The organism is Haloarcula sp. H-hyl6, assembly GCF_056934455.1.
In genome coordinates, this window is sequence record NZ_JBRIIK010000001.1 from 1,976,729 (window position 1) to 2,034,239 (window position 57,511).

49 protein-coding genes and 1 pseudogene (2 of these 50 cut by a window edge) are annotated in these 57,511 nt (G+C 63.0%); 31 read left to right on the forward strand and 19 right to left on the reverse strand.

The features are described from left to right. Both Hhyl6_RS10310 and Hhyl6_RS10315 read left to right on the forward strand, forming a co-directional pair. Positions 1–464 carry the final stretch of a DUF58 domain-containing protein gene (locus Hhyl6_RS10310; RefSeq protein ID WP_483739105.1) on the forward strand. The gene continues 808 nt to the left of window position 1, outside the view, so 464 of the gene's 1,272 nt are visible here — the last part of the coding sequence; its start codon lies beyond the left edge, outside the window; its stop codon occupies positions 462–464. Then, entirely contained in the window at positions 461–1,162 is a 702-nt protein-coding gene (locus Hhyl6_RS10315) for a DUF7519 family protein (RefSeq protein ID WP_483739106.1), read from the forward strand. Before Hhyl6_RS10310 ends, Hhyl6_RS10315 begins: the two co-directional genes overlap by 4 nt. Here the strand turns inward: Hhyl6_RS10315 and Hhyl6_RS10320 are convergent. Beyond that, the gene (locus Hhyl6_RS10320; protein WP_483739107.1) at positions 1,134–2,114 is read right to left on the reverse strand and encodes an AAA family ATPase; all 981 of its coding nucleotides are present in this window, start codon (positions 2,112–2,114) and stop codon (positions 1,134–1,136) included. The genes Hhyl6_RS10315 and Hhyl6_RS10320 overlap by 29 nt on opposite strands. Positions 2,115–2,352: 238 nt before the next feature. Between Hhyl6_RS10320 and Hhyl6_RS10325 the strand changes: the two genes are divergently transcribed. The 3 genes from Hhyl6_RS10325 (at position 2,353) to Hhyl6_RS10335 (ending at position 4,765) form a co-directional block, all read left to right on the forward strand. Next, positions 2,353–3,204: an RNA ligase family protein gene (locus Hhyl6_RS10325; RefSeq protein WP_483739108.1), complete on the forward strand. Its 852-nt coding sequence runs from the start codon at positions 2,353–2,355 to the stop codon at positions 3,202–3,204. A gap of 111 nt (positions 3,205–3,315) precedes the next feature. Continuing rightward, on the forward strand, positions 3,316–3,966 hold the full coding sequence (locus Hhyl6_RS10330) for a metal-dependent hydrolase (protein ID WP_483739109.1): 651 nt from the start codon (positions 3,316–3,318) through the stop codon (positions 3,964–3,966). Between the two features lie 106 nt (positions 3,967–4,072). Continuing rightward, positions 4,073–4,765 carry a DUF2238 domain-containing protein gene (locus Hhyl6_RS10335; RefSeq protein WP_483739110.1) on the forward strand — a complete coding sequence of 231 codons (693 nt, stop codon included), beginning with the start codon at positions 4,073–4,075 and terminating at the stop codon, positions 4,763–4,765. A 210-nt stretch (positions 4,766–4,975) separates the two neighbouring features. Here the strand turns inward: Hhyl6_RS10335 and Hhyl6_RS10340 are convergent, their stop codons facing one another. From Hhyl6_RS10340 to Hhyl6_RS10355, 4 genes are all read right to left on the reverse strand, one after another. Then, complete coding sequence (locus Hhyl6_RS10340; RefSeq protein ID WP_483739111.1) at positions 4,976–5,854, reverse strand: universal stress protein; 879 nt, start codon at positions 5,852–5,854, stop codon at positions 4,976–4,978. 74 nt (positions 5,855–5,928) lie between these two features. Further along, complete coding sequence (locus tag Hhyl6_RS10345; RefSeq protein WP_483739112.1) at positions 5,929–6,357, reverse strand: cupredoxin domain-containing protein; 429 nt, start codon at positions 6,355–6,357, stop codon at positions 5,929–5,931. 363 nt (positions 6,358–6,720) lie between these two features. After that, positions 6,721–7,386, reverse strand: coding sequence for an HAD family hydrolase (locus Hhyl6_RS10350; protein WP_483739113.1), 666 nt, complete (start codon positions 7,384–7,386; stop codon positions 6,721–6,723). A 107-nt stretch (positions 7,387–7,493) separates the two neighbouring features. Continuing rightward, positions 7,494–8,180, reverse strand: a complete 687-nt coding sequence (locus Hhyl6_RS10355) for a lipoate--protein ligase family protein (protein ID WP_483739114.1) — start codon at positions 8,178–8,180, stop codon at positions 7,494–7,496. 213 nt (positions 8,181–8,393) lie between these two features. On the opposite strand from Hhyl6_RS10355, the gene ribB reads away from it, so the two are divergent. The 5 genes from ribB to Hhyl6_RS10380 all read left to right on the forward strand — a co-directional run bounded on the left by ribB (position 8,394) and on the right by Hhyl6_RS10380 (position 13,899). Beyond that, complete coding sequence (ribB, locus tag Hhyl6_RS10360; protein WP_483739115.1) at positions 8,394–9,062, forward strand: 3,4-dihydroxy-2-butanone-4-phosphate synthase; 669 nt, start codon at positions 8,394–8,396, stop codon at positions 9,060–9,062. A gap of 255 nt (positions 9,063–9,317) precedes the next feature. Beyond that, a complete protein-coding gene (locus Hhyl6_RS10365; RefSeq protein ID WP_483739116.1) occupies positions 9,318–10,082 on the forward strand; it encodes an IclR family transcriptional regulator in 765 nt (254 codons plus the stop codon). Positions 10,083–10,275: 193 nt separating this feature from the next. Continuing rightward, positions 10,276–11,835, forward strand: a complete 1,560-nt coding sequence (locus Hhyl6_RS10370) for a 2-oxo acid dehydrogenase subunit E2 (RefSeq protein ID WP_483739117.1) — start codon at positions 10,276–10,278, stop codon at positions 11,833–11,835. After that, entirely contained in the window at positions 11,832–12,764 is a 933-nt protein-coding gene (gene lipA / locus Hhyl6_RS10375; protein WP_483739118.1) for a lipoyl synthase, read from the forward strand. Before Hhyl6_RS10370 ends, lipA begins: the two co-directional genes overlap by 4 nt. 64 nt (positions 12,765–12,828) lie before the next feature. Further along, positions 12,829–13,899, forward strand: a complete 1,071-nt coding sequence (locus tag Hhyl6_RS10380) for a 2,3-butanediol dehydrogenase (RefSeq protein ID WP_483739119.1) — start codon at positions 12,829–12,831, stop codon at positions 13,897–13,899. Positions 13,900–13,927: 28 nt separating this feature from the next. Here the strand turns inward: Hhyl6_RS10380 and Hhyl6_RS10385 are convergent, their stop codons facing one another. Further along, positions 13,928–15,214 carry an NAD(P)H-dependent oxidoreductase gene (locus Hhyl6_RS10385; protein WP_483739120.1) on the reverse strand — a complete coding sequence of 429 codons (1,287 nt, stop codon included), beginning with the start codon at positions 15,212–15,214 and terminating at the stop codon, positions 13,928–13,930. A gap of 48 nt (positions 15,215–15,262) precedes the next feature. Next, the gene (locus Hhyl6_RS10390; protein WP_483739121.1) at positions 15,263–16,804 is read right to left on the reverse strand and encodes an FGGY-family carbohydrate kinase; all 1,542 of its coding nucleotides are present in this window, start codon (positions 16,802–16,804) and stop codon (positions 15,263–15,265) included. A 415-nt stretch (positions 16,805–17,219) separates the two neighbouring features. Between Hhyl6_RS10390 and Hhyl6_RS10395 the strand changes: the two genes are divergently transcribed. After that, a complete protein-coding gene (locus Hhyl6_RS10395) occupies positions 17,220–17,918 on the forward strand; it encodes an SDR family NAD(P)-dependent oxidoreductase (RefSeq protein WP_483739122.1) in 699 nt (232 codons plus the stop codon). A 52-nt stretch (positions 17,919–17,970) separates the two neighbouring features. Here Hhyl6_RS10395 and Hhyl6_RS10400 read toward each other — a convergent pair whose 3' ends face one another. Further along, the gene (locus Hhyl6_RS10400; RefSeq protein WP_483739123.1) at positions 17,971–18,873 is read right to left on the reverse strand and encodes an alpha/beta fold hydrolase; all 903 of its coding nucleotides are present in this window, start codon (positions 18,871–18,873) and stop codon (positions 17,971–17,973) included. Positions 18,874–19,235: 362 nt separating this feature from the next. On the opposite strand from Hhyl6_RS10400, the gene Hhyl6_RS10405 reads away from it, so the two are divergent. From Hhyl6_RS10405 to Hhyl6_RS10435, 7 genes are all read left to right on the forward strand, one after another. Beyond that, on the forward strand, positions 19,236–20,246 hold the full coding sequence (locus Hhyl6_RS10405) for a thiamine pyrophosphate-dependent dehydrogenase E1 component subunit alpha (RefSeq protein WP_483739124.1): 1,011 nt from the start codon (positions 19,236–19,238) through the stop codon (positions 20,244–20,246). After that, on the forward strand, positions 20,243–21,235 hold the full coding sequence (locus Hhyl6_RS10410) for an alpha-ketoacid dehydrogenase subunit beta (RefSeq protein WP_483739125.1): 993 nt from the start codon (positions 20,243–20,245) through the stop codon (positions 21,233–21,235). The genes Hhyl6_RS10405 and Hhyl6_RS10410 overlap by 4 nt, the downstream gene beginning before the upstream one ends. A gap of 185 nt (positions 21,236–21,420) precedes the next feature. Further along, positions 21,421–22,824 carry an extracellular solute-binding protein gene (locus tag Hhyl6_RS10415; RefSeq protein WP_483739126.1) on the forward strand — a complete coding sequence of 468 codons (1,404 nt, stop codon included), beginning with the start codon at positions 21,421–21,423 and terminating at the stop codon, positions 22,822–22,824. 17 nt (positions 22,825–22,841) lie between these two features. Beyond that, complete coding sequence (locus Hhyl6_RS10420; RefSeq protein ID WP_483739127.1) at positions 22,842–23,759, forward strand: carbohydrate ABC transporter permease; 918 nt, start codon at positions 22,842–22,844, stop codon at positions 23,757–23,759. Next, the gene (locus Hhyl6_RS10425) at positions 23,749–24,588 is read left to right on the forward strand and encodes a carbohydrate ABC transporter permease (protein ID WP_483739128.1); all 840 of its coding nucleotides are present in this window, start codon (positions 23,749–23,751) and stop codon (positions 24,586–24,588) included. The genes Hhyl6_RS10420 and Hhyl6_RS10425 overlap by 11 nt, the downstream gene beginning before the upstream one ends. A gap of 192 nt (positions 24,589–24,780) precedes the next feature. Continuing rightward, positions 24,781–25,896, forward strand: a complete 1,116-nt coding sequence (locus tag Hhyl6_RS10430; RefSeq protein WP_483739129.1) for an ABC transporter ATP-binding protein — start codon at positions 24,781–24,783, stop codon at positions 25,894–25,896. A 160-nt stretch (positions 25,897–26,056) separates the two neighbouring features. Next, on the forward strand, positions 26,057–27,127 hold the full coding sequence (locus tag Hhyl6_RS10435; protein WP_483739130.1) for a 2,3-butanediol dehydrogenase: 1,071 nt from the start codon (positions 26,057–26,059) through the stop codon (positions 27,125–27,127). 27 nt (positions 27,128–27,154) lie between these two features. Here Hhyl6_RS10435 and lpdA read toward each other — a convergent pair whose 3' ends face one another. Further along, positions 27,155–28,564 carry a dihydrolipoyl dehydrogenase gene (lpdA, locus tag Hhyl6_RS10440; protein WP_483739131.1) on the reverse strand — a complete coding sequence of 470 codons (1,410 nt, stop codon included), beginning with the start codon at positions 28,562–28,564 and terminating at the stop codon, positions 27,155–27,157. A gap of 581 nt (positions 28,565–29,145) precedes the next feature. Between lpdA and Hhyl6_RS10445 the strand changes: the two genes are divergently transcribed. After that, positions 29,146–30,606 carry an FGGY family carbohydrate kinase gene (locus Hhyl6_RS10445; RefSeq protein WP_483739132.1) on the forward strand — a complete coding sequence of 487 codons (1,461 nt, stop codon included), beginning with the start codon at positions 29,146–29,148 and terminating at the stop codon, positions 30,604–30,606. Between the two features lie 934 nt (positions 30,607–31,540). Continuing rightward, complete coding sequence (locus Hhyl6_RS10450; protein ID WP_483739133.1) at positions 31,541–31,741, forward strand: hypothetical protein; 201 nt, start codon at positions 31,541–31,543, stop codon at positions 31,739–31,741. An 868-nt stretch (positions 31,742–32,609) separates the two neighbouring features. Here the strand turns inward: Hhyl6_RS10450 and Hhyl6_RS10455 are convergent. The 6 genes and pseudogenes from Hhyl6_RS10455 to Hhyl6_RS10480 all read right to left on the reverse strand — a co-directional run bounded on the left by Hhyl6_RS10455 (position 32,610) and on the right by Hhyl6_RS10480 (position 38,952). Next, complete coding sequence (locus Hhyl6_RS10455) at positions 32,610–32,957, reverse strand: hypothetical protein (RefSeq protein WP_483739134.1); 348 nt, start codon at positions 32,955–32,957, stop codon at positions 32,610–32,612. Then, positions 32,947–34,113, reverse strand: coding sequence for a signal peptidase I (locus Hhyl6_RS10460; RefSeq protein WP_483739135.1), 1,167 nt, complete (start codon positions 34,111–34,113; stop codon positions 32,947–32,949). Before Hhyl6_RS10460 ends, Hhyl6_RS10455 begins: the two co-directional genes overlap by 11 nt. 84 nt (positions 34,114–34,197) lie before the next feature. Continuing rightward, positions 34,198–34,860, reverse strand: a complete 663-nt coding sequence (locus tag Hhyl6_RS10465) for a hypothetical protein (RefSeq protein WP_483739136.1) — start codon at positions 34,858–34,860, stop codon at positions 34,198–34,200. 48 nt (positions 34,861–34,908) lie between these two features. Continuing rightward, positions 34,909–35,622 carry a hypothetical protein gene (locus Hhyl6_RS10470; RefSeq protein WP_483739137.1) on the reverse strand — a complete coding sequence of 238 codons (714 nt, stop codon included), beginning with the start codon at positions 35,620–35,622 and terminating at the stop codon, positions 34,909–34,911. A 1,500-nt stretch (positions 35,623–37,122) separates the two neighbouring features. Continuing rightward, a pseudogene (locus Hhyl6_RS10475) lies at positions 37,123–37,305 on the reverse strand (SipW-dependent-type signal peptide-containing protein); the annotation flags it as partial. Between the two features lie 105 nt (positions 37,306–37,410). Beyond that, positions 37,411–38,952: a SipW-dependent-type signal peptide-containing protein gene (locus tag Hhyl6_RS10480; RefSeq protein ID WP_483739138.1), complete on the reverse strand. Its 1,542-nt coding sequence runs from the start codon at positions 38,950–38,952 to the stop codon at positions 37,411–37,413. Between the two features lie 559 nt (positions 38,953–39,511). Here Hhyl6_RS10480 and Hhyl6_RS10485 point away from each other — a divergent pair. After that, the gene (locus Hhyl6_RS10485; RefSeq protein ID WP_483739139.1) at positions 39,512–40,069 is read left to right on the forward strand and encodes a DUF7344 domain-containing protein; all 558 of its coding nucleotides are present in this window, start codon (positions 39,512–39,514) and stop codon (positions 40,067–40,069) included. Between the two features lie 2 nt (positions 40,070–40,071). Further along, entirely contained in the window at positions 40,072–40,902 is an 831-nt protein-coding gene (locus tag Hhyl6_RS10490) for a DUF8054 domain-containing protein (RefSeq protein WP_483739140.1), read from the forward strand. 276 nt (positions 40,903–41,178) lie between these two features. Here Hhyl6_RS10490 and Hhyl6_RS10495 read toward each other — a convergent pair whose 3' ends face one another. The 3 genes from Hhyl6_RS10495 to Hhyl6_RS10505 all read right to left on the reverse strand — a co-directional run bounded on the left by Hhyl6_RS10495 (position 41,179) and on the right by Hhyl6_RS10505 (position 43,499). After that, positions 41,179–41,430, reverse strand: coding sequence for a DUF7123 family protein (locus tag Hhyl6_RS10495; RefSeq protein WP_483739141.1), 252 nt, complete (start codon positions 41,428–41,430; stop codon positions 41,179–41,181). A 70-nt stretch (positions 41,431–41,500) separates the two neighbouring features. Further along, entirely contained in the window at positions 41,501–41,908 is a 408-nt protein-coding gene (locus tag Hhyl6_RS10500; RefSeq protein ID WP_483739142.1) for a DUF8028 family protein, read from the reverse strand. Positions 41,909–42,101: 193 nt separating this feature from the next. Continuing rightward, positions 42,102–43,499 carry a DUF7405 family protein gene (locus Hhyl6_RS10505; protein WP_483739143.1) on the reverse strand — a complete coding sequence of 466 codons (1,398 nt, stop codon included), beginning with the start codon at positions 43,497–43,499 and terminating at the stop codon, positions 42,102–42,104. A 591-nt stretch (positions 43,500–44,090) separates the two neighbouring features. Here Hhyl6_RS10505 and Hhyl6_RS10510 point away from each other — a divergent pair. From Hhyl6_RS10510 to Hhyl6_RS10550, 9 genes are all read left to right on the forward strand, one after another. Continuing rightward, positions 44,091–46,079: an ABC transporter permease gene (locus Hhyl6_RS10510; RefSeq protein ID WP_483739144.1), complete on the forward strand. Its 1,989-nt coding sequence runs from the start codon at positions 44,091–44,093 to the stop codon at positions 46,077–46,079. Further along, the gene (locus tag Hhyl6_RS10515) at positions 46,072–46,860 is read left to right on the forward strand and encodes an ABC transporter ATP-binding protein (RefSeq protein WP_483739145.1); all 789 of its coding nucleotides are present in this window, start codon (positions 46,072–46,074) and stop codon (positions 46,858–46,860) included. Before Hhyl6_RS10510 ends, Hhyl6_RS10515 begins: the two co-directional genes overlap by 8 nt. Beyond that, positions 46,857–47,606: an ABC transporter ATP-binding protein gene (locus Hhyl6_RS10520; protein WP_483739146.1), complete on the forward strand. Its 750-nt coding sequence runs from the start codon at positions 46,857–46,859 to the stop codon at positions 47,604–47,606. Before Hhyl6_RS10515 ends, Hhyl6_RS10520 begins: the two co-directional genes overlap by 4 nt. An 82-nt stretch (positions 47,607–47,688) precedes the next feature. Then, positions 47,689–47,925: a hypothetical protein gene (locus Hhyl6_RS10525; RefSeq protein WP_483739147.1), complete on the forward strand. Its 237-nt coding sequence runs from the start codon at positions 47,689–47,691 to the stop codon at positions 47,923–47,925. Continuing rightward, positions 47,922–48,275 (forward strand): type II toxin-antitoxin system PemK/MazF family toxin, encoded by a 354-nt coding sequence (locus Hhyl6_RS10530; protein WP_483739148.1) that lies wholly within the window; start codon positions 47,922–47,924, stop codon positions 48,273–48,275. Before Hhyl6_RS10525 ends, Hhyl6_RS10530 begins: the two co-directional genes overlap by 4 nt. A 116-nt stretch (positions 48,276–48,391) precedes the next feature. Beyond that, positions 48,392–49,720 (forward strand): ABC transporter substrate-binding protein, encoded by a 1,329-nt coding sequence (locus Hhyl6_RS10535; RefSeq protein ID WP_483739149.1) that lies wholly within the window; start codon positions 48,392–48,394, stop codon positions 49,718–49,720. A 39-nt stretch (positions 49,721–49,759) separates the two neighbouring features. Continuing rightward, positions 49,760–51,280, forward strand: a complete 1,521-nt coding sequence (locus Hhyl6_RS10540) for an FGGY family carbohydrate kinase (RefSeq protein WP_483739150.1) — start codon at positions 49,760–49,762, stop codon at positions 51,278–51,280. Between the two features lie 843 nt (positions 51,281–52,123). Next, the gene (locus Hhyl6_RS10545; protein ID WP_483739090.1) at positions 52,124–53,398 is read left to right on the forward strand and encodes an IS4 family transposase; all 1,275 of its coding nucleotides are present in this window, start codon (positions 52,124–52,126) and stop codon (positions 53,396–53,398) included. 581 nt (positions 53,399–53,979) lie between these two features. Further along, on the forward strand, positions 53,980–54,423 hold the full coding sequence (locus Hhyl6_RS10550; protein WP_483739151.1) for an ester cyclase: 444 nt from the start codon (positions 53,980–53,982) through the stop codon (positions 54,421–54,423). Between the two features lie 64 nt (positions 54,424–54,487). Here the strand turns inward: Hhyl6_RS10550 and Hhyl6_RS10555 are convergent, their stop codons facing one another. After that, on the reverse strand, positions 54,488–57,511 hold the 3' portion of the coding sequence (locus tag Hhyl6_RS10555; RefSeq protein ID WP_483739152.1) for a type IV secretory system conjugative DNA transfer family protein. It continues 666 nt past the right edge of the window; 3,024 of the gene's 3,690 nt are visible here — the last part of the coding sequence; its start codon lies beyond the right edge, outside the window; its stop codon occupies positions 54,488–54,490.

The following is a 57,511-nucleotide window of genomic DNA, read 5'->3' on the forward strand; positions in this document are numbered from 1 at the left end:
ACAGTCACGACTTCGTCGGGATGGCCGCGCTGGGACGGGAGTTCTGCTGGCAGTCTCCCGGCGTCGGCCCCGAGCACCACACGCGCCTCCGGCGACTCGTCGGGACCCATCCGGCGCTGTCGGCGACGCCGCCCGCCCCGGACGAGGACGGCGACGTGACCCGGCAGACGGAGATGCTCCGGAAGCGCCTCGATGCGGACACACAGGTACTGGTCTGCTCGCCGCTGACCGACGACGCCATCGTGCGGACGGTCCGGACCCTCGAAGCCGCCGCACACCCCACGACGGTCCTCAGCCCGGACGTCACCGGCGACGGCAGCCTCGGGGCGCGACTGGCCCGGGTCGAGCGCGAGAACCGCATCCACGCCCTCCGCGAGACGGGCGTCCCAGTCGTCGACTGGACGCCGACGGAACCGCTCGGGAGGGTCCTTATAGGCGAGCAGCGACGGCGGTGGTCCGCGTGAGCGACGTCGTAGACCACCGTCCGACGCCGGTCGGGAGCGCGTTGGCTATCCTCGGCGCCGGCCTCTCGACGGCGCTCCTCGCCACCGGCCCGGAGCAGCGACTCGCCGTCTTCGGGACGGTCGCGGGCGTCGCGCTCCTCGTCTTCGGCGACCGGGACACGCTCTTCGACGAGATAGCCTACCCCCCGCTCCTCGGCCGCGTCGTCGTCGTCGCCGGCGCCGTGGTCGTCCTCGCGTCGCTCGGACACGCCCTCAGCGCGGTCAGCGCGTTCGGCGCGCAGGCGGAACTCGTCCCGGGACTCGTGGGCGTCGTCTTTCTGGGCCTCGGCGTCCGACCGGTCCGCCCGCGACTCGCGCGGCGGTTCGTCTCTGCGGGACTGGCCGCCCTCGTCGTCGGCGTCGTCCTCACCGGCATCTTCGAGCGGGCGGAACCCGCCGCGTTGCTCGCGGCGACGGCCGCCGCTATCGTCGCGTGGGACCTCGGCGAACACGCCGTCAGCCTCGGCGAGCAGTTGCGGGCCGACGCCCGCTCGTGGCCCGTCGAACTCGTCCACGCCGGCGCGAGCGGGGGATACGGGGCCGTCCTCGTCGGCGCGGCGGTGGTCCTCTACGGCACCGGCACCAGCGGGATTCCGCTGGGCGCGCTGGCGCTCTTACTGGCCGCCGCCGTCACTCTGATGGCTCTGCTGTATAGGTGACCGTCGGTACCTCGACGTCGTCCAGCAACTCTTCGACGACCGCTCGCTTCTGCACGTCGTCGACTCTGGCGTCGGGCGTCAGGACGAGTCGGTGTGAGAGCACCGCGGGCGCGATGCGGGCCACGTGGTCGGGCGTGACGTAGTCTCGGCCGCGGACCACCGCGAGGGCTCTGGCCGACTCGAACAGTCGCTGGGTCGCTCGCGGCGAGACGCCCGTCTCGACCCGGCTGTCCTCGCGCGTCGCTCGCGCCAGCCGAACCACGTACCGTCGGACTTCCCGCTCGACGTGGACGGACTCGGGGGCCTGTCGGAGTTCCGCGGGCGCCATCGAGACGGCCTCGCTCACCGTCGGCGTCCGGTCCGTGCGGGCCGCCCGCCGGTCGATAATCTCCAGTTCACCCTCCTCGTCGGGGTAGCCCAGACTCGTCTTCACGACGAAGCGGTCGACCTGTGCCTCCGGCAAGGGGAAGGTGCCGTCCTGCTCGATGGGGTTCTGCGTGGCGATGACGAAGAACGGCTCCGGCAGCGCGTGGGTCTCACCGTCGATGGTGACCTGCCCCTCCGCCATCGCCTCCAGTAGGGCGGCTTGTGTCTTCGGCGAGGCCCGGTTTATCTCGTCGGCGAGGACGACGTTGCCGAAGATGGGGCCGCCGCGGAACTCGAACTCCTGTGACTTCTCGTTGAAGACGTACGTGCCCGTGACGTCCGCCGGCAGGAGGTCAGGCGTGAACTGGATGCGCGAGAACTGGAGTCCCAGCGCGTCCGCGAGCGACCGCGCGGTGAGTGTCTTGCCGGTCCCCGGCACGTCTTCGAGCAGGACGTGCCCGCGAGCGAGAAAGCCCGAGAGGACGGTTTCGAGCGTCTCTCGCTCGGCGATGACCGCCCCCGAGACGGCGTCCAGAACGGTCCCGCAGTGGTCCGCGACGGCCTCGACGTCTGTGTCCGTACTCATCGGACGGTCACAGAGTGATGGCGGGCTTAGTTATCACCGGCCTACTTCTCTCAGTCACCGCTTCGGCGTCGCCGCCCGAGCGCCACGGTATGGACAATACCGCATTAAGCGGGCGAAAAGCGAAGTTCTGTTCTGAGTGGCGATAGCAGGCCCACAGGACGGTTACCGCTCTTATAACGAAGCGCTTCGTAGGGGCCACACGAACTGTGCAGGCCGTCTCGCGTGATACCCACCATCCATGAAACAGTACCCGCAGATACCCCGTGTCGAGAACGCGCCCGACGGACTGTTCGACAGCGGCCACCTGTGGCTCCTCGAGAAGGTCGACGGAGCCCTCCTGCGGTTCCAGTTGCAGGAGTCGGGACTCCTTCGCTTCGGCGACCGTGACCGGGTGTACGACGACCCCGAGGACGTCCCGGCCCCGTACCAGCACGCCGTTCGCCACGTCCGAGAGACCCTCGACCGTGAGGCGCTTCGGAGCGCCGTCGGCGACGTCGAGAGCGTCGTCTTCTTCGGCGAGGCGATGCACCGGCACACACTCCCCTACGACTGGGACCGGACGCCCTCGTTTCTCGGCTTCGACGTCTGGTCGGCCAGTCGCGAGACGTTCCGGCCGCCCGACGCCGCCGAACAGATATTCGACCGCCTCGGCCTCCACCCGGTGAACGCCTTCGAGCGGGAAGTGCAGGCGAAGTACTTCGACCCCGAATCCTACGCCGTCCCCGAGTCGGCGTGGTACGACGGCCCCGCCGAGGGCCTCGTCGTTCGCAACAAGCGCGGCCAGCGAGCGACGATACTCCACCCGGACGTTCGAACGCGCGACGAGGTTGCTCCGGTGGACGCGTCGGCCGCGGAACTGGCGGACCGATACGCGACCCGTAACCGGTTCGAGACGGTCGCGGCGACACTCGAAGAACGGGGCCGGCCGGTGACCTTCGAGGCGCTCTACGACCGGGTCTTGGAGGCCATCCTCCGCGAGGCACACCCGCGCCTCACCCACGGGCAGAGCGACGTCGACGTGGGCGAATTTCGGTCCGAAGTCGCCGGGTCGACGCGGGCGTTTCTCGACGACAGAGAGACAGAGCGGTAGCAGTCCAGTCGACTCTCTGCCGGCCGCTGCTTCGACGGAAACACCGGTCTGAGCAGTGTTACCGAGACTACCGACAGGTTCAAACGATTCTGTCGTGTATGGAACAACCCGATGATGCTGCCGACCCACGCGCTGGCCGGGATGCTTCTGGGCCTCGCAGTGGGATATACAGTCCCGGAGTTCGCCGGCGTGGCCCTCGTCGCGGGTTTGCTCGGCGGCGTCCTCCCCGACCTCGACCTGTACGCCGGCCACCGGCGCACCCTCCACTATCCGGTGTACTACGCCGGCCTCGCCTCGGGGACGCTCGTCCTCGCAGCGCTGCTCCCGTCGGCCGCGACCGTCGGGGCCGCCGTCTTCCTCCTCGGCGCGGCCGCCCACAGCGTCGCCGACGTATTCGGTGGCGGCCTCGAACTGCGGCCGTGGGAGGCGACGTCCGACCGCGCGGTGTACGACCACTACAACGGCCGGTGGCTCGCACCCCGTCGCTGGGTCCGCTACGACGGGTCGCCGGGCGACCTCCTGCTCTCGACGGCGCTCGCGGTCCCGCTCTTGCTGAGCGTGGAGGGCCTGCTGGAGGGCCTCGTCGCCGCCAGCCTCGGCGTGGCAGTCGTCTACGCCACCTTCCGACGCGTCTTCCCGACGCTCGTCGAGGTACTGGTCGGCGCCCTCCTTCCAGTGCTTCCGCAGCGCCTGCTCACGCGAGTCCCCGAGCGGTACTTGCAGTCCCACTCCGACGCCGTCGAACAGACGCCCTCGGGGTGAGGACAGCCGTGCCCCCGACCACTCTCTGACCGCGGGTGTCGCCGCTCGTCGGGCCAAAGAGTCATGCCGGCCCGGCGTCGAACTCCCGTAAGGGGATTTTGGACCGATGGCAGGGCTATCGAACGGCGTGCTGGCCGTCCTCTTGACGGCGCTGGCGCTCACGCTGGTCGTCGCCGCGCACCAGCGCAACGGCGCCGCGATAGTGAACGCGCTGGTGTCGCTGGCCGTCGCCCTGCTCTCCGTCGTCCTCACCGGCGGTTTCCAGTCACCGTGGCTGGTCGTCCACACGCCGGCGCTCCCCCTGTGGGTCACCGTCGCCGGCCTCCTGCACTCGATAGGGATGCTGGGGCCCTACGAGTCCGTCTGGTGGTGGGACCATCTCACGCACACCGTCTCCGCCGCGCTGGTCACCGCACTGCTGTACGCCGGCCTCCTCGTGGCCGTCGCCGCGGACGCGACGCTGACGCTCTCGCCGGCCGCCGTCGCGGTCGTGGCGGTCCTCTACACGTTCGTCCTCGGTGTCTTCTGGGAACTGGTCGAACTGGTCGCGCGGGCCGTCGGCGAACGCTACGGTATCGAACCCGTGTTGGTCCACTACGGCTGGCGTGACACGGCCTTCGACCTCGCCTTCGACCTCGTGGGCGCTATCGCCGTGGTGGCCCTCGACGTCCGCGTCTTCGTCGTCTTCGCCGAACGCTTCCCCGAGGTGACACAGACGTCGCTCGCGCTGACCGGCGGCGTCGCCACCGTCGGGTCGCTGGTGATGGCACTGGGCCTCTACGTCGAGACGGACGGATGAAGGTCGATAGTGCGCGTGTATCCGACACTCGCCGATACCGGCGTGGGTGTTCCCGAGGATAGGACGGACGTCGGTGCTGGTCAGTCGAAGACCCGCGTGAATCTGGCCTCGACGACGATACCGTGGTCGCGACGAAAGCTATCGGGTTCGACACTGCCGAGATGCCGACGCTGTACGCCCACTTAGACAGGGTCCCGAACCCACTCGAAATCACGGAAGCCGGCGAGCGAGCCACGACCGCGTCTCCTGTGGGCGCGTGGCGACGATGACCGTCGTCTCGGCGCGCTGACCGACTGCACGAGCGGTCGACCCGACGACGACCCGGCGAAACCGACCGCCGCCTCCGCCGCCGATGACGGTCACGTCTCGCTCCTCGGCGGCCGCGACCAGCGTCTCGACGACGTCGTCGCCCTCTATGACGCTCGTCGTCGTCGGAACGTTTCCGACCCCCTCGGCGGCGTCGCTGGTGAGTTTCTCGGCTTCCGCTCGCGTCTCGTCGGACGCACCGGGCGCCACCACCCTGACTACGTCGACACGGGCGTCGTTCGCGCGGGCGATGGCACGGCTCACCCCCGCCGCGAGCCTCGTGTGGGTCCCGGGTCCGGCCGGCAAGAGAATCGACTCGACGCCGTTCGCCGTCGGCCCTATCTTCTCGACGAGGACGTCACAGGGGGCCGCGGCCACCACGTCGTCGACGATGTGTCCCATCAGGATGTCGCTGTGGCGGCGCGCGTGCCAGCCCATCAATATCGCGTCGGCGTCACAGTCCGTCGCGGCCGTGACGATGCCGCTGGCGACGCTGTCTGCGACGACGAGGCGCCCGTCCACGGCGACGCCGGTTCCCTCGGCCGCGTCTATGGCACGGTCGAGTAACTCGCGGCGGTCCCCGCCGAACTCCTCTTTGATGACCTCGTCGCGGAACACCTGAAACGGCGACGACCGCGACCCAGCCACCACGCTGACGACGAAGACGTCTCCGTCGCGGTCGCGGGCGACGTCGAGGGCCGTCCGCATCAACTGCCCGACGTGGTCGGGGTCAGCGACTGAGACGGCGACCCGATAGTCGGTCGCTGTGGGTTCGGTCGCCATCGTTCAGTGTTAGCACTACACTGACAAAAGTATTCGCTCACAGCGGCGTGCCGGAAAATCACACCGTGCTGGTGTCAGTACCCACCACCGACGTCGCCACCGCCACCGCCTCCAAGTGGTTGCTCGATGGTTCCTTCGCCGACGCCAATCTTCAGGCTCATGCCAGTCAGGTCCGAACTGCCGTGGAACCGACAGAACACGTCGTACACCCCGTCGTTCTCGAACGTATGCGTCGCCGTCTCGCCACCCGGCACCTCCACATCGGCGTCCCAGTTGTCCGACGCACTGGTCACGGTGTGGGCGTCGCCGTCCTCGTTCGTCCACGTGACTGTCGCGCCCGCACCAACGTGGATGTTCCGCGGGTCAAACTGGCTGTCAACCATCGTAACCTCGGTCGTGTCTTCGACGGATGCGTTCCCGGCGCCACCGCTGGCACACCCTGCGAGTGCCCCGGCCACCGCGCCGCCAATCAATTGGAGTACTGTCCGCCTGTCTGGAGCCATACTGGTTCCTCCAAGGTTTTTGTTGGATAGCCAAGAGGAAATAGGTGTGGATGTGACGAACGTGAGTTTCTTCGGAGTCGAGCCCGGGGCCTTCGCGTGGACCCCCGTTCTACTCTTCGAACACCACTTCGACGTATCTCGAGAGTTAACTTGGACGATTTCTACATATATTCGGACCTAGTTCACCGAAGTATGTCGAGAGAGTGGTTTTGACACCCAATACCTATCCAGATACACTATTCTAGTTCAAATAGGCATACTATAACTATATATACGGAATTTTGCTACTATTGTTATAGATATGGCCACATATTTTTTATATTTCTCTCTATCTGGCACGCATACACGCATCGGTGCTATCACTCACAAAGAGAGAGTTCCAGCGTGGCGCTCTGCGATACACGCGCCCAGTTCGTCGATGGACTCCGCCGTCGTGTCTGCGCGCGGGAGCGGAGTTACAGCGTGGTCACAGCAGTACCGGACGACGGTCGCACCGGCTCTGCTGGCCGCCTCGACACCGTTTTCGGAGTCTTCAACGACGAGACAGTCGGCCGTCTCGACGCCCAACCGCTCGGCGGCGTGTCGGTAGATGTACGGTTCGGGCTTACCGGGGTCGTCGATGTCGTCGGCGCTGACCAGCGCGTCGACCGGACCGAGCGTCGAGCCTTCGACGACGCGTTCAATCCACGGTCGCAGCGACGAGGAGGCGATACCCACCGACAGCCCAGCGTCGCGTATCGCTTCGAAGAGCGCGGGCATCCCATCGGTCACCGTGACATCGTTCCGATACATCTCTTCGGCGAACGCTTCGGTCGCCGCCTCGAACTCCTCGTAGGTACCGTGCAGTCCGTACGTCTGCTCGATGGCTCTGAGGTTCTCACGGAAGCTACGGCCGGTGACCTCGGTGAGGGTCGGCGTTCCGTCCACCGTCTCGGTGAACACCTCCTCCGTCCAGTATCGCTGCCAATGCGGTTCAGAGTCGACCAGCACGCCGTCCATGTCGAAGACGACAGCGGCTATCTCGCTCATCTATCGAGTGGTAGTAGCGGAACGAGCAATAAGTCAGTTTTGAGAGACAGCGGTACTTCCGAGGATAACGTTCGGAGCAGATTGCCGGAGACGGCGCCGCCGGCAATCTATCCGACCGAGTCCACGCCGACGACCGAGCGCGGTTCACCGCCGACGAGAGCGTCTTCGAGTGCGCTGACGACGACGCCGGGGTCGCTCGGGCCGCCCGACTGGACGATACTGCCGACCGACTCCGGGTCGAACGGTACGCCCAAGACGTCGTAAATTTCCGTCAGAACGTCCGCAATCGCGTCACGGCCGTCGACGACGGCGATACCCGAGACGAGCGCCGCGTCGCTCCGCACGCGCTGTGCGATGCCGACGAGTTTGCCGGCGGTTCGCAGCGAGTGCGCGCCGGGACAGAACGACGCGTCGGGTTCGCCGCGCCGGGCGTCGACGCCGAGGCCCCGTAGGGCCGATTGCACGTCCGCGACCATCGAGTCGTATCGCTCGTCGAGGCCCCGTCGCTGGCTCTCGATAGGGACACACCGGGCGAACGCAATCGTCGTCCCGGTGTAGGCCACTGCCCGCCCGCCGACCAGCCGCTCGACGGGCCGGAACCCCGCTCGACGCGCGGTTCGGCGGGCCGTCTCGTAGCGTCGCTCGGCCGCATCCCGCCGCCCGAACGCGACGTGCCGACGCGGCGTCCACACGCGAACGGCCGCCTCGCACCGTTGCGCGACGGATTCGAACATCGCATCCAGCACTCGTCTGTCGGCGTCGAGGGTCGACGTCCGACCGCGATAGGCTCGCATGCGTGTACGAATACCTGCTCCGGCGGCATCAACGTAGCGCTCGACGATACGCGGTCGCTACTGGCCGAGGCGAACAGCCGTCGACCGCGCCGCCCCATCTCAGATGTGAGATGCACCCGCTTTCCGGTAAGCATTTAACAGGATTCCACGTACGGTGTCCCGTGTCGCACAGCGGAGACTCACAGAGAACAGCGTATCGACCCTCGGTGGCCCATGACTGACGAATCCGCACGGGAGACCGACAGACTCGACAGCGCTATCGAGGCCTTCGGTGACGGGTGTCCGGTCCTCGTCCACGATGCCGCCGACCGCGAAGGTGAGGTCGACCTCGTATACCCCGCCGGCGACGTGACCCACGGGGACGTCGCGCGAATGCGAAACGACGCCGGCGGGCTAGTCTGCGTCGCGCTCGCAGACCCCGTCGCGGACACCCTCGACCTGCCGTTTCTGGGGAACGTACTGGAACATCCGGCCGCCGGCGATGCCGAACTGGAATACGACGAGCGCTCGGCGGCTTCCATCACGGTGAACCACCGCGAGACGTTCACCGGCATCACCGACGACGACCGCGCGCTGACGATTCGAACGCTCGGGTCGCTCGCCGCCGAACCATCGGTAGAGACGTTCGCCGAGCAGTTCCGGGCGCCGGGACACGTACAGTTACTCCGCGCAGCCCCGAATCTGCTAGCCGACCGGCGGGGCCACACGGAGTTCTCTGTCGCGTTGGCCGAGGCGGCGAACAGGCCGCCAGTCGCCGTCGTCTGCGAGATGCTGGACGGGGAGACTGGCGGTGCGCTCTCACCGTCCGCGGCGAAAGCGTACGCTCAGCGAGAGGGACTCATCTACGTCGAGATGAGCGACTACGCTGACGAGCGGTTGTAGACGTCTTCTGAGACCTGCGGCATCCGCTTCCGGAGCCACCCGGATTTTCGTCCCGCCGGCAGTCGACGGTATCGCCTGACGCTATCGCATCCCGTTTCGTTCTCTAGAACGCTCGTAAATCGGTCGTACTTCCTCGAATAGGACCTATCTCGTCGGTAGGTTCGAGATATTTGCCCGTATATCTCTAATAGGATAGAGAATACCCATTCTGACATAGAGAACAAGTTTTTTCACCTTCGGTGCGAAAGGGCCAGTATGACCAACGAACCGAAACACCCCGTCAGGACGAGTCAGAAGACGATTCGAATCCTCGGCGTCCTCCACGAACTGGGGAGCGCGGGCGTGACGGAACTCGCGTCGGTGACGGGCATGAACAAGAGTACCGTCCACAACCACCTGAGTACCCTGAAAGACGAGGAACTGGTCGTACAGAAAGAGAACGAGTACACCCTCGGGCTCCGGTTGCTGGAGTTCGGCGGCCGTGCACGCAGTCAACAACCGCTGTACGACATCGCGGTCCCCGAAATCGAGCGCCTCGCCGAGCAGACGGGTGAACTGGCGAATCTGGTCGTCGAGGAGTACGGACGCGGCGTCTACCTCCTCTGTGAGAAGGGCGACAACGCGGTCAACCTCGACATCTACCCGGGCGTCAGGCGGTCGCTCCACCTCACAGCCTCCGGGAAGGCGATACTCGCACACCTAGACTCCGAACGCGTAGACGAGATTCTCGACCGGCACGGATTGCCCGCGAAGACGGACCAGAGCATCACCGACCGAGACGAACTCATGGACCACCTAGAGATGGTCCGTGACCGCGGGTTCGCCGTCGACGACGAGGAACACATCAACGGCCTCCGGTGTATCGGCACGCCGATACTCACCGAAGAACAGGAAGTGCTGGGCGCAGTCAGCATCTCGGTCCCCGTGACCCGAATGAGCGACGACGAGTTCTACAAAGAGGTTCCCGACACCGTCAGAAGCGCCACGAACGTCATCGAACTGCACATCCAGAACTCCTGACGGCGAGCGAGACTCGCCAAATAACGCTCGTACATTTGTTATCTTCCGAAGAGGGTGGCGACATATTGTTCTGTCCATCAGAACATCTGTTCTCCTTTCTGAAAGCGAAGGAGAGATAGCGCGTGTACGTTCGATTTGATTTCGTCGTGGGTAGAACCATACTATTTAATACCATCGTCTCCATTCTCGGAGTATGAGCTATCTCATCAAGATGCCCCAGATGGGGCTAGAGATGGAAGAAGGCGAGGTAGTCGCTTGGGAAGTCGACGCCGGCGAGACAGTCGAGGAGGGCGAGGTCATCGCCGTCGTGGAATCCGAGAAGGCCGCCAACGACGTCGAAGCACGCGCAGACGGCGTCGTCCGTGAAATCGTCGTCGCGGAGGGCGGCGTCGTGGAACCGGGCGCACCTATCGGCATCTTCGGCGCTCCCGACGAGGACATCTCCGACCTGCGCGACGAAATCGACGAGGCAGGGGGCGACGACTCGGCGTCCGAGGAAGCCGCACCATCTCAGCGTACAGGCGGTACGGAGACGAAAGGAACTGACGGGGCGTCCTCCGGGACGGGTGAACAGTCGACCGAGGTGATTCGTGCCACGCCGGGCGCGCGAGAACTGGCGAACGACCACGACGTCGATTTGGCCGAGGTCGAGGGAACCGGACCGCAAGGAACGGTTACGGAGACAGACGTCGAAGAGCGAGCGAACACGGCGTCCTCTGAGGCCACCGAAGCCAAGACCGCGAGTGCGGACGTGCGTGCGACGCCGGGTGCGAAGCGGCTGGCGGGTGAACGCGACGTGGACCTGAGCACGGTCGAGGGGACCGGCCCGCAGGGCGTCGTCACCGAGGACGACGTCGAGCAACACGACGCCGAGGAGAGTGAGTCGGACGAGCAGTCGGCCGCCGAGGTGCGCGCGACGCCTGGCGCGAAACAACTCGCCAGTGAGCGGGGAATCGACCTGTCTGCGGTCGAGGGAACCGGCCCGCAGGGCGTCGTCACCGAGGACGACGTGGCAGATTACGAAAGCCCGGCGCAACCCGACATGGGGACTGCCGTTCGGACCGTCAGCGAAACCCGTTCGCTCTCGGGGATGCAACAGACCGTCGGCGACCGGATGAGCCAGAGCTACCAGCGCGCACCGCACGTGACGTTGAACCGGTCGTTCGACGCGTCGGCGATGCAGAACGTCGCGGCGGCCGCCGACCGAGCGGGTGTCGACGTCTCGCTCACCGACCTGCTCATCGCCGGCGTCGGCGCGCAACTCGCGTCCGAGCCGTCGTTCAACGCGCTGTACGAGGACGGGGAGCACAAACTCGTGGAGGAGGTCAACGTCGGCGTCGCGGTGGACGTAGAGGACGGCCTCGTCACACCGGTCGTCCCGTCGGTGACCGAGAAGAGCGTCGAAGAGGTATCGACGGTTAGAGGGGAGCGAACCGAGCGGGCGCTGTCCGGGAACTTCGAGATGTCGGACATGGAAGGCGGGACCTTCACGATTACCAACCTCGGCATGTTCGGCATCGACAGCTTCGACCCAATCATCAACCCGCCCGAGGTGGCCATCCTCGGCGTCGGTCGGATACGGGACGACGGGACGATGACGCTCAGCCTCTCGTTCGACCACCGCGTCGTCAACGGCGCCGACGCCGCCCGCTTCCTCGACGACGCCGTGCAACGTCTCACCGACGCGAAGTGGCTCGCCGACCAGTTCGCCGCCGACGTCCTCGGCGAACTGATAGCCGTCCTCTCGGAATGAGTTCGCACACGGGCAAACCGCGGTGGCTCTCGGTCGGCCGACCCAGCGGCCGTCGGTTCGCCGAGATTCGCCAGACGCTCGACGACCACGGTCTCAACACGGTCTGTGAGGAGGCCAACTGCCCGAACCTCGGGGAGTGCTGGAGCGGTCGGGACGGCCCGGGGACGGCGACGTTCATGCTCATGGGCGACCGCTGTTCGCGGGGCTGTAACTTCTGTGACGTCGAGACCGGCGGCATGGACCCGTTGGACCCCGACGAACCAAAGGACGTCGCGTCGGCGGTCGCCGACATCGGACTCGACTACGTCGTCCTCACTTCCGTCGACCGCGACGACCTGCCCGACCAGGGCGCATCCCACTTCGCACAGACGGTCCGGGAGATAAAACGCCGGGACCAATCTATCCTCGTCGAGTGTCTGATACCGGACTTTCGGGGAGACGAACGGCTCGTACGGCGAGTTCTCGACGCGGGTCCCGACGTCGTCGCTCACAACGTCGAGACAGTCGAGCGACTCCAGTGGCCCGTGCGTGACCGCCGGGCCGGGTACGAACAGTCGCTCTGTGTTCTCCGGCAGATTGCGACGACCGACGACTGCTACGCCAAGACATCACTGATGCTCGGCGTCGGTGAGTACGCCCACGAGGTGTACCAGACGCTCTCGGATTTGCGGCAGGTCGGCGTCGACGTGGTGACGCTGGGCCAGTACCTCCAGCCCTCCCGGTCCCATCTGGAGGTCTCGGAGTACGTCCACCCCGACGCCTTCGAGACGTGGCGGCGGGTCGCCGAGGAGGAACTGGGCTTCCACTATTGCGCGAGCGGTCCGCTCGTTCGCTCCTCGTACAGAGCGGGCGAACTGTTCGTCGAGGCGCTCCACCGTGACGACGCCTCTGTCGAGGCGGCACGCGCACGCGCCGACCGCGAACGCTGACAGCCCCGGCCGCAGGTCCGGGGTATCCCTTTATGATGTGGCACACTGTACGTTCTCGGTACGCATGCGCGCAGCAGTGTACTACGGACAGGAAGACGTGCGAGTCGAAGACGTAGCACAGCAAGCGGTCGGGTCGACAGACGTTCGAGTCGACGTCGCCGCCTGCGGTATCTGTGGGACTGACCTCCACGAGTACGTCGCCGGCCCCATCGACACGCCGGGCGACGGCCCGCATCCAATTACGGGCGAAGAAGTCCCGATACGGTTCGGTCACGAGTTCGGCGGCACCGTCGTGGAAGTCGGGGACGAAGTCGACCGTATCGAACAGGATGACCTCGTGGCGATCAATCCGATACTCACGTGTGGGGACTGCCGGTACTGCAAGGAGGGGAAGTACAACGTCTGTACGAACATCGGGACTATCGGTCTCTCCGGCGGCGGTGGCGGGTTCGCCGAGAACACCGTGGTCAACCAGTCCCACGTCGTCGCCGTCCCGGACAGCGTCCCCGCCGAGTACACGGCGCTCGTCGAACCGCTGGCCGTCGGCGTCCACGCTGTCAGGGAGTCGGACATGGAATTGGGCGACGACGTGGCCGTCATCGGGTGTGGCCCAATCGGACTGGCGACAGCGTTGGCCGCGAAGGCCATGGGCGCGGGCCGACTGTTCGCGTCCGCGTCGCGTGATAGTCGACGGGAACTGGCCAGCGAAATCGGCGCTGACGAGGTCGTCGACCCCAACGAGACGGACCCGGTCGAGTTCGTCCGCTCGAAGACCGACGACGGCGTCGACGTGGCCTTCGAGGTGGCGGGTGCGGGGAACTCGCTCGATCAGGCCGTGCAGTGTACCACCCGCGACGGCTCGGTGACGGTCATCAGCCTGTTCGAGGAACCCGTCGAGTTCGACCCGAATCCGGTCGTCCACGGCGAACGGACGCTCGACGGGGTCTTCGCCTATCAGTCGGGACCGCTGGGGGACCGGGACTACCGAACGGTCGTCCGACTCCTCGCGACCGGGCAGATGGACCCCGAACCGCTCGTCACCGGCCGTGTCGGTCTCGACGACATCGTCGACGGGGGGTTCGAACAACTCACGGACCGTGAGAGCGGGCACGTGAAGATTCTCGTCGAACCCTGAGAACGGCGCGGCCGCGCCGAGACCGTCGTCAGAAGTACGAGTCCTGCAGTTTCCGCAGGTGCAACAGTTCGCTGTCGACCAGTTCCACGTCGTCGTAGGTGATGGCTTCGCCCGCCTCGACAGCCGACTCGACCGTCGCCCCCTCGATGAGGCTGATGGGGACGAGGTTCTCCGACTGGACTACGTCGCCGTTCTCCGCCAGTCCGTACACCGTGTGGCCGCCGATGCCGTCTATCTCGTCGCCGGGCGAGAGGTCCTGCTTGGCGACCGCGACGGTGTCGACGACCGGCGCCTGCGGGACGAGGTGCGCGTCGCCGAACAGGACGGCCCGCGCCGCGGTCAACAGGGGTTCGATGGTCGGGATGTGGTAGCTCCGGTGGAGGACATAGTTGGGGCCGCTCCCCATCTTGAGGTAGTCGAGGTCCTCCCGAATCGTCTCGCTGTCGGTCGTCACGACGAGGAACACGCCGGGGGCGACGTCCCCACCTAGCGCGAAGTCGACCACGCCGTCGCGCGAGAGGATGCCCTCGTCGCCGCCGCTGTCGAACACGTCGGCCAGCGAGGCGACGTCCGGTACTTCGGGGCCGTGCATCCCCCGCCGGTCGACGCCGAGTCCGGTCGCGTTGGCAACCATCGTCATCTCCAGCATGGAGTTCGTGCCGTCGACGAACGCAGTGTATATCTCCGGGTTCAGGTTCTTCTCCTCGGCCTCCGCTTCGAGTGACTCCGGGGTGGCTGTCCTGTTGAGCGGGTTGTTCTTGCCCTTCCCCGCCGCGACGACGTCGAACCCGAGCGAGTCCGCGAAGTCGTACAGTTCCATTATCGAACCGGGTTCGTCGCCCGCGGCCCCGCTGTAGACGACGCCGGCCTGTGCGGCCATCTCGCTCAGGTACGGACCGACGACGGCGTCCGTCTCGTCGGTCAGCATCACCACGTGGGTCCCGTTGAAGATGGCGCGAGTGGCGACCTGTGCGCCGATGTGCGGGACGCCCGTCGCGGCGATGACCACGTCGACGCCGTCCATCTGTGGCGGGTGGAGCGCGTCCTGCGTGACGACGCGGTCACCGTCCGCCAGCGCCGCTTCGCCCTCCGCGACCGATTCCACGACGGTCACGCTACCGCCGTGCCCCATCGCGTCGAACGTGTCGGTCGCCAGTTCGAGTCGGATGTCGGCGATAGCCGTGACCTCGATGCCGTTCATCTCCTCGGACCCGATGGCGATGCTCCGCCCCATCCGGCCGACGCCGACGATGCCGACCGAAACCGGCTCGCCGGACGCTTCGAGTGCCGAGAGCTGTGTTGACAGTCTGCTCATACGGGTCGTACCGATGACAGCCAGTCTAATAAGGTTTCGTACCCCGCCTCACTCGCTCCCGAGAGCGGCCAGTCGGTGCATCTCCTCCTCCATGGCCGGGTAGAGGTCGCGATACACCTCGTAGTAATCGTCGTAGGTCGCCGCCGCCTCGGGATTCGGCTCCGTCGTCTGCTCGATGGTCGTGGACTCCGTGAGGGGAGCGAGTCCGTCGAACACGTCGGTCCCCAGCCCCGCGAGGTAGGCCCCGCCGAGTGGCGACCCGACGGGGTTGGCGACGTACCGCTGTGCGACCCCAGTCACGTCGCTGACGATTTGCCGCCAGAGGTCGCTCTGTGCCCCGCCGCCGATGGCGAGGACGCGGTCGATGGGGACGTTCGCTCCTTCCATCGTTTCGAGGTGGTGTCTGAACCCGTAGCCGACGCCTTCGAGGATGGCCCGGTAGACGTGGTCCTTGGTGTGTGACAGGGTCAGTCCCGCGATGGTTCCCCGTGCAGAGTCGTCGTTGATGGGGGTTCGCTCCCCGCTGAAGTACGGCAGGACCACGAGGCCGTCCGACCCCGGGTCCAGTTCGGCCGCTCGCCGATTGAGACGGTCGTAGCTCTCCTTGCCGGTCCCCTCGCCGATGACGGCCTCGCCGCCGAACTCGTCTCTGAACCACCGGACGATAGCCCCGGACGTGGCCATCCCGCCAGCGATGGCGTACTTCCCTTCGAGGCAGTGCGGGAACGACCACAGTTCGGGGGTCGACCGCTGTTCGGCCAGCGTGGTGTAGATGACGCCGGTCGTCCCGTACATGAATATCGCGTCGCCGGGGTCGACCGCCCCGACGCTAATTTGCGACGCCAGTGCGTCGCCGGTGCCGACGATGACCGGCGTCCCCTCAGCCAGACCCGTCTCCGCCGCGGCCGCCTCCGTGACGGTCCCCGCACGTTCGGTCGACCACTGCGGCTCCGGAAACAGGTCCCGGTCGAGTCCGAGTTCCGCGAGCATCTCGTCGGACCACGTGAGTTCGGCGGGGTCGTACAGCGGGTGGAAGAAGGCGGCGATGGCGTTGTCCATCGTGTACTCGCCGGTCAACTTCGAGACGACGTATCCCGTCGCGTCGACGATGGTTTCCGTCCGTTCGAACCGCTCGGGTTCGTTCCGCTTGTACCAGAGTATCTTCGGTCCGACGGACTGGAAAGTGAGGGCGTTGCCGCATGTCTGGTAGATGCGCTCCTCGCCGATTCGCTCGTTGAGCAGGTCTATCTCCTCGCCCGAGCGGGTATCGACGCCGTACAGGATAGCCGGGCGGAGCGGCGACCCCGTCTCGTCGAGGGGGACCATCGCCGCGTGCAGGGCACTCACGCCGACGCCCGCGATGTCCTCCGGGGAGACGGTCGAGCGCTCGAACAGTCGTCGCGTAATCTCCGCGAAGTCGTGCCACCAGACGTCGTCGGCATCGTGTTCGACCCAGCCCGGCCGAGGGTTAGAGACGTCGTGCTCGACTGAAACCGACTCGACCACCTCTAGGTCAGTACTGATGATGATACCCGTCGATCCGGATGTGCCGATGTCGACACCCAGAAGATAGTCGTTAGGCGTTGGCATGTGTCTGAAATCATCCCAGTAGATATTAATGATTTTGCATCGTCAAGGGCACAGGTCGCCATCGCCCGTCTGAAAGCGGAACCCCGTGTCTCGGACGTTGGGTCGTATCCACTCCCCGTTGCCCTCCCGTAGAGCGAGCGGGGTTCGTCGGCGCGGAACCCGATGCGAGTGTCGTGAGGTCTTCGGAGACTACGGCGTTCAACTCCTCGATATCGACCGCTTGACCGAGTGCCGCCTCGGACACCAGAAGCTCGGCACCGGACCGCCTACGCCGACGCGGTGGCGTGGCTCACCCGGGACTGGCCGGCGACCAACGGCGGGCGACGCAGTGGCTTCGACGGACGGGTGCGGGATGTCTATCGTCGAACAGGGCACAAACTTGAAGTACCCATGAACATAGTTGTCAAGGAGACGCATGAGTACCAGCTTCGACGACAAGACCGTCTTCGTCACCAGCGCCGACATACACATGGGGCCCACACTGGTCGAGCACTTCCGCGACCTCGGGGCGACCGTCATCGCCGACGAACACGACTACACCGACGACGACGTCTCGATCGACGACATCGTGGCCGACGCCGGCAGGATCGACATCCTGATCGGAAACTTCGCCGGCCCGGAGCGATTCTCGCCCGCCTCGGAACTCGTCGCGGACCCGACTTCATTCGACGACGAGGACCTCCAGGGGTTCCTCGACGAGATGACGTGGCCCATGGTGCGCTTCGTGCGTGCCGTGCTGCCCCAGATGATCGAGCGACAGGAGGGGAAGATCGTGGGCATCGTCAGTGGCTCTGTGCTCCAGCCTATGGACATGCACCTGTACTCCACCGCCCGGGGGGCAGCGAAGACGTTCATAGAATCCGTCGGCAAAGACGAAGACGTCGCCGGGAACAACGTCCAGGTCAACGGCATCGCGCCGACGCACCACGAGAGCGACTTCTACTTCACCGAAGAGATACTGGAATCCGGGACACGCGACGAACTCGAGTCCGAACTCCCGCGCGGCCGCATGGGGACCATGAAGGAGATGGCGTACCTGATAGAGGCACTAGCGGGACGTGCTAGTGATAATCTGGCGGGCAACATCATTCCGTTCGGCGGCGGGCACGTCTAGCGCTGAATACTACTGGCGAGCATCTCCCCGTCGTCTGTCCGTCCGTCGACGGTCACCGACCGGTCATGAACTCGCTTAGCAGGTCGGCCAGTCGCTCGTCGGCCTCCAGGGCGAGGCTGTGCCCGCATCGCTCGAACACCTCGTTGCGCTCGACGCCCTCCGAGACAATCTCCATCTGCTCTTTCATGAGGTTGCCGAAGAACTCCTCGCTACCGATCGTGAGTATCGGCATGTCGATTTTCTCCTGCTTGAGTTCCTGAATTTGGTCCGCGTTCTTCAGGGTTGCTCGGTACGTTTCGAGAATCCCCCGGAGCCCACCCGGCTCTTTCGCTTTCGCGATCCACTCGTCGATGGCTTCGTCGCTGATTGCCGCGGGATTGTACGTCTCGGCTTTCATCCAGTGAGACCAGAACTCCCGTTCCTTCCCACTGATGAGCATCTCCGGGTAGTCGTCCAGCCAGAAGAAACTGATGTGCCAGAGCCACGGTTCGTCCGCCTCCAAGTTCTCTTTCGTCAGGTAGGACCACTCTTGCAGTCCCTCGCCCGACAGCACCATCTCCGCGAACGAGAGTGTCTTGACCCGGTCGGGGAACATCGCAGCGATACCGTAGCCGAACTCTGCGCCTCTGTCCTCGCCGTGGACGTGGAACTCCTCGTGCCCAAGCGAGGACATCAGGTCGGCCATATCCTGTGCGTTGGTCTTCACGTCGTACCCTTCCTCTGCCACCGGCCGGTCGGAGTCACCGAACCCGCGAAGGTCTGGCGCGACGACCGTGAACTCCTCACTGAGTCGCGGAACGAGTTTGTGCCAGTAGTAATGCGTCTTCGGCGTCCCGTGGAGCAACAAGAGCGGTTCACCGCTTCCTGCAGTCACGTAGTGGAGTCGAGTGCCATCGTTGACGACTTCTCTACCGTGCGTTACCGGTTCGTCGTTGTGGTCGTAGATCTCGACCATGGCTATGCATAGAATTAACATTATGAAATAACTTTGCGTTCGACAATCCAGATTTTTCAACTATCATCCCGACGCTTCTGCTCGGCGTTCGCCTCGTGGGTGTCGACAACCGACGATCAAAATGGCGATGGAACCCGGAGCCGAGACGTGTCGTCTGAGAAGCCGACAGTGGGAATCAGTCGATACCGCTCTCGACCGAGATGGCAACGGCGACCTGCCCTCCCCCACAAACGGTTTCAGCCACGTCGGGGCACTGCTGACCGGGTGTGTTTAGTCCTTGTACTGTGAGTCTTGAATAAACTCTCGCCCCCCTCGTATAACACCTAAGTTTATATATCCAGAGTCTGTTCCTACGAACTGCTATGAGTTCGCAAGACGAGCTCCAGCGTGACATAGACGATGCTGTCCGCATCGATATGTTGCGCACAATGCTCCGCATTCGAGAGTTCGAGACGCAGATGCGTCACAAGTTCGCAGACGGGGAGATTCCGGGTTTCCTGCACCTCTACATCGGGCAGGAAGCCGTCGCGACAGGCGTCTGCCAGGCGCTGGAGGAGAACGACTACCTGACGAGTACCCACCGCGGCCACGGCCACTGTATCGCACGGGGCCTCGACACGAAGAAGATGGCCGCCGAACTGTACGGTCGGGAGACCGGGTACTGTGAAGGCAAGGGCGGGTCGATGCACATCGCCGACGTCACGGCGGGGATGCTCGGCGCCAACGGCATCGTCGCCGGCGGGATTCCCATTGCCGCCGGCGCGGCGCTGTCCGCGAAGATGCGTGACACCGACCAAGTCGCCGTCCCCTTCTTCGGCGACGGCGCCCCGTCACAGGGAGCGTTCCACGAGTCGTTCAACTTCGCGGGAACGCGCGAACTACCCCTCGTCGGCGTCATCGAGAACAACAAGTACGGCGAGATGAGCGGCATCGAGGAGCAACACCCGGAAGTCACCCACGACGACCTGACCCTGTACGGCGAACCCTACGGGGCCGACCGGTATCAGGTCGACGGAATGGACGTCGAAGCAGTGTACGCCGCGGCGGCCGAAGCCATCGAGAACGCCCGGGACGGCGGCGGGCCGGCGCTCATCGAGTGTCTCACCTACCGGTTCGTGGGCCACCACGAGGGCGACAGCCAGTTCTACAAGACCGACGAGGAAGAAGAAGAGTGGGAAGCCAGAGACCCCATCGACCGGTATCCGGAGCAACTCATCGACGAGGACGTGTTGTCCGAAGACGAGTTCGAGGAGATAGAACAGGAGATAGAACAGGAGATTCAGGACGCCATCGAGTTCGCCCGAGACAGTCCCTTCCCGGACCCGTCGGCGGCCTACGAGGGGCTTTACAGCGACCAGAGTGAGCAAGCATGAGCCAAGTAACGACAGAGACAGAGGAACTCACCGTTCGAGAAGCTATCAATCAGACGCTGGCCGAAGAGATGGACCGCGACGAGAGAGTCTACATCCAGGGCATCGACGTCGCCGGCCGCGGCGGGACGTCGAGCGTCCTGAAGGGACTCGACGACGAGTTCGGGACCGACCGCGTCCTGAACACGCCCATCAGCGAGGTTGCGATGGTCGGCAGCGGTCTGGGTGCGAGCGCGACGGGGATGCGGCCCGTCGTCGAGGTGATGTACGCCGGCTTTCTCGGCGTCGCCGGCGACCAGTTGCTCAATCAGGTCTCGAAGATGCGGTACATGTTCGGCGGGAAACTCGATCTCCCGCTGACCATCCGCACGAAAAACCACATGGGCGCACAGGCGGCCGCCCAGCACTCGCAGGCGCTCCACCACTGGCTGGCCGCGATTCCCGGGCTGAAGGTCGTCTGTATCTCGACGCCCGAGGACGCGAAGGGTCTGATGAAGGCCGCCGTCCGCTCGGACGACCCAGTCATCGTCTTCGAACACGGCAACAACTACACTCGCTCCGGACAGGTGCCCACCGATGAGTACGTCACGGACATCGGGAAGGCCGCCGTCGAACGCGAGGGCAGCGACGTCACCGTCGTCGCCACGCAGGTCCAGATGTGGAACGCGCTCGCCGCGGCCGAAGAGCTAGCCGACGAGGGCGTCAGCGTCGAAGTCGTCAACCCCAGAACGATTTCGCCGCTCGACACAGAGACCATCGTCGAGAGCGTCCGCAAGACAGGCCGCTGTGTCGTCGTCGACGAGACGCCGCTGAGCTACGGCACTCAATCGCACATCGCGACGGAGATCTCACAGGAGGCGTTCTTCAGTCTGGACTTTCCCGTCCAGCGTCTCGGTGTCGACGACGTGCCCACGCCGTTCAGCCCGCCACTGGAGGACGAGGTTGTGCCGGACACCGAAGACATCATCGACGCGGTACTCGAACTCGCCTGAGCCGATTCACGCTCGGCGTGACCGAGCACGACTGCCCCAGCTATTCCGTTCGGGCCTTTGCCCGCCGCTGTGTTTCTACGACTCGATTCTCACCTGTTCTGCTCCTGGGAGATATGTAAGACAGATTATATATGGATTTAATACGTAGTTTTATATACTAGCATGGGTATGATAGGAACGTACACATGACGAGAAAAGCCAGTGACCAGCGTAAGCACGACAGCAGTGGAACTACCCGTTCCTCACTCAGGGGACGCGGACTCGACCGACGGTCGTTCCTCAGAGCCGCCGGTGCCGCAGGCATCGCCGGCCTCGCCGGCTGTGGCGGTGACGGCGGTGGCGGCGGTGACGGCGGTTCGTCCGGCGGGGGTTCGGGGGGCTCCGTCGACGAGATAACTGTCCTCGCTGAGGGCGTCGCCGACAACCTCGTCCTCAAGGAGATGACAGACCAGTTCACGGAGGAGACCGGCATCGACGTGACCTTCGAGACGTTCGGATACAATCAGGTGCAGGAGAAGGCCGCCACGCAGGTCGCGACCGGGACCAGTTCTTACGACGTAATGACCATCGACACCTACTGGGTGGGTGACTTCGCCAAAGGGGAGCAGCTCGTCCCCATCGGGGACCGGGTCTCGGACAGCGACGTGGTCAGTCAGGACGCGTACATCGACGAAATCTGGAACACCGTCGCCACCTTCGAAGGGACGAACTACACGCTCCCGTTCTGGCAGTGGACGCTCGGGGCCGGGTATCGGCAGGACATCCTCGAGGATTCGGAGTACCAAGAGGCCTATCAGCAGGAGTTCGGGAGCGAGTTCGGCCCGGCCGAGACCGTCGAGGAGTACGTCGACATGGCCTCGTGGATGACCGACTACACCGACGAGGAGATGTACGGGTCGGTGCTGATGGGCCAGCGCGGGACGAAGGCCAACGACCAGTGGCTGGGGCTCTTCCAGGGACTGGGTGGTACCTTCATCGACACCAAGGGGAACGTCAAGTACGGTGATTACCGCGAGGAGGCCATCCAGGCCACGAAGTACTACCTTGAACTGTTCGAGAACGCCGCCCCGCCGGACTCGACGTCGTGGGGCTTCCCTTCCGTCTCCGAGACCATGGGTGCCGGCAACGGGTTCTCCGCCATCAACTACAACATCTTCTACCGGAACATGCAGGATAGCCTCGGCGATACAGGGACGATTCGCCAGTACGACACTCCGGGGGGCTCGCCCGCCGTGGGGTCGTGGTCGCTGGGCATCCCGTCGAACCTCTCGGACGCCCGCATCGACGCCGCGTGGCAGTTCATCGAGTGGGCCAACGCCTTCGAGAACCGGAAACAGCGCATCCTCAACGGCGGCTCGCCCGTCTGTACCGACACGCTAAACGACGAGGAGGTCATCGAGTCGAACCCGAACCTCTGGTCGAACCTCCAAGACCTCATCTCGGGCGGCAAGCCCATCTCGAAGTATCCGGGGGCGCTCGAAGCCAACCGGGCCAACGGCATCGAGTTGTCGGCGGCGCTGTCCGGATCGAAGTCAGTCGAGGACGCCATCGACGACGGCATCTCGGCCGTCGAGGACGCGATGTCGTAAGCAGTAGGGGACTCACAATGGCAACAGAACAACAACACGGGCGTCGGCATCGGACCTTCCGCTGGATAGAGGAGCAACTCCCGGTCGAGTGGACGCTGACGGCACCAGCGGTCATCCTGCTGCTCGCCGCGACGGTGCTTCCCCTGCTGGCGCTCATCTGGATAAGCCTCACCGACTTCAACCTCGTCACGTCGGTGGATATGACGTTCATCGGGCTGGAGAACTACCGGAACAACATCCTCCAGTCCGCCCGCGCCCGGTCAGCGCTCGCAACGACGGGTATCTTCATCGTCTCGGCCGTCTCGGTCCAGTTGGTGTTGGGATTCCTGCTGGCGCTCCTGCTGTGGGGTCGTCCCAAGCGCCGCAAGGTTTTCCTGCCAGTCCTGTTGATGCCGATGTTCGTCACGTGGATCGCCGTCGGGCTGATGTTCCGGTTCATGTTCCAGAGCGGTATCGGCATCATTCCGCATCTGCTGTCACAGGTCGGTATCAACATCGCGTGGCTCTCGAACCCGACGTACGCGCTGGCTGCGATAATCATCGCGGACATCTGGGAGTGGACCTCGTTTATGACGATACTGCTCCTCGCGGGGCTCGAGGGGTTGCCGGAAGCACCTCACGAAGCCGCGCGAACCGACGGCGCGGGGCGCATCGAGATGTTCTTCGACGTGACGCTCCCGATGATGTACCCCGTCATCGGGGTGGCCGTCTTCGTTCGGCTCATCGAGGCGTCGAAGGTGTTCCCGAAAGTCCTCGCCATGACGGCTGGCGGACCCGGGAGCAGCACGGAGACGATAAGCTACATCATCTACGAAATCGGCTTCAGGGACTTCGGGATGGCGACGGCCGCCTCACAGGCCGTCACGGTGACGCTGATGCTGCTGGCGTTGCTCTACGTCGTCTACCGATCCGGGGGGATGGAAGATGTCTTCTGACTCGCCGCTCATCAACTCGCGGAAGACGGAACTGCTCGCCGACGCGATACTCGTCGTCGCGTCGGTGCTGACGGTGTTCCCGTTCCTGTGGATCGTCTGGACGGCGCTCAAGCCGGAAGAACTGGCGTTCCGTCCGGGGGCGACGAACTTCACGCCGACGCTCGAGTCGTTCCAGTTGATGTTCAGTCGCGACCCGGCGCTGCTCTATCTCGGAAACACGTTCTTCGTGGCCGGGGTGACGACCGTCGTCGCGCTCGTGCTCGGCGGTGCCGCGGCCTACGCGATGGCACGGTACGACATCGGCGGGGACCGACTCAAAGTCGCGTTCCTCTTCCCCATCATGGTTCCGCCCATCGCGTTCAGCCTCTCTATGTTCATCGCCTTCGACCGAATCGGCATCCTCAACTCCCGAATCACCGTCGTGCTCGCCTACATGACCTTCGCGATTCCCTTCGCGGTCTGGTTCCTCACCTCCTTCTTCGAGGAGTTCCCGGAGGAACTGGAGGAGGCGGCGATGGTCGACGGCGACACGCGAATCGAGGCGCTGCTGTACACCGTCGTCCCGAATCTCAAGCCGGCATTCTTCGCGACCGGCATCCTCATCTTCATCTACTCGTGGAACAACTTCGTCTTCCCGTTCCTCCTGACGACCGACGGCGACCTCCGGACGATGCCGGTGTTGGTCTCCACGTACGTCACGTCGAGTGACCTGCTGGTGTCGCACATGGCCGCCGCGATAATCATCACGGTCGCTCCGGTGCTGGTACTCGCGTACTTCCTCAGCAAGTATCTCGTCGCCGGCATCTCCGCCGACAGCGGCATCGACTGATACCGACTGTCGTGGCGATTTACCGGGAGCGCCGGCCACGGGTCGACGCTATCCGGAAACAATCTACGACGATCGGTATGCCCCCCGTCCGAACCGCCGACCGTTTTTTCGCTGGATTCTGCCGGCGTGACCGCCACCGAGCTACCGGCAGTCACCACAACAATTATTATATACACTCGTGAATACCATTCTATGGCTCGGGTAGAACTCAGCAACGTAATCAAGCGATTCGACAGTCCAGAGGGGGAGATAATCGCCGTCGACGATGTCGACCTCGATATCAATGAGGGCGAGTTCCTCGTCATCGTCGGCCCCTCCGGCAGCGGAAAGTCGACGACGCTCCGAATGATCGCCGGCCTCGAAACTCCCAGTGAGGGCACCATCTCCATCGGCGACGTGGACGTGACAGAGGCGCCGCCACAGAACCGTGACATCGCGATGGTATTCCAGAACTACGCGTTGTACCCCCATCGAACCGTCAGAGGCAACATGAGCTACGGCCTGCGAAAGTCGACCGACTTCTCGAAGGACGAAATAGAGGAGCGCGTCGAGGAGTTCGCGGCGATGATGGACATCCAGGAAACCCTGGAAAAGAAACCAGACCAGCTTTCCGGTGGGCAGAAACAGCGCGTCGCGCTGGGCCGAGCCATCGTACAGGACCCCGGCGTGTTCCTGATGGACGAACCGCTCAGCAACCTCGACGCCAAACTAAAGATTCAGATGCGGACGGAGTTCCAGCGCCTGCACAACGAACTGGAGAACACGACGATATACGTCACGCACGACCAAGAGGAAGCGATGACGATGGCCGACCGCATCGTCGTCATGAACGATGGCCAGATTCAGCAGGTCGACACGCCGGGCGAAATCTACGACCGCCCGATCAACCAGTTCGTCGCCCGCTTCATCGGTGAGTTGACGATGAACTTCGCCGACGTGACCCTCTCGAACGGGACCATCACCGGACCGGACTTCGAGATAGAACTGCCCGACAGCGGGACCGACCTCACCGACGGCGAGTACGTCCTCGGTATCCGCCCGGAAGACATCGTCCTTGGAGGGGACGGCGACATCTCGGGCAACGCCGAGGTGATGGTCACCGAACCCACCGGCAGCGACGCGGTCGTCTACATGGAAGCCGACAACGAGTACTCCGTCATCACCTCGCGCGAGGCCATCCCCGACATCGGCACGACCGTCTCGTTCACGATCCCGGGCGAGAAGATACACCTGTTCGACGTCGGGACCGGCGACACGGTGTACCACGGAATCGCGAAGCGCCGCCAGGGCCAGAAGAGTGTCGCCTGAACCGCCGACCGAGCAGCAACTGGACAGCACACGGACCGTCGAATCGTAACCCCCGGCACCCTGACACCCGCTCGATATAGAACCCCAGAGCGGCGCCACCGCCGCTCTCGCCTGTTGGTCCCGGCGATACTATTATACGCCGCGAGTGAGGGTTTCTGGTATGCGTGCTGCAGTGTACTACGGCCAGCAAGACGTTCGTATCGAAGACCGACCGGAACCGGAACTCGGACCCGACGACGTCCGACTCGACGTGGGCGCGGCCGGCATCTGTGGATCGGACCTCCACGAGTACGTCGCCGGCCCGATATTCGTCCCGACGGAGGACCCCCATCCACTCACCGGCGAGACGGCGCCCGTCACGATGGGCCACGAGTTCAGCGGCGTCGTGCGCGACGTCGGCGAGAACGTAACCTCCCTGTCCGCTGGTGACCGGGTAGCGGTGAATCCCATCCTGTCGTGTGGCGACTGCCGATACTGCAATACGGGGAGGCAGAACCTCTGTGAGTCGCTCGGGTTCATTGGCCTCTCGGGCGGCGGTGGCGGCTTCGCCGAACAGGTCGTCGTCCCCGCACAGAACGCGATTCCGCTCCGCGAGGGGATGTCGCTCGTCGAGGGCGCGCTCGTGGAACCGTTCAGCGTCGGCGTCCACGCCGTCCGGCAATCCGGTCTCCAGTTGGGCGACGACGTGGTCGTGACTGGTGCCGGTCCCATCGGACTGACCGTCGTGCAGTCGGCGCGGGCGGCCGGCGCCGAGCGGATAGTCGTCTCCGAACCCAACGACGACCGGCGAGCACTCGCCGCGGACTCGGGCGCGGACGTGCTGGTCGACCCGACCGAGGAGTCGCTAGAGGCGGTCGTCGCAACCGAGACGGACGTCGGTGCCGACGTCGGCTTCGAAGTGTCCGGTATCGAAGCGGCGTTGAACCAACTCGTCCAGAGCACCAAGCGCGGCGGCCACACCACGGTCGTCAGCGTCTTCGAGGACCGCGCCGAACTGGATCCGAACGACGTGAGCATGTTCGAGCGCTCGATGAACGGGACGCGAGCGTACCACGGCGGCGCTCGCTCTCGTGACGACTACGAGACGGCTATCGGGATGCTGGACGCCGGTCACTTCGATGGCGGGTCCCTCGTCACGGACCGCATCGGGTTGGACAGCATCGTCGAAGACGGGTTCGAGAAGCTCATCGGCGACAAGAGCAGCGTGAAAGTCGTCGTCGAACAGGACTGACGCTGGGGCCGTCTTCGAGGAGAACGGTCAGTTCATCGTGTGTATCGCTTGTCCGAGCGCGTTCTCTGCGGCCTCCATCACCGCCTCGGACAGCGTCGGATGGACGTGAATCGTCTCGGCGACGTCAGAGAGGGTGGCCCGGTGCTTTATTGCGAAGGCGAGTTCCGCGACGAGTTCCGACGCCTCCGGACCGACTATCTGTGCCCCCAACAGGCCGCCGTCGCTGCTGGCGACGACCCGGACGAAGCCGTCGGTCTCTCCGGTCGTCATCGCGCGACCGCTCGCGCTGAACGGCATCTGGCCGACCACCGGGTCGAAACCCACCGCCTCCGCTTCCGCTTCGGTCATCCCGACGGTTCCGACCTCCGGGTCGGTGAACACGGCGGCGGGCACTATCCGGTCCCCCGCGTTCAACGGTTCGCCGGCGATGTCCTGCACGGCGACCAGTCCCTCCTGACTCGCTGCGTGGGCGAGCATCGGTTCGCCGCTCACGTCCCCGATTGCGTAGATGTGCGAGACGTCCGTTCGGCACTGCGAGTCCGTCCGGACGAACCCGTCGTCCGTCGTCCCCACGCCCGCGCTCGAGAGGGCGAGCGTCTCGGTGAGCGGTTCGCGTCCGATGGCGACGAGGACCTCGTTGGCCCCGTACTCGACGGTCTCACCGGCCTCCGTCTCTGTCGTCACGCTGACACCGTCGTCCGTCCGTTCCCACCCCTGCGCCGACTCGCCGAAGTTGAAGTCGATACCGAGCCTCTCGGCACGTCTCCGGACGACCTCCCCGACGTCGTCCTCGTAGGTCGGCAGTACGCCGTCGAGCATCTCGACGACAGTCACGTCGCTGCCGAGCTTCGCGTACACGGTGGAGAGTTCCAGTCCGATGTAGCCCGCTCCGACGGTGAGGAGGCGGTCCGGAACGCTGTCGGCCGAAAGCGCGTCCCGCGAGCTCAGCACGTGGTCGTCTCCGAACTCGAATCCGGGGAGCTGTATCGGCCGACTCCCCGTGGCGACGATGGCATTCTGAAACCGAATTCGGTCGGGAGCGTCGCTCTCGCTCTCGACGCGAACTCTCGAGTCGTCGAGGAACTCCGCCTGCCCTTCGACCAACCGGACGCCATTCGCATTACACAGTTGCTCGACGCCGCCGGTGAGTTGGTCGACGATACCGTCCTTCCACTCGACCATGCGCTCGAAATCCGTGGAGACCTCGGCGTCGATTCCCATCTCGGCGGCCGACTCCGCCCGGTGGGCGAGGTCAGTCGCGGAGATGAGCGCTTTCGAGGGGATACAGCCCCGATTGAGGCACACCCCGCCGAAGGCGTCTTTTTCCACTAACGTGACATCGAGTCCGAGTTGGCCCCCTCGAATCGCTGCGACGTACCCGCCCGGCCCGGCACCGATGACGAGGACATCCGTCTCTATCGACGAACTTGCTGACATACGCATCGACAACTGGTGTCGGATACAATAAAACTGTTTCTCGAACCGAGGGCGACGGTACTCATAGCTGGCCCCTCGGAGGGTTTCTATTTGACAGAACAAATATTCTCTACAATAGAACAGGCTGGCTCAGGTAATCACCTGCTATCCCCGCCTGGATGCCGTTGCAGGGTGGATTGTGGACGTAGGACGGAAACAGGGACGACGGTGACGGTCCGCAAAGCATCCGTCGGCATCTGCCCGACCGCCGGGTCTCGGCACGTTCCTGACTTCGAGGACCGAATGCACGCATTCGGACGCTAGCAGGTTCGTACCCGCTGTCCCGGGCGAGACAGACTACAGTTCGGGACACTACCAGTTAGATACGTAGAACAGTTATTCTCTAAATCAGAACATATTTCGTAATCAGATATCGTACGACGAGGGAGTGAGGCGACCGTGAACAGAATATAAACACTCACAGCAGGACAGAACCAGGTGGATTACAATCTCAGTAGGCGATAGAGTGTTCTGAAACGCAGAACTCAGTCAGTCGGGACGTCACCCCAAGCTACATTATCTGTCGATTGGACGACTACCACATGCACGATACACACCTCGTCGGAATCTACCTCAGTCCGTCGGCTATTCACGTCGCGGCCTACGACCTCGACGGTGAGTTGCTGACGAGGGACGCCGTCGAGATTACCGAGCAGACGACCGTCGCCTGGGAGCGCGCGCTCGGCGGGGCGACACCGTCGTTACCCGGCCACGGTATCTGTTCGGTCGCCAGTACGTCAGGAACTGCCGTTCTCGTCGACGAGTACGGCGAACCGGTTTTCGAACCCCAGATGTACCACGAATCGGCACCGGAGCAGGCCGAACGGCTTCAACGGTCGGTCGATACCTCTAGCGAACCCGGTCTCGACATCGCACTGTCGCCGACGGCCCCCCTCGCGAAGGTCCTCCGTCTCCGAGAGGAGTACCCCGACAGGTTCTCGAAGGTGGCGTGGATTCTGAGTCCGACCACGTGGCTTCTCTACCGATTGTACCACGGTACGTCCACCCGCTGGCGGCACATCGAGACGGACTGGACGAACGCCCTCAAGTTCGGTGCCGACATGACGGCGTCCGTCCCGGAGTGGTACGACTTCCTCTACGAGAGCGTCGGCCTCTCGCCCTCGCTCCTGCCGACGATTCGACCCCCGGGGTCGTTCATCGGGACGGCCAACAGCGAACTGGCCCAGCGAACGGGACTCGACGGCCTCCGTCTGTTCCAAGGCGTCACCGACGGAAACGCGTTCGTGCTCGCCAACGGCTGTTTCGAACCCGGAGACTTCAGCGTCACCTTCGGCGGCACCAGCGTCGTCAAGTACGTCTCCGAGTCGATTACCGAACACGACGCACTGTACTACCACCGCCACCCCTTGAAGGGGTACCTTCCGGGCGCCGCCTTCGACAGCGGCGAGGCACTTCGTTGGTTCTTCGACCGCGTACTGGACACCACGACGAAACGCGGCCTCGAACTCGCGAAATCCACCCCCGCCGGAGACGAGTACGAGATATTCCTGGAGGGAAACCGCGGCCCGTTCTTCGACGACGACATCGCCAGTTCGCTCCTCGGCCTGAAGTACGACCGTTCGCTATCCACAGAGACCGTCCACGGGCGGTTGGCACGTGGCCTGACGACCGGCATCATCCTCGCTGAGTGGACGTACCTCTCACTCATCGAGGACCACTTCGACACCACCATCGACCAAGTCCGGATACTGAACGACGACGCCCCGGCGGCGAACGACAACTACGACTGGTGGAACCGCCACCGCGCGTCGATTTGGGACCGCCAGATAGTCGAGATGGAACCGCGGACGATAGCGGGACTCTTGATTCCGGCGACCCTCATCTCCTCGGAGTACAAGACCCCCGAAGAGGCCAAGGAGCGACTGCTCCGCCGTCGGACCGTCGTCGACCCCGACCCAAAACTCACCGACCGGTACGAACAGGACCGGGAGTCGTACTTCGGCCGCTGGCGAGCAATCGCCGACCTGTATCAGCGGGAGTGACCGCCGACCCAAGCTTGCAAACCCCCTAACAGAAGTACATCTGTTTGACATCCGTCGCCGTTGGTCCGGGACAGACTCAACGTGGAGACTGTCCCGTTCGGACGGAGACAGGGACGAGACGGTGCCTACGCGTCGAACTGCTGGAGTCGTCCGTGAACGACAGCGCGTTCTCCGTACCACAGGGCAGTTCCACGAGCAACACTTTCGAGATGGGTCTAGGCATAGACACACGTAGAATAACACATATTCTGGCCTGGCAGTATTATACAGTGGCTCTCTATTTCGATATGGTTCTTGATTCCGATTTTAATCCACATATTAACCCATTATCCTGTATTCTGTGTTTAAAATCTACCTATCTGTATTCAAATTCTAATACCTGTTTTTCGAAGTTCGCCATATCCAACCAATTGATGTTTTCCGTCACAGATACCACTCTTTCCCGCACTTGGTGACAGGTTTCGGTGCAGCCCAGACCGGTGGTGCGGTGGTGCATGGAACCGGTCACGGTCCGAACAGCGATATCTCTTGCCCGCTTATCAACTGTTCAGGGCGCTTCGTCTGCGTCCGAGTCGGCGTGCAACGAGATGCCACACCGCCGTTCTGCTTCGGAGACCGCTACCAGGCTGACGTCTCGTTTCGGCTCTTCGTCTGCCTCAGTCTCCGTATCCTGTCCACACTCGCCATCCGGCTTGTTCGCTACCTCACCCATGGGGACACAGTCTCGTCAGAGACGGCATTGTTAATCGGTGTATACCACATCAGTGAACAGTCGTTGGCGACTGTGCAGTGAGCGTCATGGCAGTCTCCAGCACTCACCGCAGACGCCGTCGTTCGGAAAGAACACATCGCTGATTGCCTCGACCGCCCCGTCGTCGTTCCCGACGGCTCGGAACTCGGTGCGAAGGGCGCCGCAATCGTCCTCGCAGTCGGGTTGGAGGAGCACGCCCCGCTTGACGACGCCGTCGACGAGATGGTTGGCGTCGAGCGACGATACACACCCCGTGAGGAACTTGCCCCGACCTACGCCGACCTGTACGACCTCTACGTCGACGTTCGGGAGGTAATGGAGCCAGTTTGGGCGCGACGGGCAGAGACGTATCGGGGTTTGCAGGACAGCGACGAGGGAACATAGGGGCAAGTACCGTGTTCGAACCGTCGTAATGCTACGATTGTCGCATGTTGAGTAACTGCTGTTCGACGCCGTCGGCGAAGATTCCTGAACGGACATATAGAATCCCAACCGATAGTCGGTCAATCACCCCAGCGTTGGCGCGCTCCGACAGACTGTCCTGACGGCGTCGACGGGAGCTAACTCGGTATGAAGTGTGTCTCGAACGGTCCGTCGTGTTCCCAACGTTGTCAAGAACGCCCGCTAGTGGTGAGGTGAAGATTGGGAACGAAGGGTTGGACGATGCGCTCTGTGCGCTGTAGGTCATGTCTCGTGAAGGCGACGGTGCGTGGGCCTGTCGACGGCGACGGTGTTGTGTCCGACTCGACTGGCACTCTTCTTCACCGATTTCCGAGAGGTTCCAAGATTAGGGCAAACCCGGAGACACTGCCAAGGTTGGAGTCCCCCTGAGAACGAATGGTCCGAATGCTGTCTACTTCTGGTGACGCGATACGGAGAGCGTCACATCGTCGACGCCGTCGAGAGCGCTTCAGCAGGCCGACGGCCGTCATTTGCGGGCGACGCCACACGTCCACCTCTTCGCGACGCGTTCCTGCTCCCAGCCACACTAGTCACGTTTTCGTGCCTCCACCAACTCCTAGGCGGGGCACTTTCCCAAGGTTGGGGTCGACGACGCCTCGGAACGCGCGACTCTAAGGACTGTTCAAGCGAGAAGACAGGCTATCGCGTCACAGACAGGGGTTGGACTAGGCGTGTTCGAAATACTGGGTCGAATGGATTGACCAGTGTCCCAAGTTGCTCGAAAACAGTCGTACTACGTACTTCTCGATACCCTAATGAGTCGCTGACGCAGCGACGCCGCCGTCTCAGACTATGTCGTAGTTTCGGTCTTGGTTGCAGTCTCGGTCGCCGTGTCTGTAGTAGTCTCGGTCGCCGTAGTCGCAGTCTGAGTTTGCGTTTCGGTCTCTGTTGCAGTCTCGGTCGTCGTAGTCGCAGTCTGAGTTTGCGTTTCGGTCTCCGTTGCAGTCTCGGTCGCGGACGTCGTCTCGGCCGTCCCATCTACGTTCCCGGCGTTGCCGACCGAGAACGAACTGACCACTGACTCGCTATCGCTCAGTACGCTCGCCGTGTAGAAGCCACCGGCCCCAGTCGTGAGGAGGATTGCCGCCACGACCACCAACACAGCGATTTTCTGTCCAGACGTCGGATCAGGTGTCATCGGATTCCTCCGGTATTCGGTACTCGATAGCTTCGGAGTCGTTCTGCATCGACGATCCGTTCTCCGGTTCGTCAGACTGTTCCTCCGCTACCATCGCTGCAGGATCGGCGTCGGACTCCTCACTAACGGATGTCGACAGCGTCTCCGCGCTCGGTTCGATCGCCGACTGACAGCGGTAGATGTGATCGTCGTTCGGGAGGTAGTACTCGTTCACGCGTGGGTCCCAGAGAACACAGCGATCCATATCCTTGGCACAGGCAGCGACCACCTCGACCGACTCGACGGGCACGAGACGGGCGTCGTCGACGGAGACGGGGGCAGTGACCGCCGGTAGCGTCCCCGTGCTGATGTCTGCGGGACTCTCAGACTCGTCCTCGCCGCCCGTATCTGCTCCGTCGGCCGATCCGCTACTGGAGACGATCATCCCGAGGCCGACCAACAGACTGACCCCGGACGCAGTCGTTATCGCGGCCGCGGCACCCGACCGCATGTCGTAGGTAATCCAGGCGCTAACCACTGTCAGGGCCGCCGTTGGAACGAGTGCGAGTTGGATCTCGCTCGCCGAGAGCGTTATGGTCTCATTGCTGTCGTCCGTGCCGTCGGTGGGAGCGGACTGACTGCCCTCGTCGTCGCCACCAGCGGCCATTTCGTCGCTGGACTCGTTCGCCGCCGTAAAGAAGGTCCACACTTCGTTCAGTAGCAAGAGCCCGAGGGGAACGACGACCAGCGCGGCGAACCCGTAGGTCGTATCGGCGAACGTGAGGACGTGCCCGATGTACGGAATCGTCAGGAACACGTCCCCGACGACCTGTTGCCGTGGCACCGGCGTGGGGTCACGCTCCTCGTTCGCGTCGCCTTTGGTGACGTACACCTGTTGCCCGTTCTGGGTCGTGACGTCGACGACCCGGTGAGTCGTCGGGAGTCTGTCGTCGCCACGGGTGTAGGTGACGACGTCGCCCTCCTGGATCGCCCCCGGCGTGTGGTCGATGATGACGACGTCACCGACGCCGATCGCCGGTTCCATGCTGCCACTGACGACGACGTGACTCGAGTAGCCGTCTGCGAGGTTCGCACCACCGACGGCCGCGAACGGCAGGACGACTGCCACTAACGCGAGCGTCCCGAGGACTTTGAGGGCGCGATTAACTCCGGACACGTGCCTCACCTCCGTCGCCCGGCCACTCCTCTTGCTCTGTTCGCTGGTTGGCTCTGCATCGTCGATAGGGATTCGTGCTGTCCATCATCCTGATTCGTTTCGGTTGTCGCACTGTCGGGCGTGAAAATCGAGAGCGAGGCTCAGGGAGGTACCAGCAAGACTGTCGGTGCGTCCTGTAAATTCCCATTCGAGGCCGAGGCCGAGTGGCTGACACCCGACACAGTCGCCCACCGCCATCTGAACTGGTTCCGTCAGGAACGGTGCGAGCGTCCCGGCGTACAGCGGCGAATCGCCGGGGGTGCTACTCACATCTGGCGTCTCCTCCCTCCACAGCGTCACCTCGATGGCCTCGGCCAGGTCGGCGTCGCCCTCTGTGCGAACGCGAACGGTCACGTCCGACGGAGTGTCACAGACGACGAAGGCGACGATAGCCCGCCCGGTCGCGTCGGGCCCGATGTCGTCGAACGAGAACTCAATCGTCTGTTCCCGCTCGAACGATTGCGGAAACTCGTCGACGGGCTGTGTCGGAGTGGTCGTCGTCGTTCCGTCGTAGGTGACGGCCGCTGCCATCCGGAGATCTAGTTGCGAGGCCCCAATCAGTCCGGAGTAGGTTTCAGCGTCGTTGAATGTTGCCCGAGTGCCGCCGTGTGTGGTGAGGAGGTGGACGAACGATCCGCCGGTGAATCCGATCAGCCCCGCGGCAGCAGCGTTCTTGAGTAGAGAGCGGCGGTCCCACTCCTCAGGCATGGCTGGTCCTCCCGTGTCGGACCTCCAGTAATACCGTCTGTAGGGAGGTCACGAGTCACGTCCTCCACTCGATTCGATCACGACGTCGAACGCCACAGTGGCCCGGTCCGATTGCACCGCGTTCGTCACGTCCTCGTCGAGGTGCCAGTCGAATCCGAGACAGAGCGAATCCGAAGGAGTGAGGCAGGACACTTCGACCGGCGACGACGAACCGGAGAGTGTGTCGGTGACAGACCTCAGCGAACCGCTCGCCAGCACTTTCTCGCCAGGGTCCCGACGCCCGTTACACGGGAACAGGACGTTCGACCGGAAGGGGCCGGTGTCGTACCAGACGGTGGCGTCGATAGCCTCGTCCATCGATGTCGAGGCCTCGGAATTCCACTCCGGTTCGGTTTCGCCTCGTTCGCTGACCTCGACACGCATCTCGAAGGAGAGACACGTCTCGGGGTGCCCTGTCGACGGTGGCACTGTCATATGCAACAGCACCCCGCCCGAATCGCCGGGGAGAAGGTTCGACGTCACGAACGCCGGCAGTTCTCCCTCGGGCGTCTCCGAGTCGACCGACGCCCGGTCGACGACCTGCCCGTTGTACTGCTCGCGCCACTCGATGGTGAGCACGGGCGTGTCGTCAGCGTCGCTGAGGACGGTCGCGTTCGTGTACTTCGTCTCGGCCGACCCGAACTGCGCTATCGCGACGGATGCCATTCCCGCCGTTCCGAGCCCACCGAGGACCTGCCGACGCGTGATTCGACGGTCTGTCATCGACTGCGAAGCGGCCTCCCGATGACTGTGTTCCGATAATTCGATTGGTCCGTGACGATCGCCGGCTGGTCTTCAACAGATGCGAGAGTCGAACAGTGAAGACCGCTCTCTTGTCTGGTCCTGTACTCGCGCGCGTGTTCGGCCGCGCTGGTGTCCGGTGGCTTGCTGAACGGCCGTTCGCTTTGCATATTCGATCACACCCATCGGCCCGGCAGCGTGGGATCCCCACTCGACTGTTAGACAGCTAACAGCCATCGGTCGATCACTTGAACGACCTGTTTGGCAGGTTACTACCACCTGTTTGACGGGTTGCTGCCGATTACCGTGTGAGGGGTCGGCCTATCCGGGCTTATCTAATGAGTCAATTGGTCGAATCGACGGCAATACATGCCGTTTCGGCTATTTTTCAGTCGGCGACTGATTCTCCGAAGCTGTGATTTAGAGACGTCCTGATTGCGGAGACAGGGTCGATGATTCAGGAAGAGACAGCCTACGACATGCTGAGCGAAATTTCGACTGTGACGTCGAGTCAGCGTATCGGTCGGCGAGAAGAGGTAGTCACATCCGCGGTCGAACTCACTCGGCCGGTACCCGAGAGCCGTCGTTGTGACGGCACTGCTCGGTGTAGAACCCGAGGTCGAACCCGACGGAGTCCGTCTGGAGTTCGTTGGCGTGATCGACCGGCAGCCACCACGCGAAACAGACGTACCGGGTCGTGGAGTTCGGGTAACAGTCACGCTCGGTCGTCCGCGTGTCGGCGTCTAACGGGATGCCGCCGTCGGCCGCGCTTTCGAGGACGTCGCGGAGGGTCCCGCGAGCGACGATGCGTTCGTCCCCGGTAAGGTCGATAGTGCTGTCACTGTCGACGTCGTGTGGGGAGTGGACGACTTCGGTCGGTTCGAGGACGTTGTCGCCGTCGTCGTGCCAGACCAGCGCGTGGATTGCATCGAGGAGTTCGCCCGGATTGTTTCCGTTCGCATCCGTCCCTGACTCGTCGTCATCGTTCTCCTCAGGTTCGGTCATGCCGTTGTCGGCGTTCTCGAGTATCTCCGCGTCGAGCCAGATGTACCCCGGATTGTTGAACAGATGGAGGCTGAAGGTGACCTCGCCGAAGTCGCCCGGCTTGACGTCTTCCAGATACACGAGTGGGTCCCCGCGGGAGGACTCGGTTCGTAGGTCCGAATCCAGTTCGTCCGGCACGTTCGCGAACTGAGCCCGGAACTCTTCCTCGATCTGTTCTTTCGTCTTGTACCCGTCGCTGAGCTGATCTCGGGTTTTGATAAGATCCTGTAATCCGTCGTCGTCCTCGTCGGGGAACGCCTCGACCGCCGTGGCGTCCATGAACGCCATGACGTCCGTCATCGGGACGGCGATCATCGCGTTCTGCGGGTCCGGGAGGCCGACGTAGTCGTCGGGGTAGTCGTCCGGCGAGAGTGTTCCCTCGTTCGAGGGCATGATTACGTCGCCGACGGCCGCTTCCTCGTCGGCCGACCAGTCTGCGTAGTGTTCCTCCCAGTCGACCAGCATGTCGAGTTCGCCGGCGACGAGTTGGCTGTCCGTGAACCGTTCCTCGTCGCTGAAGAACGCCGTCGTTCCCAGTCCGGCGCCGGCCGATGCGAGTCCGACACCGCCGAGACCTGCGAGCACTTTTCGCCGTGATAGTTCGAGTTTATTGTTGGGCATTGGGTCCCTCTCCAGGGAAGACCCACCGGGGGAATCGAACCTCCGTGCAACCAGCGTGGGTCGGTAGTCGGGGAACGGGATATGAATCCCGAAGCTATGCTGTCGTCAGCTGTTGTTCTCCGGAGGCATCCCGGAACCGTCGTTGTGGCGGCACTGCTCGGTGTAGAAGCCGATGTCCCACGCTGCCTTGTCCGTCTGAATCTCGTTGGCGTGGTCGACAGGGAGCCACCACGCGAACCCAATGTACGCCGTCGTGGAGTTCTCGAAGCAGTCACGGCCGTCGCCGTTGCCGTTCGGCGGTGGCACCTCGCCGTCGTAGCAGATGTCGATGTGGCTGACGCCGTAGTTCTTGTCGTTGTTCGGGTTGATCGGCGTCTCGAAGGTCACGTTGTCCAGCGTCACACCGTCGGCCGTACAGACCTCGGCGTTGGGACCGCCCTTGGTGATGACAGCACTGACTGGGAAGTCGGTGCTGAGAGTCACGGTGCCAGCATCGATGTCGAAGCTCTCGACCGTCACCGTCCCAGCCGGAGTTGCGTACTCTCCAGTTGTGAGCTGATTGTCCTCGATCTTGATCGCCTGCAGGAGGTCGTAGTCTCCACAGGTCGGGTTGCCATCGACGGTACTGCAACTGAATGCCGAGATGGAGTCAGCGTCACCGGAGCCGACCGTCGATCCATTGCCGACTGGCATGATCTCCATGAAGTCGTTATCGCCACCGAGCACCCCGTCGAGCGGGATACCGAGACCGTCGTTGGCGCCGAGCAACCGCATGACGGTGCGAAGTGAACCGACTGCGATGTGATTGTGGAACTCGAGGGGCGTCTCGTTGCCTTGCATTATGTTGTCGCCCTCGGTGTCGTCCGGACCAGAATAGCGGTCCCACGCCAGCGTGGAGCCGTGGTCGTACCAGAGCGCGACCATGAGTTCGTCGAGGAGTTCGACACCTTCTCCCTCGTCAGGATCGCTGTATTCGGGCTCCGTCTTTCCGTTCTCACTCGTGTGGTCCCAGTCGATGCCGCCGTTCACCCAGATGTACCCCGGATTGTCACACAGATGAAGACTGTACGTGACCTCGCCGAAGTCGCCCGGTTTCACATCGCCGATTTTCACGACCGGTTCGCCCAGTTCGGTCTTCTGTCCGGCGAACTTTTTCCCTGAATTCTCGTAATTCGTCCGTCGGGGGTCGTCCAGCACCGAGTGCCGCCCGTCGACGCTCCCGAGTTGCTCACACTCTATTCCGTCGACGTTCGCTTGTTGCGCGTCGTAGTATTGTTCGCTGCCGCGGAGGTAGTCTGGGAACACCTCGGTGGTCGTCTTCTGCATGAACGTGTCCAAGTGACCCGGTGCGACGTAGAGCATCGGGTTCGCTGCCGTCGGAACCGGAACGGCGTCGCTCGGGATGCCCTCGTCGCCGGGCATCCAGACGTTCTCGCCGAGCGTGCCTTCGTCGTCGCTCCAGTCGCTATAGTGCTCTTCCCAGTCGACTTTCAGGTCGAGCGAGCCAGCCGTCAGCTTGTTGCCGTCGAACGATTCTTCGTCACTGAAGAACGCAGTCGTGCCGAGTCCAGCCCCGGCGGAGGCGACACCGATTGTCCCCAGTCCGCCGAGCACTTTCCGCCTCGATAGTTCGAATTTGTCCGTCATTGTTCTCAGTGCCCAGCAGTGTGGTCGTCCCACACGCCGGACGCGGCTCAACATCTGGCCGATATGGGCTTAGATAATAGCTGGATTGGTGATACGATAGGGAATTGAACAACTCGTGTGAATCCTCAAACGTCTCGATTGAGGCCGTTGATTGTCCGATTACGCGACATTCACAGAGACGTATACAACTCATAACTACGATTACATTCAAACGGACGCTGGCGTCCGTCCGCTCTGGGAACAAGCGCCACTCGTCGGTGACCGGTATCGTCCGTTATACACCCACATCACGCTGTATCCGTCCCAAACGAGAGCGTTCTCTCGGCGTCGTCTTCGAACCAGTAGCGACTTCACTAGCTCCGTCCGCTGTGTCAGATACCGACTACCCATGCCTATTCATTCATTTCTAACGTGATTCGTGCAGGCTGAAACCGTATCACGGCGCCTAATCTGAGTAATAGTGCGAATAGTTACTAAACCAACACTCTTTGCGACGAGACACAGCGGCCAGAATTGTGGGGTGGTACTCCTCGCCCGTTGACAGCGCTGTTGAGAACCAATGCAACAGGAACAACACACATCGAAGAAAGAACGCCTCCTCAACGAACAGGACGTACATGAGATACTGCGAAACGACCGACGGAAAGCTACCATTCAGAAACTTCAACGGACGGTTGGGGACGTCTCTCTTCGCAGGTTGGCAGAGAGCATCGCCGAGTACGAGACGGGCGAATCACCGCCACCGCGAAACATTCGCGAAAGCGTCTACAACTCCTTACACCAGACACATCTACCAAAACTCGACAGACAGGGCATCGTCAACTACGACAAGAACCGGAAGACGGTGTCGCTCCGTCGAGACGCGCGTGAAGTCAACCCGTACATGGACGTGTTCCTCCTCGAATCGCCCCGCATCACGTGGGCGGCGTACTATCGGTCTGTGGCAGTCGCCGGGTTTCTGACGCTGCTGGCCGCCGAACTCGAGACGCCGGTCGTCAGCGCTATCGATTCCATCCTGTGGACCAGTCTGTTCTTGATCGTCATCGCACTGTCGACAGCGTATCAACTCCGTGGCTACAGATGGGTCGTGCTCGAACGGTTGCTGGGGGGTCGATGATCGTGTCACTCGCTTCGCCACTCGACGCCGTTCGGACGCTCGCTGGTCGCCTCCGGCAACCGGAGTACACCGGCGACAATCGATGTCTGCCCTGTACCGTCGTGAACATCGCCCTCACGGCGCTGTGTACTGCCGTCCTCGCGACGGTCGCTCTCTCGGTCGCTGCGCTGTTTCTCGTCACGTCGCTCCTCCTGATTTACTTCCGGGGCTATCTCGTGCCGGGGACGCCGACGCTGACCACCCGATTCCTCCCCGAGCGCGTGCTGGCGCTGTTCGACCACCACCCAGCATCGGCCGCCGGCGACGGTGAATCGGACCTCGACTTAGAACGGATTCTCCGACGCGCGGACGCAATATCCGAGGATGCCGACGGTGAGGACGTTGAGACGACGTCCGACTTCCACCGAGAGTGGTACCGACGGATGGCCGACCTTCGTGACCGAGACCCCGACTGGACGGCCCTCGCACCGGTTCTCGGCGTCGACGTCGACGACGTCGAGTTCGAAGCGCACGGTGACGCCTTGGTCCTGCGGCGGCACGGACGCCGCGGGGGACAGTGGGAATCTCGTGCGGCCTTCGTCGCGGACGTGGCAGGTGGTGAGCTCCTTGCCGAGCGGTCGCCCGACTGGAACCGGTTGTCTGTCGCCGAACGAGGCGCCGTCCTCGGGGGGCTACGGTTGTTCCTCGACCACTGTCCGACGTGTGGTGGCCCGGTTTCGTTGGGGACCGACACCGTGGAGTCGTGCTGTCGGTCTATCGACGTCGTCTCTATCTCGTGTCAGTCCTGCGAGGCTCGTCTGTTCGAGGAACCCGCAGAGGACGTCTTAGACTGATCTGAGACCGCCGCTTGCAGCACCTGGGGGTCTCCCAACTGTTCGTTACCGAACCGGAGGACTGGGTTTTCACCGAGAGGCGGGTGGCTTCGCAAGCGCCTGGAGAACGGGAATCACTCAATTTAGCATCTCGCCGTCCTCGATGACCCCGACGTGGTCGTACTCGTCCAGTCGTGGACGTCATCAGAACCGTCGACGTCGGCGAAGAGAAGACATTCTCGTGGAACAGGGGACCTCCACCTCAGCGAGCCCGTCAGCGCGAGCAGGGTGGGTAGTTCATAGCGTAACTTTCCACGTTGTCCCCGAAGAGTAGCCCCACTTTTCGATGTGTATATCGGTTGTTTTCTGGCAGAGGATATTTATGTTCGAGCCAACCTCTTTCGACGACAGACCGAGCTCGTCTGCGATGAGTCGAGATTTGAAGTACGTCTGTTCTGTGGCGTTCTTGTGGAGGTATGCAAGGATACGCGATTGCTTCTCCGAAAGGGTACTCGAAGTCGTCGCAGTCTCTGTGGCTGACGTCGACATACAGTCTCCACTTCCCTACTATCCATATTGTTATCAGTTATCTTCTCACAAGAGATTACACAGGATTTGATTATCGCTTCCGATACGATCGGCCACAAATCAAGGTGAGGCAGTGTAGTCCAAGCAGTCCGAGAAAGAGCAGCACCGCTTGAATACTGTTGAGGCCGGCGATTAGGAGTGGTATGTACAATAGTGGCAAGATAATCAACTCCAGAAGGAAATGCGTAACAGGGCCGTTTTCGCGGAGTAGAGAACATTGAAGAGACTTTGTAGCGAGAGGAGGTCCAGAACACCATCTTCTTGCAAATCTAGCGGCCCCAACACGATACAGTAAAATCTCGCAGCGCCCGGTTAGTAATCCATTGGCTACAGGATCACGAGACCGCAGTATCCCAGTTCTACAGGTGGAGCAGGCCGAGTGCCCCGGGGTCGTTCGAGAGAGTGACGCACTCCCGTGATGCCGAGACGCCGTCGGCATCTCGAACCACGTGATCCGAGGCGATTTCCTATGGACAGAGTGATGTGTCGAGCAATCGGGCGACGAATCCCCTCACCCAACTGGCCAGTACGTAGCAGTCGGCGGCGCGTCGGCGAGACACGTCGACGGTGAGCGCTGAATCGGTGCGAGGACGGCCGACACCGCCATCGGATAAGAGCGGGCGACAGGCTGGTTACGGGCGCGACGGTGGGAGGGCACGCAACGAGCGGGGTGGGACGAGGAAGTGCCCCCGCGACAGGACGTCGATTCGAGCACTGATGCCGCTCCGGGGGTGATGGCCGTCGGTACCATCGCTGTCGTCGTGTCCACGAAGCACGCCGTCGAGCCCGGGGTCGTACATCGCGTCGGCCACATCGAACCAATCGGAGATGCCCTCGACCAGTCCGACGAAGCTCAGCCCGCCCTTGCCGCCAGCGACAGTGATGTCGCCATCGCGGCGGAGCAACTTGACCCCGAAGTCGTCGTCACGGGCGCGGGAGACTTTCTGTGAGTGGCCGACGACGCCCTTCTCGCGGGCGTCGGCCTCGGTCTGATCGGTCAGTTCGTCGGACCATCCCTCACCGTCTTCCCGGCCGCTACCTTCGCCGAGTCCCTCGCCGAAATCACCGACGTCCTCGGGCGTGTAGTCGGGAGCGAACATCTCCTGCACCCGTTCCGCTTCGGTCCGTTCCTCGTACCACTCCCGCAGTTTCAACTGGAGTTTCGAGACCATCGCCACCGTCCCGTCCGTCCATGGGCCCTCGGAGATGGTGACGCGCCGCTCTGGCGGGATGCTGTCGGCGTAGACGGAATCGTAGCCCATCGAAAGCGGCGACGTCTCGTCGATGTGTTCGGCGACGTCGTCGGAGAGCCGCTCTTTCGGCAGTCCCGGGCCGGCGAAAACCGACCGTCGCTCCGCGACCACACAGAACTCAGCGAGCGAGTCCTCCACCGACACACCGTTCACTACGTCGGTGGTCCCTTCGAGCGCCGCTTCGGCTGCCAGGACTACCGACGCCCGATCGCTCGCGAGTTGGAGGAAGATGTCTTGCCGGTCCATCGCGGGGTCGTTGTAGGGCGAGACCGCCCGCGGCTCAGTGATGTCGACGTCCTTGGGCTGGCCGGTCGAGTAGCGTTTGAAATAAGCTGGTGAATACCCAACGTTGAACAACAGCCCCTCGGACTGGTCGTAGGCGAACGCTTCTTCGAGCTGGCGGAACGACGCCTCCATCCGGGCCCTGTCGGCGTCGATATCGTCGCCGACGTAATCGAGCAACAGGACGAGCTGGTGTGTCGGTGGCGCGGGGTTCCCGTGTTCGTCTGCGTATCCCGCGTCCGACCACCGGTGCTGCTGTGGCGGTCGGTTCGCCGGCTCACCGTCCGGAGACCTTATGGACGGATCGCTCCCATCGGCTTCGACGCTCATAGCGGCCGTCAGCGCGCTCGTGCCACCGATAGCGACGGCGCTTTTCAGGAACGCGCGGCGGTCGATACTCCGACCCGACGACCACTGGTGTGTCCGCTCTCCCTCCGTCCGGTCCTCTGGAACCTCCGAGTCCCCCTCATCTGTGTGGAATGGGCATCCTCCCATGACACTCCCTCACGATTGAGACACTTACCTATAGGCAGTTTACCATATCGTAACCAGTCAGTAACCGGAGTGAAAGATCCTAATTCGGCGCTGGTGAATCACTGGATGGCGTCGGCTTCGGTCGTCAGAACTGGGGAGATGAAGCGGGAGACTGCCGATGTCAGTGTCGAAGATTTTCTTTGCTCGGTATATCTTGTTGCGCTTCTTGCCCATGATACTGAATTCGGTGAGACTGCTGACCAGTTCGGGCACGACATTCTGACGTTGGGGATTGCGGACGACCACGTACGCCTGTTCGTCCTTCGAGCGAGTCGTCGAAGCGCTCGAAGCCAGTGGCCGACCGGTGACGTTCGGCGCGCTCTACAATCGTGTTCTGGAAACTATCGTTCGGGAAGAGTACACCGCCTCTACCATGCACGGAGCGACGTCGGCGTGGGTGCGTTCCGATCAGCGGTAGCCCCGTTGACACGGGCATTTCTCGACGACCGACCTGCTGACCCAACTAGAGCGTCCTCCGTGCATCACGGCGGCCCGAATCCCGATACATTTATTCAGAGATGGGCGTAGCCACTTAGATAGCTCTAACTCAGTATGGTCTCGACGCTCCAGTTCCTCGAAATTCTCCTCAACGGGCTGACCATCGGGGTCGTCTACGTGCTCGTCGCCGCGGGGCTGTCTATCGTCTTCGGCGTGATGGACGTGTTGAACCTCTCGCACGGCGAGTTGCTCGCGCTCGGAGCCTACTTCGCGTTCTCGATGGTGGTCGGCTTCGGCGAGGGCGGGTTCTGGGTAGCGCTGATTCTCGTCCCGTTGTTCGTTGGCGTACTCGGGGCAGTCCTCGAACGGGGACTCATCAACCGGGTGTACGGTCGCGGTCAGCTGGCACAGATACTGCTCACCTTCGGCCTGTTGCTCATCGTCTACGACGTGAAGCAGCTGGTCTGGGGGACCGAAGCGAAACTCATCTCTCCGCCAGCCGTGCTGAATCAGGCCGTCACCGTCTTCGGCTTCTCGTACTCGCGGTACAACTACTTCATGATACTCGCCGGAGCGGCGCTCACGCTCGTGACGTGGGCGCTGCTCCAGCACACCCGGTTCGGGTTGGTGATTCGGGCCGGGTCCGAAGACCGGGAGATGGTCCGGAACCTCGGGGTGGACATCGACCGCTACTACACACTCGTCTTCGGGTTCGGCGCGGCACTCGCTGCCTTCGGCGGCGTCGTCCTCGGTGGCTACCAGAACGTGAACGTCGAGATGGGCAACGCCGTCATCATCCCGGCGTTCGTCATCGTCGTCCTCGGCGGCCTCGGGAGCTTTCGCGGCGCGGTCGTCGGCGGCCTGATCGTCGGTATCGTCCAGAGCGTCGTCAGCACGTTCGTTCCCCAGTTACAGGGGATGCTCATCTTCGCGCTCATGATCGGGGTATTGCTCGTTCGCCCACAGGGGCTGTTCGGCGGCGACAGCGACCACGTCGACGCCGGCGACTCGGAACCGAGCGAGTTCGTCAGCGGCCTCGGCGGCGGCGTCCTCGGCGACAGACTGCACACGAGACTCGGAGTCGCCGTCATCGCCCTCCTCGCGCTTGTGCCGGTGTTCGAGGGGGTCCTCTACTCGGGGTTCGTCGTCTCGCTGGTGAGCACCGCCCTCGTCTGGGCGCTGTTCGCGCTGAGTCTCGACGTCGTCCTCGGCTACTCGGGCCTCATCTCGCTCGGTCACGCCCTGTTCTACGGGCTGGGGGCGTACACTGTCGTCCTCGTCTTGCTCCACGTCACACCGTCGGCGTTCGTCGCACTCGCGCTCGCGGTGGCAGTCACGGCGCTCGCCGCCGCCGTCGTCGGCCGCCTCTCGATACGCGTCTCCGGCGTCTACTTCGTGATGATGACGCTCGCGTTCGCCGAAATCGTCCGGGAAGCCGCCGTCAAGTTCGACTTCACCGGCGGGAGCAACGGGCTGTTCGGCGTCCCGGAACCGTTCTACGGCGTCGGGCCGGTCGGCTTCCGGTTCAGCGAGGTCATCGTCGGTATCGAGCCGTTCGCGTTCACCGGCGACTCGCTGTTCTACTACTTCCTGCTCACGACCGTCGTCTGTTCGTACCTGTTCGTCCGCCGGCTGATGCGCTCGCCGTTCGGGACGGTCCTGCAGGCGGTCCGGGAGAGCGAACTCCGGGCGCGCTTCGTCGGGTACGACGTGCAGGCGTTCAAGCGGCGCGCGTTCACCGTCAGCGGGGCGTTGGCCGGGCTCTCGGGGGCGCTGTTCGCCCTCAACAGCGGCTTCGCCAGCCCGTCGCTCCTGCACTGGATCAACAGCGGCGACGTCGTCGTCATGACCGTCCTCGGCGGCTCTGGAACGCTCTACGGCCCGATGCTCGGTGCGGCGGTGTTCACCATCTTCGAGGAGCGACTCTCCTCGATTATCCCGTGGTGGCGCTTGTTGCTGGGGACGCTGTTCGTCCTCGTCGTCCTCTTCTTGCCGAAGGGGTTGGTCTCGTTACCGACCCGCCTCGAGGGGCTGTTCCGCGGCCGACCCGACGACGAACCGCTCGGCGAGGGGCCCGGTCAGGAGGTCGAAACCGATGACTGAGACTCCACACCGTGAGAGCGACGACGTCGCGCTTCGGACCGAGGGGCTCACGAAGCAGTTCGGCGGGTTTCGCGCGGTCGACGACGTCGACTTGGCGATAGAACACGGTGAGTTCCGGAGCATCATCGGTCCGAACGGGGCCGGGAAGACGACGCTGTTCAACCTCGTCAGCGGTGCGATGACCGCGACCGACGGCACGATTTCGCTGTTCGGACGGGACATCACCGACCAGTCCCCGGCCGAACGCGTCGAGAGCGGACTGGCGCGCTCGTTCCAGTTGACGACGGTCTTCAGCGGCCTCTCGGTCCGCGAAAACGTCCGATTGGCGGCACAGGCGGCGGAGTTCGACGACTACTCGACGATGCAGCAGTTGTTCGCCGAGACGGACTCGTTGGCGAGTGTCGACCAGCGGACGGCGTCGGTCATCGACCGCGTCGGGCTCTCGGAGCTCGCTGACGCGCAGGCGAGTACGCTCGCCTACGGCGACCGACGGCGACTCGAAATCGGCCTCGTGCTGGCGACGGACCCTCAGGTAGTGTTGCTCGACGAACCGACCGCGGGGATGAGCGGCAAGGAGACGGCGGCCACCATCGAACTCGTCGAGGACGTCCTCGCGGAGAGGACGCTCGTGCTCGTCGAACACGACGTCGACCTCGTGATGCGCATCTCCGACCGCATCACCGTCCTCAACAGGGGTCAGCCACTCGCCACCGGGACCCCGGCGGAGATAGCCGCCGACGACGACGTTCAGCAGGCCTACCTCGGGGGGTACGACGCGTGACGGCCGACCGGGACGACCCACACCGCCTCGACGACCCGCTGTTACGCGTCGACGGCGTGACCGCTGGCTACGACACGACGACGGTACTGCAAGACGTCGGCTTCGACGTGGGCCGGGGCGAAGTCGTCGGCCTCGTCGGTCGCAACGGCGTCGGCAAGACGACCACGCTCCGGGCGATTATGGGCAATCTCACGCCCCGGTCCGGGTCGATAACCTACGACGGTGTCGACGTCACCGACCTCGGACCGGAGGCCACCGTCGCCGAGGGCGTCGCACTCGTCCCCGAGGAGCGGCGAGTATTCGACTCGCTCACCGTCCGAGAGAACCTCGAACTCGCGGAACTCGGCGGGTCGGACGGCGAGTACGGCCGGAGCATCGACGAGGTGATGGCGACGTTCGAGAACCTCGCCGAGCGCGAACACACATCCGGAAGCGCTCTCAGCGGCGGCGAGCAGCAGATGCTCGCCATCGCCCGCGCGCTGGTCAGCAACGCCGACTGCCTCCTGCTGGACGAACCGACCGAGGGACTCGCCCCGCTCATCGTCGAGCGCGTCATCGACGCCGTCGAGGAGTTGCGAGGCGACGGGCTGACAGTCCTGCTGGTCGAGCAGAACGTCCACGTCGCGCTCGACGTCTGTGACTACGTCTACGTCGTCGAGAACGGCCGCATCGTCCACGGGAGCACGAGCGAGGAATTGCGGGCCGACGAGACGGTTCTCGACCGCCATCTGGGCGTGAGTCGGTAAGCAAGTCTGGTGAATCCCGATAAACCGAAGCGGTGGGTAATAGTGGGCAACAGCTATCACCCAGTGGGCCATAGTGGGTAATATGCAGATAGACGCGGATGAATTCCAGACGAACGAAACCGATGAGAGAGGCCGAATCTATCTCGGCACAGAGTACGCGAACAAACGCGTGACCGTCGCAATCGTCGACGTCGAGAACGACCAAACTGGCGAGGAGGAACTAGCCGCTGCGTATCGTGCGGCTTCCGAGAGTGCCGAGACGCTGGTCGAAGAGTGGGACGACGTCTCCGACGATGCGTGGGACGGGCTTGATGAATGAGTGAAGGCCCGAGAATCCGCCGAGGAGACGTCGTCATCGTCCGTCTCGACCCTGCAGAAGGACACGAGATGAAAAAGACCCGTCCAGCGGTCGTTGTACAGAACGACATCGGGAACAAGAACTCGGGGACGACGATAGTCGCACCCGCAACAGGAACTCACCGTGGGTACCCGTTCGAAGTATTGGTAGAAGCCACTGATTCACCGTTCAAGAAAGACTCGTCTGTCAGACTCGATCAAATACGTGTCGTCTCTATCGACAAGCGCATCGAGTCAGTTGTGGGTAGCTTAGGGACAGGGGTGATGAGCGACATCAATGAAGCTCTCAAATTGAGTCTCGGGCTTGATTGAGTGTCGCTCAAACGTGAGCGATGGGCCATTCTCCTGTTACGTAGGTATTGCTGTTATCCTGACACGCTGTGTGTCACACCAACATGCTTTAGTTCTAAACCTCGATACGAGGTGTCATGCCTACTGATGAAGACGTGACGGCCGTGGACGAAGCCACGGCGAGCGGGATGAGCAGACGACGAGCCCTGCAGTACATGGGTGGGGGCGCGCTCGCCGTCTCGACCGGACTCGCCGGCTGTGTCCAGGAGACCGGCGACGGCGGGAGCGGCGGCGAGAGTGACGGTGGCGACGGCGGCGATACCGATACGGACAGCAATGACCCGGCCGACATCGGGACCGTAAATATGGGCGTCCTCGTGCCGACGAGCGGTCCCTCGGCTCCGCTGGGCGGCGCACAGCGACAGGGCGCAGAACTCGGCGTCCAGTACGTCAACGAGAGCGACGCCTTCGACTTCGAAATCGAGGCCGTCTACGAGGACACGCAGACCGACCCCGCGACCGGCCGGGAGAAGGCCCGGAAGGTCGTCGAAGAGGACGGCGCGCAGTTCGTCGTCGGCGCGCTGGAGAGTTCCGTCTCGCTGGCCGTCGCCGACTACGTCGGCCAGCAGGAGGCGCTGTACATGTCCGGGGCCGCGACGGTCGCACTCACGGGTGAGGACTGCAACGCCAACACCTTCCGCTACGAGTCGAACGCGGCCCAACACATGGCCGGCCTCACCGAGTTCGCCGCCGAGGAACTTGGGACGAAGTGGTGGTTCCACAGCACCGACGAGGCCTACGGCCAGTCCGCTCGCGCCCAACTCGACCGCCGCATCGAGGAACAGGGGCTCGACGTGGAACTCGTCGGCGAGACGATGCCCGACCAGGGGACGAGCGACTTCGCACCGCAGATCAGCCAGATTTCGAACTCCGACGCCGAAGTGCTCGTCATCCCCGAGACCGGCGGTGCGCTCATCAACTTCATGAATCAGGCGGCCAGCGCCGGCCTGAAAGACGAGGTGGAGATTATCGGTACGGCCCTGTTCGCACAGGTCAGCCGACAGGCGCTCGGCCAGACCGCCGTGGGCACGTACTCCTCGACGCTGTACAACCACCAACTGGAGAGCGGCGACAACCAACAGTTCGTCGAGGCCTACCAGAACGAGTACGACAGCCCACCGGGCAACTTCGCCCGCGTCGGCTACGAACTCGTCCGGACCGCCGCACGGGGCATCCAGGACGCCGGGACCACCGACAACGCCACCGTCAGGGACACGCTGGAAGGCCTCCAGATGACGACGGTCCTCGGCGAGACGTCCTACCGTGCCTGCGACCACCAGTCGGTCAACCCGGTCTGGACCGGGGAAATCGTTCAGGCTGGCGAGGGGACCGAGGTAGAACTCCTGAACAAGGTCGCCGGCGAGGACACCGTCCGCCCCTGCGAAGAGACCGGGTGTACGTTCTAACGGGAGCCGACGAGAGAGACAGATGCGAGACATCCATCCATGACCGACCGAGACGTCCTCGTCGCCGTCGACGCCGGGACGACCAACGTGAAGACGGTCGCGTTCGGCCTCGACGGCAGCGAACTGGCGACGGCCACGCGCGAGACGGAGACCTACAACCCGGACCCGGGTCACGCCGAACAGTCGATGCCGCAGGTCTACGAGCGAACCGTCGAGACGATTCGCGACGTGGTCGCGTCCCTCCCCGACGATGCCGAACCACGCGGGGTCAGCATCACCGGGCAGGGCGACGGGCTCTGGGCCATCACGGACGACGGTGACCCCGTCCGGAACGCCATCCTCTGGTCGGATAGCCGGGCGGCCGGACTCCTCAACGAGTGGGACGCGGACGGCACGCTCGACGCCATCATCGACCAGTGCGGATCGGCACCCTATCCGGGCATGAGCCTGCCGCTGTTGGCGTGGCTCGCTCGTGAAGAGCCAGACGCCCTCGACCGCACCGAGACGATACTCTCGTGTAAGGACTGGCTCAAGTACCGGCTGACAGGCGACCGGTCGACCGACCACAGCGAGGCGACGGTCCCCTATCTCGACGCGTCGACCGGCGAGTACGACCGCTCGGTGTTCGACCGCGTCGGTCTGGCGGACGCGAAGGGCGTACTCCCACGACTGGCCGCCCCCACAGAAGTAGCTGGGCGAGTCACCGAGGCCGCGGCCGCCGAAACCGGGCTTCCGGAGGGATTACCGGTTGTCACGGGCCTGTTCGACGTCCCAGCCTCGGGTATCGGCAGCGGCACCGCGACCACCGGCGGAACCGCCGTCACGCTCGGGACCTCGCTCACCCACCAGGTATTCGTCGATGGGGCTCAACCGACCCGTTCTGGCATCCAGATGGACCTCGGTATCGACGGGTTGTGGACCTACGCCATCGGCTCGAACGCTGGCACGCCGAGTCTCGACTGGGCTGCCGAGACACTGGCCGATGTCGCGGACGTCGACGCTCTGGAAGCCCGTGCCGCCGACGCCCCTGCCGGGAGCGACGGCGTCCTCTATCACCCCTATCTGAGTACGACCGGGGAGCGCGGTCCCTTCGTCGACCCGAATGCCCGTGGACAGTTCGTCGGGCTGACCCCCGACCACGACGACCATCACCTCGCTCGGGCGGTGTACGAGGGCCTCTCGCTCGCTATCCGAGACTGCATCGCCCACCTCCCCGCTGACGTGACCCAGGTCGCGTTGAGCGGGGGCGGCACGCGTTCGGACCTGTGGCCCCAACTAATCGCCGACTGCCTCGACCGCCCCGTCGTCGTTCCCGACGGCACGGAACTCGGTGCGAAAGGCGCCGCAATCGTCCTCGCAGTCGGGTTGGAGGCGTACGCCTCGCTCGACGACGCCGTCGACGAGATGGTTGGCGTCGAGCGACGATACACGCCCCGTGAGGAACTTGCCCCGACCTACGCCGACCTGTACGACCTCTACGTCGACGTTCGGGAGTCGATGGAGCCAGTTTGGGAGCGACGGGCAGAGACGTATCGGGGCCTGCAGGACGGCGGCGAGTGAACGCACGAGGCGAGTACGGTGTTCGAACCGTCGTAGTGCTACAGTTGTAGCGTTCTGAGCCACTTCTGTCTGGAACCGTCAGCGACGACTCTCGGAGGAAGGTGTAAGTAACTAACCAACAGCTTCGGTTATTCGCCTAAACGTTGGTTAGCAAAGGCGGTTTGTACCGAGGAAATCCACCAGGGTTCACTCGGTTTGCGGTGTGTTTCGAACAGAGTCATCGTACACCCAACGTTGTCGAGAACGCCCGCTAGTAGTATGAGAAAGACTGGAAACGAAGGGTTGGACGAGGCACTCTGTGCGAAAGGGATTGTGACTCGCGAGGGCGACGGCGAGTGGGCCTGTCGACGGCGACGGCGCTGTGTCCGACGCACCAATCAGTCTTCCTCACCGATTCCCGAGAGGTTCCAAGGTTAGGGCAAACCCGGAGACGCTGCCAAAGTTGGAGTTTCCCTGAGAACGAATGGTCCGAATGCTGTCTACTTCTGGGGACACGATGGGAAGAGCGCCAAACCGTCGACGCCGTCGAGAGTGCTTCAGCACGCCGACGGCCGTCATTTGCGGGCGACGCCACACGTCCACCTATTCGCGACGCGTTCTGGCTTCCAGCCACACTAGTCACGTTTTCGTGCCTCCACCAACTCCTAGGCGGAGCATTTTCCCAAGGTTGGAGTCAACGACGCCTCGAAACCCGCGGCTCTGGGGACAGTTCGAGTGAGAAGACAGACCATCCGTCTTTAGCTAATCCGAGAACCACGTGACAGCAGCGGCTTATCGAGACTTCTTTTCGAGAGGAGTGAGGAGGCGACGGCTGTGCACACCAAAGCCTCCTCATCGAGAATCATGCGTCGGCTCACTACACTGTTTCCCTCCGAGTTCCTCGAAGAGCACGCCGAGGAACTCGGCGTGGTCGAGCGAGAGGGCAAGCTTCAGGTTCCTGTCCTCGTGTGGACGCTCGTGTTCGGCTTCGCCGCAGGCGAGAGCCGAACACTCGCTGGCTTCAGACGCAGCTACAACTCGACAGCCGACGAGACGATCTCTCCCGGTGGCTTCTATCACCGGTTGACGCCGACGCTCGCGGAGTACCTCCGCGACCTCGTCGAGCACGGTCTCGACGAGGTCGCTGTACCCGACGCTGTTGACGCTGATATCGACCGATTTAGGGACGTGATGATCGCTGATGGAACCGTGTTGCGGTTGCACGAGTTCCTCTCTGATGAGTTCCAGGCACGTCACGAGGAGCAGGCTGGAGCGAAGCTCCACCTGCTCCACAATGCTACCGACAAGACGATTGAACGACTCGACGTGACTGACGAGAAAACACACGACAGCACGCTGTTCAAGACGGGTTCGTGGCTGCACGGACGGCTAGTTTTGCTCGATCTGGCGTACTTCAAGTACCGCCGGTTCGCGTTGATCGATGAGAACGACGGCCACTTCGTGAGTCGGCTGAAGAAGAGCGCGAATCCAGTGGTAACGGAGGAGTTACGGGAATGGCGCGGGCGCGCCATTCCCTTGGAGGGCAAGCAGATTCAGGATGTAATCGATGATATCTCGCGGAAGTACATCGACGTGGAGGTCGAAGCGGAGTTCAAACGAGGTCAGTACGAAGGGACGCGTTCGCTGGACACGAAGCGGTTCCGCGTCGTCGGCGTCCGTGACGAGGACGCCGACAACTACCATCTGTACATCACGAACTTGCCACGAGACGAGTTCTTCCCGGCGGATCTAGCAACGCTGTATCGGTGTCGATGGGAGGTAGAAACATTGTTTCGTGAACTGAAGACGCAGTACGAGTTGGACGAGTTCGACACAAGCGACCCGGATGTGGTGAAAATTCTGCTGTATGCGGCGTTGCTGTCACTGCTGGTGAGTCGTGAGCTGTTGGATCTAGTCACCGAGCAGGCCGACGATGAGATCGTGTTTCCGCCGGAACGCTGGGCGGCGACCTTCCGGTCGCACGCCCAGCTCATCCTCCACGAACTCGGTGAGTTCCTCGGTTACTCGCCACCGCCGTTGCTGGAGCGATTGATCGAGGACGCTCAGAAGATTCACCAGCAACGACCGATCCTTCAAGAGACGCTCGCTACCGCTACACAACCGAGGTGTGTGTCTTAGCTAAAGACGAATGGAAGACAGACTATCGCGTCACAGACAGGGGTTGGACTATGCGGGTTCGGAATACTGGGTCAAATACGTCGTCAAATGTCCCCGGACTGCTCGGAAAGATTCGTACTAGATATCGTCTCGATATCTTGCAGTCACCCCCACAAACAATCCTGCGGCCAACTATATCGGGTAAGTGAGACCAGATCCACCCCTTTCTGCGCCTCAACCGCGTATTATGTGTACGATCATATGATCGTGTGCATAATCCAAAGCTCCCCATCGGGACTACAATCAACCACCATGTCGACGTCTGCAATAGCCATCGATGGTCGTGATCCACCACGACGACCAGATTCTGTACGCCGGCGGTTGGCTGATCGACGATGGCACACTCTACGAGGACACTACGACGCACCTCGTTGGCGATGGGCTGAACGCCGTCGCGGGAGTCAAACGTTCAGGTATCGAAAAAGGTGATGTCGATCGATCCAATTGCGGTCATACTCTGTGCGGTCACCTAAGTGTCTGCTACCTCCAATATGGATGGAGTAACGAAGTGTGGTTTTGGCGTACTCTATACTGATGGAACAATGAGCGTTACAACAACGGAAGACCGGAAACAGGTGGTCCGAGAGTCCGAACTCGAGGCGTGGAACGAGGGGGGTGTAGACGTGTTCGACGACATTTACGCAGACGACTACGTCATGCACACGGCGTTGGGTGATCAAGATCTGGCCGACGTGAAGGAGATGATCGAGGCAGTGCGATCGGGAACATCGGACTTCGAATTCCGGGTTGAGGATCTATTCGGCGAGGGCGACCGGGTCGTTCTGCGGTACTCCCTGGGTGGAACGAACACCGGACCATCCTTCCTAACGGAGGATCCGACCGGGGAGTCGTGGGAGGGCTCGGGAATCTCGATCTATCGTTTCGAAGACGGAGTAGTCGCCGAACAGTGGGACAGCTTCGACTTCCTTGGCGTGATGCAACAGCTCGGCCTCGTTCCATCCGAGCCGACAGAATTACGCGCGTAACTGAGGCGTCGTTTTCGTCGTCAACGGATTTGCAGTGTGATCCAGATAATCGAGGAGGGAATCCTCACGCAGAGCGGTCGTCGACCATATCTCGAACTTGCTCGACGGTGTACATCGCCGTACACCCCGGTGTGTCGATACGGAACTCACTGGCTGGCGTACTCTCAGAATAGGTCTTCTCGATACGCGGGTCGCCCTCCAATGGGTCGTTTAGCGCACTCAGCACGCGATGGGCCTCCGAATGTGACATCGTCACCCAAATCGCTTCGTCCGGGTCACAGGCCGCCATCTTGTCGAAGTCTTCGGGGACGGCCCGGCGAAGGTCGTGATTGATGCGCTCGGCTTCGAGCGTGACGACGACGCGGCCCTCTGCGTCGAGGCCGACGGCGTCGATGCGATGCCGGTCGTACTCGCTTGCGGCCTCGGTCAGGTCGTCCTCGTTGCCACCCATGGCGCTCGCTGCAGGGACAGCGGCACGGTCACGCTCGTCGAGTTCGAAATACGGGACGACGTCGACGACGGGTGAGTCATCGTCGTTCTGATAGTGGGTTTCCAGATACCGTCGGCCGACTTCGACGGCCAGCACATGTTGGCTCGTCTCTTCTAAGTCACCCTTGCCGTGGCCGTAGTCGACGCCCTTGCGATAGTGCTCGCCGATGAGACTGCGCCCCTCGGGCGTAACAGTGTACAGGCGATGGGGCCGGTCCGTATCGTGACTGAGGACGCCGTCGTCGATCAGGTCCTGAATTGCTTCGCTGTCGACATCGAGGTACTCCTGCAGGCGAAGCATGCTGTCGTGAAGGAGGTCGTACTCCACAGGGTCGTAGCGCAACTGCTGGGCGTTATACACAGTCTGGAGGAACATGAGCTGTACATCGGTACAGTCAGTCTCCGCTCGCTCGTCGGGCGTGAGCTTGAGGTTCACCTCACAGATTGGCACGTCATCGCGGTCGACCTCCTCAAGTGCGGAGCAACACTCGATGGCCCGGTGCATGCCCGTACTGTCTGGGTCATAGCGACTCTCACACGCCGTACAGGAGAGGCCGTGTATCGCGGCGTCGTAGGTGACCGTTGGCGGCAATCTGTTGGTGTAGGGGAGGGCGCTGTCCACCCGCTGTGGGGATTCTCCCTCCTCGTCCTCGTGGTCGTCGACCGTATTCGGTTCGACGAGATGGAGTGCGGCCGTCTCGCTCATGCGTGTCTGGAGACGTGCCGTCGCGGCCTCGAAGCCGCGTCGTCGGGGTGGCGTCGTCGCCGCAGGATGGCCCTTCGGTGGAGTGAGTGAGCGCACCAGAAACGGTCTCGGTTCGTCTTCGTCGAATTGTGCAGGGAGTGAGACGAACCACTGGCCACGTCGGAGAGCGCGAAGCCGATTGCCCACGTTTTCAGGACGCATCTCGTCGGTTGCCAGCCGTCGCGCCAGTTCCTCATCGACGGCGACGTTGCCCGCGACGATGGTCGAGACGTTGTTCAGGACTTCTCGATAGGCCCTCTCACTCGTTTCTTCTAACTGCGCCGGAAACTGCATCGCGAGTGTGAGTGCACAGTCGAAACTCCGGGACTGTGAGAGTAACTCGGAGAGGAGCGAAGAGACGGCGATGCTGGCGGCTTCCTCGACGTAGACGTTGACCAGCGGTCGGTCCTCGTCTTCGTCCGTCTCGTCGGCAGCAGTATCGGCAGCATTGTCGACAAGGTCTACACCATCACCCTGACTCGTGAGCGCACGACGTTTGAGTGCCGACCAGAGATTCGAGAGAATCAACAGCGCGAGTGCCCGCTGGGACTCGCTCCGTAGCCGGCCCGTATCGAAGATGATGACGACGTCTTCGTCGAGATAGTCTATGAGGTCGAACAGTGGGTCCTCACTCTCCTCGCTCCGGTCGGGGATGTGATTGAAGATGCGCGCAAGCCGGGGATTGACGGGGACCTTTTCGATGCGGTTTGCAACCCCCTGCATGATCTCGTCGAAGGTCCGGGCTCGGTTGGCGACGACGCCGGCGAGCATGCGCTCGAGATCTGAGTCGGAGACCGGCGGTGCCGTATTCCGGTCGTGCATCTCCTGAATCGCCCCGTGGAGATCGCGGTGGCTGAAGGCGTCCTCGCCACTAACCGGGTCGAACATCGCCTTCGTCATGTAGCGGATGATGTCCGGCGAGCGAACGGCTTGCTCGAAGCGGTCACGACCCATGAGCTGGATGAGTATCTCGATGTAGTGATCGACGCGGTCCTCGACAGCAGCGGTGCGTGAAATCCCACGGTCGAGTTCGTCACGGATATCGAAAAACGAGAAGGCAGGCAACAGCTCCGCACAGTCGAAGTACAGGACGTTTTCTACGGTCCCGTAGCGCTCGTAGTGCGCGTGCATGTACTCGATGGGCATGCCATCGCCCTTCGGGTCGATGAGGATGTCAGCGCCGTCTGTGGCTTCGTGATTGTCGAGGATGGCGTTGATCAGACTCGTCGATTTCCCCGAGCCCGTCTTTCCGAACCACGCGAGGTGGAGTGACTGGAGAGCCGGTGGGAGCGATATCGGATCGGGATCTGGCGTGTTGTCCTGTGTGAGTGGATGGCCGATCGGGATGCCTGGACTCCGATAGCGCGTGAGTTGGCGTTCGGGTGGGTGCGTGAGTGGCTGGCGGTCGGTGGGCGTCGCATCGATACAGCGTCGGCCTGCGGCCGTGAGGCCAGCGCCATCGAGCAGGCAGAAACTCCCGAGTTCGGTGGCGTCGGCGACGATAACTGGCTGTCGGTTAGCCGACCACGGCAGCCGCTCCCGTAGAGTAGCTGTGTCGGCCTGGAACGTCGCACTTTCGAGGTGTTTTCTGAGTCGGTCGGCCTCCGTGTCCGTAGCGATGCGACCCTGTATCTCGTAGGTCGTCTGTGAAACGTATGTGAACGCCGTCGCCAGTTCGTCGGCGATACCCTCTGGTGATTGGTCGGTAGTTTCGGCGGTCGATGACGGTTCAGTCCCGACGACTGCTCTGAGGTTGAGGTTGAACGAATAGCGCGGATCTCGCTCGTCGAGTTCGGCCAGTCGCTGTTCTGCGTCCCGTGTGAGCGTGAGATCCTCGTCTTCTGGTTGCCCGAA

Excerpts from the sequence above, each read along its gene's own strand:
- ribB (WP_483739115.1), top strand. The coding sequence starts at position 8,394 with ATGACTGACGAATCCGCACGGGAGACCGACAGACTCGACAGCGCTATC.
- Hhyl6_RS10485 (WP_483739139.1), top strand. The coding sequence starts at position 39,512 with ATGCAACAGGAACAACACACATCGAAGAAAGAACGCCTCCTCAACGAA.
- Hhyl6_RS10530 (WP_483739148.1), top strand. The coding sequence starts at position 47,922 with ATGAGTGAAGGCCCGAGAATCCGCCGAGGAGACGTCGTCATCGTCCGT.
- Hhyl6_RS10420 (WP_483739127.1), top strand. The coding sequence starts at position 22,842 with ATGGCAACAGAACAACAACACGGGCGTCGGCATCGGACCTTCCGCTGG.
- Hhyl6_RS10415 (WP_483739126.1), top strand. The coding sequence starts at position 21,421 with ATGACGAGAAAAGCCAGTGACCAGCGTAAGCACGACAGCAGTGGAACT.
- Hhyl6_RS10320 (WP_483739107.1), bottom strand. The coding sequence starts at position 2,114 with ATGAGTACGGACACAGACGTCGAGGCCGTCGCGGACCACTGCGGGACC.
- Hhyl6_RS10535 (WP_483739149.1), top strand. The coding sequence starts at position 48,392 with ATGCCTACTGATGAAGACGTGACGGCCGTGGACGAAGCCACGGCGAGC.
- Hhyl6_RS10550 (WP_483739151.1), top strand. The coding sequence starts at position 53,980 with ATGAGCGTTACAACAACGGAAGACCGGAAACAGGTGGTCCGAGAGTCC.
- Hhyl6_RS10480 (WP_483739138.1), bottom strand. The coding sequence starts at position 38,952 with ATGACGGACAAATTCGAACTATCGAGGCGGAAAGTGCTCGGCGGACTG.
- Hhyl6_RS10445 (WP_483739132.1), top strand. The coding sequence starts at position 29,146 with ATGCACGATACACACCTCGTCGGAATCTACCTCAGTCCGTCGGCTATT.
- Hhyl6_RS10390 (WP_483739121.1), bottom strand. The coding sequence starts at position 16,804 with ATGCCAACGCCTAACGACTATCTTCTGGGTGTCGACATCGGCACATCC.
- Hhyl6_RS10510 (WP_483739144.1), top strand. The coding sequence starts at position 44,091 with ATGGTCTCGACGCTCCAGTTCCTCGAAATTCTCCTCAACGGGCTGACC.
- Hhyl6_RS10395 (WP_483739122.1), top strand. The coding sequence starts at position 17,220 with ATGAGTACCAGCTTCGACGACAAGACCGTCTTCGTCACCAGCGCCGAC.
- Hhyl6_RS10410 (WP_483739125.1), top strand. The coding sequence starts at position 20,243 with ATGAGCCAAGTAACGACAGAGACAGAGGAACTCACCGTTCGAGAAGCT.
- Hhyl6_RS10455 (WP_483739134.1), bottom strand. The coding sequence starts at position 32,957 with ATGACACCTGATCCGACGTCTGGACAGAAAATCGCTGTGTTGGTGGTC.
- Hhyl6_RS10350 (WP_483739113.1), bottom strand. The coding sequence starts at position 7,386 with ATGAGCGAGATAGCCGCTGTCGTCTTCGACATGGACGGCGTGCTGGTC.
- Hhyl6_RS10330 (WP_483739109.1), top strand. The coding sequence starts at position 3,316 with ATGATGCTGCCGACCCACGCGCTGGCCGGGATGCTTCTGGGCCTCGCA.
- Hhyl6_RS10325 (WP_483739108.1), top strand. The coding sequence starts at position 2,353 with ATGAAACAGTACCCGCAGATACCCCGTGTCGAGAACGCGCCCGACGGA.
- Hhyl6_RS10505 (WP_483739143.1), bottom strand. The coding sequence starts at position 43,499 with ATGGGAGGATGCCCATTCCACACAGATGAGGGGGACTCGGAGGTTCCA.
- Hhyl6_RS10345 (WP_483739112.1), bottom strand. The coding sequence starts at position 6,357 with ATGGCTCCAGACAGGCGGACAGTACTCCAATTGATTGGCGGCGCGGTG.
- lpdA (WP_483739131.1), bottom strand. The coding sequence starts at position 28,564 with ATGTCAGCAAGTTCGTCGATAGAGACGGATGTCCTCGTCATCGGTGCC.
- lipA (WP_483739118.1), top strand. The coding sequence starts at position 11,832 with ATGAGTTCGCACACGGGCAAACCGCGGTGGCTCTCGGTCGGCCGACCC.
- Hhyl6_RS10545 (WP_483739090.1), top strand. The coding sequence starts at position 52,124 with ATGCGTCGGCTCACTACACTGTTTCCCTCCGAGTTCCTCGAAGAGCAC.
- Hhyl6_RS10470 (WP_483739137.1), bottom strand. The coding sequence starts at position 35,622 with ATGACAGACCGTCGAATCACGCGTCGGCAGGTCCTCGGTGGGCTCGGA.
- Hhyl6_RS10525 (WP_483739147.1), top strand. The coding sequence starts at position 47,689 with ATGCAGATAGACGCGGATGAATTCCAGACGAACGAAACCGATGAGAGA.
- Hhyl6_RS10435 (WP_483739130.1), top strand. The coding sequence starts at position 26,057 with ATGCGTGCTGCAGTGTACTACGGCCAGCAAGACGTTCGTATCGAAGAC.
- Hhyl6_RS10500 (WP_483739142.1), bottom strand. The coding sequence starts at position 41,908 with ATGCCGACGGCGTCTCGGCATCACGGGAGTGCGTCACTCTCTCGAACG.
- Hhyl6_RS10385 (WP_483739120.1), bottom strand. The coding sequence starts at position 15,214 with ATGAGCAGACTGTCAACACAGCTCTCGGCACTCGAAGCGTCCGGCGAG.
- Hhyl6_RS10495 (WP_483739141.1), bottom strand. The coding sequence starts at position 41,430 with ATGTCGACGTCAGCCACAGAGACTGCGACGACTTCGAGTACCCTTTCG.
- Hhyl6_RS10430 (WP_483739129.1), top strand. The coding sequence starts at position 24,781 with ATGGCTCGGGTAGAACTCAGCAACGTAATCAAGCGATTCGACAGTCCA.
- Hhyl6_RS10335 (WP_483739110.1), top strand. The coding sequence starts at position 4,073 with ATGGCAGGGCTATCGAACGGCGTGCTGGCCGTCCTCTTGACGGCGCTG.
- Hhyl6_RS10465 (WP_483739136.1), bottom strand. The coding sequence starts at position 34,860 with ATGCCTGAGGAGTGGGACCGCCGCTCTCTACTCAAGAACGCTGCTGCC.
- Hhyl6_RS10340 (WP_483739111.1), bottom strand. The coding sequence starts at position 5,854 with ATGGCGACCGAACCCACAGCGACCGACTATCGGGTCGCCGTCTCAGTC.
- Hhyl6_RS10405 (WP_483739124.1), top strand. The coding sequence starts at position 19,236 with ATGAGTTCGCAAGACGAGCTCCAGCGTGACATAGACGATGCTGTCCGC.
- Hhyl6_RS10365 (WP_483739116.1), top strand. The coding sequence starts at position 9,318 with ATGACCAACGAACCGAAACACCCCGTCAGGACGAGTCAGAAGACGATT.
- Hhyl6_RS10515 (WP_483739145.1), top strand. The coding sequence starts at position 46,072 with ATGACTGAGACTCCACACCGTGAGAGCGACGACGTCGCGCTTCGGACC.
- Hhyl6_RS10355 (WP_483739114.1), bottom strand. The coding sequence starts at position 8,180 with ATGCGAGCCTATCGCGGTCGGACGTCGACCCTCGACGCCGACAGACGA.
- Hhyl6_RS10370 (WP_483739117.1), top strand. The coding sequence starts at position 10,276 with ATGAGCTATCTCATCAAGATGCCCCAGATGGGGCTAGAGATGGAAGAA.
- Hhyl6_RS10540 (WP_483739150.1), top strand. The coding sequence starts at position 49,760 with ATGACCGACCGAGACGTCCTCGTCGCCGTCGACGCCGGGACGACCAAC.
- Hhyl6_RS10425 (WP_483739128.1), top strand. The coding sequence starts at position 23,749 with ATGTCTTCTGACTCGCCGCTCATCAACTCGCGGAAGACGGAACTGCTC.
- Hhyl6_RS10400 (WP_483739123.1), bottom strand. The coding sequence starts at position 18,873 with ATGGTCGAGATCTACGACCACAACGACGAACCGGTAACGCACGGTAGA.
- Hhyl6_RS10380 (WP_483739119.1), top strand. The coding sequence starts at position 12,829 with ATGCGCGCAGCAGTGTACTACGGACAGGAAGACGTGCGAGTCGAAGAC.